The organism is Lapidilactobacillus luobeiensis (genome assembly GCF_024345205.1).
In the GTDB taxonomy this organism is placed as follows: domain Bacteria; phylum Bacillota; class Bacilli; order Lactobacillales; family Lactobacillaceae; genus Lapidilactobacillus; species Lapidilactobacillus luobeiensis.
The window spans coordinates 1-49,297 of record NZ_BROC01000021.1 but is presented as its reverse complement, the minus strand read 5'-3'; the positions used below and the strand labels follow the sequence as shown (position 1 = coordinate 49,297).

At 48.1% G+C, this 49,297-nt stretch carries 42 protein-coding genes; 1 reads left to right on the top strand and 41 read right to left on the bottom strand.

What is annotated here, in order from left to right:
* Positions 1–643 precede the first annotated feature (643 nt).
* From OCU21_RS07780 to gmk, 31 genes are all read right to left on the bottom strand, one after another.
* Positions 644–1,168 carry a GNAT family N-acetyltransferase gene (locus OCU21_RS07780; protein ID WP_373875477.1) on the bottom strand — a complete coding sequence of 175 codons (525 nt, stop codon included), beginning with the start codon at positions 1,166–1,168 and terminating at the stop codon, positions 644–646.
* A gap of 208 nt (positions 1,169–1,376) precedes the next feature.
* Positions 1,377–4,244, bottom strand: coding sequence for a cation-translocating P-type ATPase (locus tag OCU21_RS07775; protein ID WP_261806871.1), 2,868 nt, complete (start codon positions 4,242–4,244; stop codon positions 1,377–1,379).
* A 1,054-nt stretch (positions 4,245–5,298) separates the two neighbouring features.
* A complete protein-coding gene (locus tag OCU21_RS07770) occupies positions 5,299–5,838 on the bottom strand; it encodes a hypothetical protein (protein WP_261806870.1) in 540 nt (179 codons plus the stop codon).
* Between the two features lie 294 nt (positions 5,839–6,132).
* The gene (locus tag OCU21_RS07765) at positions 6,133–6,768 is read right to left on the bottom strand and encodes an NAD(P)H-binding protein (RefSeq protein WP_261806869.1); all 636 of its coding nucleotides are present in this window, start codon (positions 6,766–6,768) and stop codon (positions 6,133–6,135) included.
* A gap of 327 nt (positions 6,769–7,095) precedes the next feature.
* Entirely contained in the window at positions 7,096–7,443 is a 348-nt protein-coding gene (gene rplS, locus OCU21_RS07760) for a 50S ribosomal protein L19 (RefSeq protein ID WP_261806868.1), read from the bottom strand.
* A gap of 96 nt (positions 7,444–7,539) precedes the next feature.
* The gene (gene trmD / locus OCU21_RS07755; RefSeq protein WP_261806867.1) at positions 7,540–8,289 is read right to left on the bottom strand and encodes a tRNA (guanosine(37)-N1)-methyltransferase TrmD; all 750 of its coding nucleotides are present in this window, start codon (positions 8,287–8,289) and stop codon (positions 7,540–7,542) included.
* A 2-nt stretch (positions 8,290–8,291) separates the two neighbouring features.
* Positions 8,292–8,813, bottom strand: coding sequence for a ribosome maturation factor RimM (gene rimM, locus OCU21_RS07750; protein ID WP_261806866.1), 522 nt, complete (start codon positions 8,811–8,813; stop codon positions 8,292–8,294).
* A 182-nt stretch (positions 8,814–8,995) separates the two neighbouring features.
* On the bottom strand, positions 8,996–9,244 hold the full coding sequence (locus OCU21_RS07745; protein WP_125601504.1) for a KH domain-containing protein: 249 nt from the start codon (positions 9,242–9,244) through the stop codon (positions 8,996–8,998).
* Between the two features lie 4 nt (positions 9,245–9,248).
* Positions 9,249–9,524 carry a 30S ribosomal protein S16 gene (gene rpsP / locus OCU21_RS07740; protein WP_125601506.1) on the bottom strand — a complete coding sequence of 92 codons (276 nt, stop codon included), beginning with the start codon at positions 9,522–9,524 and terminating at the stop codon, positions 9,249–9,251.
* Positions 9,525–10,483: 959 nt separating this feature from the next.
* On the bottom strand, positions 10,484–11,923 hold the full coding sequence (ffh, locus tag OCU21_RS07735) for a signal recognition particle protein (protein WP_261806865.1): 1,440 nt from the start codon (positions 11,921–11,923) through the stop codon (positions 10,484–10,486).
* 13 nt (positions 11,924–11,936) lie between these two features.
* Positions 11,937–12,290, bottom strand: coding sequence for a putative DNA-binding protein (locus tag OCU21_RS07730; RefSeq protein WP_261806864.1), 354 nt, complete (start codon positions 12,288–12,290; stop codon positions 11,937–11,939).
* 14 nt (positions 12,291–12,304) lie between these two features.
* A complete protein-coding gene (gene ftsY, locus OCU21_RS07725; RefSeq protein ID WP_261806863.1) occupies positions 12,305–13,831 on the bottom strand; it encodes a signal recognition particle-docking protein FtsY in 1,527 nt (508 codons plus the stop codon).
* Positions 13,832–13,885: 54 nt separating this feature from the next.
* Entirely contained in the window at positions 13,886–17,440 is a 3,555-nt protein-coding gene (gene smc / locus OCU21_RS07720; protein ID WP_261806862.1) for a chromosome segregation protein SMC, read from the bottom strand.
* A 22-nt stretch (positions 17,441–17,462) separates the two neighbouring features.
* A complete protein-coding gene (gene rnc / locus OCU21_RS07715) occupies positions 17,463–18,161 on the bottom strand; it encodes a ribonuclease III (RefSeq protein WP_261806861.1) in 699 nt (232 codons plus the stop codon).
* An 834-nt stretch (positions 18,162–18,995) separates the two neighbouring features.
* Positions 18,996–20,768, bottom strand: a complete 1,773-nt coding sequence (locus OCU21_RS07710; protein WP_261806872.1) for an oligopeptide ABC transporter substrate-binding protein — start codon at positions 20,766–20,768, stop codon at positions 18,996–18,998.
* Between the two features lie 133 nt (positions 20,769–20,901).
* The gene (gene acpP / locus OCU21_RS07705; RefSeq protein ID WP_261806860.1) at positions 20,902–21,144 is read right to left on the bottom strand and encodes an acyl carrier protein; all 243 of its coding nucleotides are present in this window, start codon (positions 21,142–21,144) and stop codon (positions 20,902–20,904) included.
* A gap of 219 nt (positions 21,145–21,363) precedes the next feature.
* On the bottom strand, positions 21,364–22,365 hold the full coding sequence (gene plsX, locus OCU21_RS07700; RefSeq protein ID WP_261806859.1) for a phosphate acyltransferase PlsX: 1,002 nt from the start codon (positions 22,363–22,365) through the stop codon (positions 21,364–21,366).
* Between the two features lie 15 nt (positions 22,366–22,380).
* Positions 22,381–24,411 carry an ATP-dependent DNA helicase RecG gene (gene recG, locus OCU21_RS07695; protein WP_261806858.1) on the bottom strand — a complete coding sequence of 677 codons (2,031 nt, stop codon included), beginning with the start codon at positions 24,409–24,411 and terminating at the stop codon, positions 22,381–22,383.
* A 111-nt stretch (positions 24,412–24,522) separates the two neighbouring features.
* On the bottom strand, positions 24,523–26,187 hold the full coding sequence (gene fakA / locus OCU21_RS07690) for a DAK2 domain-containing protein (RefSeq protein WP_261806857.1): 1,665 nt from the start codon (positions 26,185–26,187) through the stop codon (positions 24,523–24,525).
* A 31-nt stretch (positions 26,188–26,218) separates the two neighbouring features.
* Complete coding sequence (locus OCU21_RS07685; protein WP_261806856.1) at positions 26,219–26,587, bottom strand: Asp23/Gls24 family envelope stress response protein; 369 nt, start codon at positions 26,585–26,587, stop codon at positions 26,219–26,221.
* A gap of 1,251 nt (positions 26,588–27,838) precedes the next feature.
* Positions 27,839–28,024 carry a 50S ribosomal protein L28 gene (gene rpmB / locus OCU21_RS07680; protein WP_057823002.1) on the bottom strand — a complete coding sequence of 62 codons (186 nt, stop codon included), beginning with the start codon at positions 28,022–28,024 and terminating at the stop codon, positions 27,839–27,841.
* 220 nt (positions 28,025–28,244) lie between these two features.
* Positions 28,245–28,901: a thiamine diphosphokinase gene (locus OCU21_RS07675; protein ID WP_261806855.1), complete on the bottom strand. Its 657-nt coding sequence runs from the start codon at positions 28,899–28,901 to the stop codon at positions 28,245–28,247.
* A 37-nt stretch (positions 28,902–28,938) separates the two neighbouring features.
* A complete protein-coding gene (rsgA, locus tag OCU21_RS07670; protein ID WP_261806854.1) occupies positions 28,939–29,814 on the bottom strand; it encodes a ribosome small subunit-dependent GTPase A in 876 nt (291 codons plus the stop codon).
* Between the two features lie 72 nt (positions 29,815–29,886).
* Positions 29,887–31,911: a Stk1 family PASTA domain-containing Ser/Thr kinase gene (pknB, locus tag OCU21_RS07665; protein ID WP_261806853.1), complete on the bottom strand. Its 2,025-nt coding sequence runs from the start codon at positions 31,909–31,911 to the stop codon at positions 29,887–29,889.
* Positions 31,911–32,672 carry a Stp1/IreP family PP2C-type Ser/Thr phosphatase gene (locus OCU21_RS07660; RefSeq protein ID WP_261806852.1) on the bottom strand — a complete coding sequence of 254 codons (762 nt, stop codon included), beginning with the start codon at positions 32,670–32,672 and terminating at the stop codon, positions 31,911–31,913. Before OCU21_RS07660 ends, pknB begins: the two co-directional genes overlap by 1 nt.
* A 24-nt stretch (positions 32,673–32,696) precedes the next feature.
* Entirely contained in the window at positions 32,697–34,040 is a 1,344-nt protein-coding gene (rsmB, locus tag OCU21_RS07655) for a 16S rRNA (cytosine(967)-C(5))-methyltransferase RsmB (RefSeq protein WP_261806851.1), read from the bottom strand.
* On the bottom strand, positions 34,037–34,987 hold the full coding sequence (gene fmt / locus OCU21_RS07650) for a methionyl-tRNA formyltransferase (RefSeq protein ID WP_261806850.1): 951 nt from the start codon (positions 34,985–34,987) through the stop codon (positions 34,037–34,039). Before fmt ends, rsmB begins: the two co-directional genes overlap by 4 nt.
* Positions 34,988–35,007: 20 nt before the next feature.
* Positions 35,008–37,413, bottom strand: coding sequence for a primosomal protein N' (priA, locus tag OCU21_RS07645; RefSeq protein WP_261806849.1), 2,406 nt, complete (start codon positions 37,411–37,413; stop codon positions 35,008–35,010).
* 85 nt (positions 37,414–37,498) lie between these two features.
* The gene (gene coaBC / locus OCU21_RS07640) at positions 37,499–38,707 is read right to left on the bottom strand and encodes a bifunctional phosphopantothenoylcysteine decarboxylase/phosphopantothenate--cysteine ligase CoaBC (protein WP_261806848.1); all 1,209 of its coding nucleotides are present in this window, start codon (positions 38,705–38,707) and stop codon (positions 37,499–37,501) included.
* Positions 38,708–38,780: 73 nt separating this feature from the next.
* Complete coding sequence (gene rpoZ / locus OCU21_RS07635) at positions 38,781–39,080, bottom strand: DNA-directed RNA polymerase subunit omega (protein WP_261806847.1); 300 nt, start codon at positions 39,078–39,080, stop codon at positions 38,781–38,783.
* Position 39,081: 1 nt separating this feature from the next.
* Positions 39,082–39,696, bottom strand: a complete 615-nt coding sequence (gmk, locus tag OCU21_RS07630; RefSeq protein WP_261806846.1) for a guanylate kinase — start codon at positions 39,694–39,696, stop codon at positions 39,082–39,084.
* Positions 39,697–39,937: 241 nt separating this feature from the next.
* Between gmk and OCU21_RS07625 the strand changes: the two genes are divergently transcribed.
* Positions 39,938–40,279, top strand: a complete 342-nt coding sequence (locus OCU21_RS07625; protein ID WP_261806845.1) for a YolD-like family protein — start codon at positions 39,938–39,940, stop codon at positions 40,277–40,279.
* A 161-nt stretch (positions 40,280–40,440) separates the two neighbouring features.
* Here OCU21_RS07625 and recN read toward each other — a convergent pair whose 3' ends face one another.
* The 10 genes from recN to efp all read right to left on the bottom strand — a co-directional run bounded on the left by recN (position 40,441) and on the right by efp (position 48,538).
* Positions 40,441–42,153, bottom strand: coding sequence for a DNA repair protein RecN (recN, locus tag OCU21_RS07620; protein ID WP_261806844.1), 1,713 nt, complete (start codon positions 42,151–42,153; stop codon positions 40,441–40,443).
* Between the two features lie 31 nt (positions 42,154–42,184).
* Positions 42,185–42,646: an arginine repressor gene (locus tag OCU21_RS07615; protein ID WP_261806843.1), complete on the bottom strand. Its 462-nt coding sequence runs from the start codon at positions 42,644–42,646 to the stop codon at positions 42,185–42,187.
* 8 nt (positions 42,647–42,654) lie between these two features.
* A complete protein-coding gene (locus tag OCU21_RS07610) occupies positions 42,655–43,485 on the bottom strand; it encodes a TlyA family RNA methyltransferase (protein ID WP_261806842.1) in 831 nt (276 codons plus the stop codon).
* Positions 43,482–44,381: a polyprenyl synthetase family protein gene (locus OCU21_RS07605; RefSeq protein WP_261806841.1), complete on the bottom strand. Its 900-nt coding sequence runs from the start codon at positions 44,379–44,381 to the stop codon at positions 43,482–43,484. Before OCU21_RS07605 ends, OCU21_RS07610 begins: the two co-directional genes overlap by 4 nt.
* A 59-nt stretch (positions 44,382–44,440) precedes the next feature.
* Positions 44,441–44,680 (bottom strand): exodeoxyribonuclease VII small subunit, encoded by a 240-nt coding sequence (locus OCU21_RS07600; protein ID WP_261806840.1) that lies wholly within the window; start codon positions 44,678–44,680, stop codon positions 44,441–44,443.
* On the bottom strand, positions 44,673–46,022 hold the full coding sequence (gene xseA, locus OCU21_RS07595; RefSeq protein ID WP_261806839.1) for an exodeoxyribonuclease VII large subunit: 1,350 nt from the start codon (positions 46,020–46,022) through the stop codon (positions 44,673–44,675). Before xseA ends, OCU21_RS07600 begins: the two co-directional genes overlap by 8 nt.
* Positions 46,015–46,866 carry a bifunctional 5,10-methylenetetrahydrofolate dehydrogenase/5,10-methenyltetrahydrofolate cyclohydrolase gene (locus OCU21_RS07590; protein ID WP_261806838.1) on the bottom strand — a complete coding sequence of 284 codons (852 nt, stop codon included), beginning with the start codon at positions 46,864–46,866 and terminating at the stop codon, positions 46,015–46,017. The genes xseA and OCU21_RS07590 overlap by 8 nt, the downstream gene beginning before the upstream one ends.
* A gap of 115 nt (positions 46,867–46,981) precedes the next feature.
* Positions 46,982–47,449 (bottom strand): transcription antitermination factor NusB, encoded by a 468-nt coding sequence (gene nusB, locus OCU21_RS07585; protein ID WP_261806837.1) that lies wholly within the window; start codon positions 47,447–47,449, stop codon positions 46,982–46,984.
* 4 nt (positions 47,450–47,453) lie between these two features.
* On the bottom strand, positions 47,454–47,960 hold the full coding sequence (locus OCU21_RS07580; protein WP_261806836.1) for an Asp23/Gls24 family envelope stress response protein: 507 nt from the start codon (positions 47,958–47,960) through the stop codon (positions 47,454–47,456).
* A gap of 14 nt (positions 47,961–47,974) precedes the next feature.
* The gene (gene efp / locus OCU21_RS07575) at positions 47,975–48,538 is read right to left on the bottom strand and encodes an elongation factor P (RefSeq protein ID WP_261806835.1); all 564 of its coding nucleotides are present in this window, start codon (positions 48,536–48,538) and stop codon (positions 47,975–47,977) included.
* Positions 48,539–49,297 lie beyond the last annotated feature (759 nt).

Genomic DNA, 49,297 nt, shown 5'->3' with positions numbered 1-49,297 from the left:
GCTCAGGCTAGCGGGCTTCCACGAGAATGGCAGTATGGTATTACACATAATCAATAGTACCAAGAAAACTTAATAGTGAGTTTGGGTGTTTTAGCAGCACCATCAGTATTCATGAATTCTAGCAAATATCTTTATTACTAAAACCCACGTTAACTTGACGCCATCTATCATAGAGTTTGGATCGTATTAGTCTGGACAATCTGTTAGGATAACTAGTCAGAGACTTTTTTAATTGAATTGGTACTATTTTACCCGCCGCACTTGCAAAAGCACTTCGTTAATGTCTTCACCTTGATTGCAGACAGGCGCAATTCTGCCTAGCAACCGCCTCAGGGCGTGTGGCTCAGCAGTGAAATTTGTCTTTGTGGCTTTGCCACTTAAACAAAGACCTGATTTTGAGACAAGCCGCGCCCTTTGCGGATTGGCTCAAAACAGTGTCCACTGCGTTCCAGCCACTAAAAACGCCCTGAGGCGGTTGCGTCCACACCCAAACCCAACCACACTTGCAATCAAGCGGAATAGGAAAATACAGAAATGGCACTTTGCAAATCGGCAGTAATATTAAAAAGCCCACTAGCGCCAACGAAAAATCGTTGGCTCCTAGTGGGCTTTTCAAAACTGCTACTGGTTAAGGAAGTGTTGTCTATTTGAGCTCGGCGCGAAGAATGCCGAACTTGACCGAGTCATAATAGTTGCCTTGCCAATAGCGGACCTTTCTGATCACACCCTCTTGCTTCATCCCCGCCTTTGTGCCGACCCGGATCATGCCGGGATTGCCCGACCAAGTGGTAAAGCCGAGATGAGCCAGCTCTTGATGCTGTTGAAACAGATACCGTAACCATTTTCTCAACGCCTGGGTTGCGATCCCCTGGCCCCAGAGATCCTGATCATAAATAGCGATCCCGACTTCTAGCCACTTATGCAAGTCACCATCCTCCCAATAGGCCGTCACTTCTCCGATCACACGTTGATCGATCAAGAGCAGTTGCCGATGAGGATCTGCACAAAAAGATGGGGCCAGCTTTTGATATTCTGGCCACGTCAAAACGGGATCTTGAAAATAAGGGCCATTATACTTCATCCACGCCAGGTCTGCTTGGACGCCATACTTGATTGCAAAAAGCGGCTGCAGGTCGGTCTGATTCAAAGGACGCATCTCAACTTCCAATTGTTTACCTCTTACTTTGGTTTGATTTTATTTAAGTATACCGCTAATCAAATCACTAGGCTTACTTATTTGTCCGCGATAAATCACGGGCTTTTTCAATGCGCCAAATCGTTACGCCCCCTAAAAAATCATCGGTAGTTTTTATCCGCTCAGCACGAAAGGTCGCTTTTTGGGAAAGACGGCCTTTAATACGGCAGGATATTACCGGTTACTGTTGCTGACGACGACGCAACAGCGATTTACGCAATTCCTCGATCAAAATCAAGGGGATCGGGATGGTGATCAGGAAGGCCCAATCTTGCAGATGAAGACCAGTGGTGTTGAAGGCCTGTTGCAAGAATGGGATGTAGATCAAACAACTGAGTAAACAAACTTCACAGATCACGCCAAAAATCACATGGGTATTGCTAAAAATCCCGGTTTTGAACAGCGAAACTTCTTTAGTGCGACAGTTAAAGACAGTGCCGATCTGACTGAACACGATCGCCGCTAAGGTCATCGTCGTAGCCAGACGATAGACCTCACCACTGCTTGCCAACGCTTGTTCTGGCCAACCAGCGCGCCAATTGACGAAGAAATAAGCTGCCGTAGCGATCAAAGATTCCCAAAGACCATACCAAGCAAAAGCTTTAAATGCCACTGATCGATTCAATAAATGTTCCGATCGTTTTCGTGGTGGTCGCGCCATCGTGCCTGGTTCGGTGGGTTCTGAGGCCAAGCCTAATGCGGGTAACATATCCGTCCCTAGATCGATCGAAAGAATCTGCATCACAGTCAGTGGCAAAGGGATCAGGCCGTTAGAAAATAAAAACAATACTGAGGGTACCGCTTCTGGCATGTTGCTATTGAGAATATAGAGTAAGAATTTACGAATATTGGCGTAAACTGTCCGCCCCTCTTCGATGGCGTTGACGATCGAGGCAAAATTGTCATCTGTCAGGATCATATCCGCCGCTTCTTTAGCCACATCAGTTCCAGTAACGCCCATCGCCACGCCGATATCGGCTTTCTTCAAAGCGGGCGCATCGTTGACGCCATCGCCAGTTGCGGCGACGATCTCACCCATTTCTTGCAGATTCGTCACGATCCGATATTTTTGTTCTGGGGCCATGCGCGCAAAAATAATTTGATGACCCAGATTCTCGCGCAACTCGGCATCACTCATCGCCGTGAGCTGTTCTCCAGTGACGACCCGAACATCATTGCCTTGGACCACCCCGATTTTGTGCGCGATGCTTTCAGCTGTCAACCCGTAATCCCCCGTGACCATAATGATCCGGATACTGGCATCATGGCACTTCTGGATCGCCTCGATCACATTTTCTCGGGGCGGATCCTGACTGGCCGTCAACCCAACAAAAGTCAGATCATGTTCCGTCGCAGTGATCGAATAAGTGGTCTCATTTTCTGCTAATTGGCGATAGGCATAAGCGAGGATCCGCAATCCTGCACGTGCGAAAGCGTCATTTTGCGTTAAGAATTGTTGCCGTAAAATCGGTGTTAACGGTAGAATCTTGCCATGAACCAAATAGGTTTGACAACAGGCCAGGACTTCAGCGATCCCCCCACGAGTGAATGCCCAAGTCGCCGTCTGATTTTGACGGATCGTGGTCATTCGTTTGCGTTCCGAATCGAATGGTAATTCATCCAATTTTTGAAATTTTTTCTGTTCATCGGGAAGATCGTAATCAGCCTTCCCAGCCAAAACTAAAATACTCCCTTCATCAGGGCTACCAACGATCTCATGTTTGCCCCGAACGACTTGTAGAAAAGAATCATTGTTCAAAGCGCCAACGCGCAATAATTGCAGCAGGTCTGGTTCCTGACTCAAGTCGATCCGTGCGCCATTCTTCGTGACCACCCCGATCGGTTCATAGCCAGTGCCACTGACTTGGTATTGGCCCCCAGGCAACCAAACTTGCTCGATGGTCATTTCATTTTTTGTCAACGTACCAGTTTTATCAGAACAGATCACGGTCGTTGCCCCCAATGTCTCTACGCTGTTCAAATGCTTGACTAGCGCGTTGCGGTGGGCCATTTTCTGCACGGCCATCGCCAAAGACAAAGTTACTGTCGGCAACAAACCCTCAGGAATAAACGCCACGATCATGCCCAGCGCGAAAATGAAAGATTCAGCGACGGGATAATGGACCAGAAAAACAGCGGCCACAAAAAAGAGCGCGCCAATCACAAAAGCAATGATCGAGATCTGTCGGGTCAAAAGATCCAGCTCCCGTTCCAAGGGGCTTTTGGCCGCCACGACTTTGCCAGTCAAAGCGGCGATCTGGCCAAACTCAGTGTCCATGCCTGTACCTGTGACCAACATCGTCCCACTACCCTTGACCACGGCGGTACCCTCATAAACCAGATCTCGTTCCGCAAACCGACCGGCGGCTTGGATCTCAGTCGCACTCATCGCCGTTGCTTCTTTGGTGACGGTCAGTGATTCACCAGTCAGCGCCGATTGATTGACTTCCAGATCGTCCGCCTGTAACAGCCGACCATCTGCTGGTACATTATCTCCACTTTTCAGATTGACTAGGTCACCGGGAACTAATTCCTCTACTAAAACTTTTTGGGCCTGGCCGCCTCGAGTGACTTTCGCATAGCTCGGCAACATTTTCTGCAACGCGGAAGTCGCCGCGTTGGCCCGATATTGTTGCCAAAAGCTAAAACAGCCATTGATCAAATTGACCGCCCAGATCGCCAGTCCCAGTTCCGTCATTCCGGCAACCACAGCAATGATCCCAGCGCCCCAAAGCAACAGCGCCATCAAACTACTGAAGTTCTTAAAGAAGACTTTGAACATTGATGTTTGCTTGGTTTTCTGGATCAGATTAGGACCGTTCTCTTGCAAACGTTGCGCCGCCTCGGCCGCAGTCAAACCTGTTGGTCTGGAGCCAGCCGCTTGCAGACTCGCCGCTGTGGACAACGTTGCCCACGCGGTCGTTACCGACCCACTTGATCGTTTCGCATCTGCACGACCAGCCACCGATTTTGTCGGCGCATTTTTCCCCATCATTGCTGCACTGTCTGACGCTGGATCCGTTGGTGTTGTTGCTTTCCTTAATGTCATGTCAATTCCCTCGTTCCCCAATTCGAGACAATGAACTTCCCAATAAATTTCTTATTGTCGTGGGTATTCTAACTCAGAATCACTGCCGATAGCTAGCGCGGCGGGTTTGCCCCGGTCATTTACTGGACCATACAAGTTGCGCGAAAAGCTTTCGCAACGTATTTGAAACCGTATGGGTTATTAAAGTAGTCTGTTCGCAGCTTGCGCTGCGCGTGGCGTTGGCGGATTGCAGAGGTGGTAGGGCTCCAGGTCGGGCTGGTGGTGGTGGAACGCGGCGGGCACGATTTTGAGCTTTTCGGAAGTGCGCCGAAAATCTCAAAACTCGGCCTTATTGTAGGCGATAAATCGCCAACAATAATATCGCGGCTGACTCACCCCCAGCCCGACCCTCCGCCAACAAACGAACGGACCACCAACGCCACGCTCCGCTCCAGCCGCTCAACGTTATAACAGTCGTTTGAACACTCACGCCGACTGACAAGCTGTTGCCAATTGATGGGGAGTCACGCCATTGACGGTCGTGGTTAGTGGTCACAAGCTTTAAATTGGTGACACCAGCGCAATCTGTCTGATAAACTAAGGCAAGTTCTTCATAAACCAGCTGAATCGGTCGGTTTTACCAGAATTGTCTAGAAAATCGGTATAGATATTCAACCAATGCAAACTGTACCAACCACCTAATCCAAATCCGTTGACATTGCCGCACCAACTCAAAAGTGGGTGATTGTTTGACCTCTAGCTCGCAAAAGCACTTCGTCAAATTCTTCGACTTGATTGCAGATCCGCTCAATTCTGCCTAGCAACCGCCTCAGGACGTGTGGCTCAGCGGTGGGATTATTCTTAGCGATTTATCGCTTAGAATAAGGCTCGATTTTGAGACAAGCCGTGGGTTTCGGATTGGCTCAAAATGATGCCCACCGCGTTCCAGCCACGACAAACGTCCTGAGGCGGTTGCGTCCACATCCCAACCAAGCCACACCTGCAGCCAAGCAAGAAAACAAAAAAAGGCGCCTGTAGCAACAAGCCACAGACGCCCAATTATTTTGACTGGCGATCAAGCCAGAACTTCCAACCCGAAATCACGCAATACCGTCGAATAAGCATTAACTAAGTCGCGATTCTGATGTTCATCCGCGTAAGGTCCGTGAGCCAATTCGATAAACTTACCCAAGTTGATCTGCTTACCCTGATTATCGAAAAACTCCACCGTTTGACGGCGCTCAACTAATGGAAAACGCAAAGTAACTTGGAGACAAGCTAACGCCGGATATTCCGCATTGGCTCGTGGTGAAACGACATCTGCCACTGTTTCATGAAACGGCTCAAACAATTCGTTAGAGCGACGATCGGCCAAGCCATCATACATTGGCGAAGAAAGATTGGTCGTCGCAAAATAATGCAATAAATCTTTCAAATAATCTTGAGCCCGCGCGTTATCGCGAAATTCCACTTCCCGCGTCACTGCTAACAGATCCAACAACACATCGCGATACAAAATTTGGCTAGCAAAAGAAACACTCAATTGCTCGGTCGTATCGTTTTGCAAAGTGACCAAGATTTTCGCCACGCCGCGATTTACATCATAATTGACCATGGTATCCCTCATTCCCTTGATATTCTCATTACTATTGTAGCCAACTTACAGGGAAAGATAAACCATTGACCTTTGAAAAGCGGCGGGAAAAATTGAAAAATCCACACCGATGTGACACACCCATAATTCTAACGGCAAATCACGACATGCTCGCTAAAAATACAACTAGCAATCTAGAAATCTCCGCTCAACGTGTGGCGCTGTCAGTCAAGGTAATCGGGAGCGTCAAGGCAATCAAGACGCTTTTCCCGATCCCCCCATCAGGAGTGTCAAAATAAGCCCAACTGCTACCGCTTAATAAGGTCGGTCACCGTCAGTCCCCGGTTGATCAACACCTAAACTGGCAAATTGATGCAATTGCGGATTGCGAATAATTTTGACGATCAAATCAGCCAGACTCGCGCGGGAAATGATCGTTCCCTTGAATGGCTCACCCTTCACGGTCAACTCATAATCGATCTGAGGATCATCGTTCATGTAAGCCGCGCGAATGATCGTATAATTCAAATTCGACTGCTCGATCAAAGCCGCGGCCCGCCGCGTATCGTCCATCACCGGCGTGCCAATACTGGCCTCCCCCCAACGGCCGAATTCACCGGGCACCTCATGATAGAGCCCTAAACCGGTGACATAGATCAACCGTTTGACTTGATTTGTCGTCATCGTCTGAACGATTTTCCGCGCCATCGGTTCAAACTCGCCACCTAAGTTCGCATAAACCAGATCCTGACCGGCCACCGCTTGACTCAATGTGGCCAGATCATTGACATCGCCATCAATGATTTCAACGCGACTAGGATTCGGATTCGTCAGCCGCTCACTGTGCCGCAAGTATAGCATCAATCGAATATCCGTTGTTTCCGCTAATAACCGCGCCGTCACTAGCTGGGCAATCTGCCCATGCGCCCCTAATATCAAAACTTTTTTCATCTTTACTGACCCAGCCTTTCACCATCGTTCGCAATGCGACTGAGCTTCCGGCTGGTGGCAGCCAAAGACTGCTCCTCCGGATAAAAATCAGCCATCATCTTCTCCTATTATCTTAGCCCAGATTTGGCGCTGTGACCAATACTTATCATTGATTGTGGCTATGCCTGAAAAGCATAATTTCCTGCCCAACTGTCGATCACAACATCCAGCTCACACTTTTCCCTCAAAAAAGAGATTGGGCTGCTACTGTTGTGCAATAAGGATAGCAAAGAAGATACAAAAAACCCATTCCACCAGGGAATGGGTTTTCGATCATCAATCTTTTGATTAACGTTTTGCTTCTTTGATACGAGCAGCTTTGCCCCGCAATGCGCGTAAGTAGTACAATTTTGCACGACGTACAGCACCATGACGGATAACTTCGATCTTTTCAACGCGAGGTGTGTGCAGTGGGAAAGTTCGTTCAACGCCAACACCGTTACTGATCTTACGAACAGTATAAGTTGCGCTGATGCCAGTACCACGGCGTTTGATCACAACACCTTCGAAAAGCTGGATACGTTCGCGAGTACCTTCGACGATCCGAGCGTGGACACGTAAAGTATCGCCGGCACGAAAATCAGGAATATCGCTACGTAATTGACTCTTGGTGATCTCAGAAATTAATGGGTTCATGTTTTTCTCCTCTTTCGCCGACATTCTTACCTTGTTTTCAGACCGAGACAGCGGAATATCGTTGTTATATGGTTCTCACCACAAGTTTATATTCTATCATAAATCATTGAAGCTTGACAAGTCATCGCGGCGATTTAATTCACGAATGATCGCGGCGATTTGGGGATCATCCAGTTGCGCCAACAAGTCCGGTCGTTGCTGCAACGTCCGCCAAACCGCCGCCTTTAAACGCCAGTCGCGAATCAATTGATGATTGCCATTCATCAGGACTTCAGGAACCTTTTGTCCTCGATAATCGGCTGGGCGGGTATATTGCGGGTATTCCAACAGCCCTTGGGCGAAAGAATCGGTCGCCGCGGACTCTTGACTGCCGAGCACGCCGGGGATCTGCCGCGCCAAGGCATCGATCATCACCATCGCCGGCAACTCACCGCCGGTCAAAACATAGTCGCCTAATGAAACGGTGTCCGTGGCTAAATCATAGACCCGTTGATCGAAGCCTTCATAGTGGCCGCAGATGAAGACCAAATGTTGCGCCTGAGCCAACTCCACTGCGTATTGGTGGTCAAATCGGCGCCCAGCCGGATCCAAAATAATCGTCCGCTCAGCGGGACCATGCTTGGTGGTCACGTCCGCCAGCGCCGCCGCGATCGGTTGCACTTGCAGTAGCATGCCAGCCCCGCCACCATAAGGGGTATCGTCGACGCTATGATGTTTGTTGGCCGCGAAGTCGCGAAAATCAGTGACCTCGATTTTCAACAAGCTTTTCGCTTGGGCCTTGCCGATCATCGACTCCTGCAAGGCGCTAAACATATCCGGAAACAAACTTAAAATATCAATTTGCATACCTAATCATCCAATCCTGCGGGGACTTCGACCAAGGCCTTCTTCGTGGTCAGGTCGATCGCCAAAACGACCGATTTGAGAAACGGCAAGAGCAGATCCGCTTGGCCTGGCCGCTGGATCACCCAGACATCATTCGCGCCGGGCGCCAGAATTTCCTTGACCTTGCCTAACGGTTCCTTAGTCTCATGATCCAAAATCGTCAACCCAATGATATCCCGATAATAATATTCGTTGGGCGCCAATTTCTGTTGATCGGCCTCGGCGACATACAGCAATTTTCCTTTAAAAGGTTCCACCAGATTGATATCTTGGTAATCCTTGAAGGTCAATAAATGAAATTGTTTGTGGATCCGGTGGCCCGTGATCTCCAAGGGCAAATAACCTTGATTTTGTTGAATGAACAGGCGCTGACCTTTCTTGAAACGTAACTCTGGAAAGTCCGTGGTCGCAATCACCCGTACTTCCCCTTGGATCCCATGAGTGTTGACGATCGTGCCAACTTCATAATAATTTGTTTCTGTCACCGCTCCGTCCTCCTTTTGAAACGTGCTGCGTCCAACTGACTTCTGTGCTTAGCGCCGCGACATCCTTAACAGCGAAGACCGCTACCAAAGACATCGCTATGCTAATGCTCGAAGCCACACCGCTGCACGCCGCACTTTACCAATAAGAAAGGCTGAGATAAAATATCCCAGCCTCCCCCTAACTAATTATCAAGTATGTTCAAACGGATCCGTTTGCCATTATCCAGCCGAATCCCGTAGATCAACGTGCGAATCGCTTGCGCAACCCGACCTTGCTTACCAATGACCCGTCCAATATCCTTGCGATCCAAAGCCACGTTGAACGTGGTGAAATGGGCGTCCTCGCTGGTATCAATGGTGAAGGCTGCTGGTGTCATGATCAACGGTGTAATGATGGCGCTGATCAAATCCTTGACCTCAGTTGTTGTCATTTAATTACTTCTTTTCGAAGCGAGCTTCGTGATATTTCTTCATCAAACCTTGTTTTGACAACAAAGTCCGAACTGTATCTGAAGGTTGGGCACCTTTTTGTAACCAGTCGAAGATCACATCTTCGTCTAATTTCAATTGAACTGGTTCACTAGCTGGATTGTAGTAACCAACTTCTTGGATGAAACGGCCATCACGAGGTGCACGTGAATCAGCAACAACTAAACGGTAGAAAGGACGGCGCTTTGAGCCCATCCGGCGTAAACGAATTTTAACGGTCATAGATAGTTCCTCCTGTAAGTAACGTTAATATGTAACGTCCCAAAATAATCAACTTCAATACTATACCAGAAATTCGGAGGACTGTAAAGGGCTTCTTCTTGACAGGTAGATTTTTTTGAAAAGCGCGTGGCTTCGCCACGCTGAACGTTGGTGGCAGACAATGTGGTGGGGCTTCAGGTCAGGCTGGGGTGGTAGAACGCTGTGGGCAGCTGTTCCGTTTCTCAACCTTGGCCGCGGGCTGCGTTGCGTGTGGCGGGTGAGCTCGCTGTGGGCGCTGTTTTAAGCCTCGCTTTGCGAGTCTTAAAATCAGGCCTTGGTCTAAGTGGCCCAGCCACTAAGACCAATTTCACGGCGATTTTACCCGCCACACTCCACTCCGCCCGCTCAACCATTTTAAGCAGACTAAGCTGTCACGCCATTCTACCTGCTCGTGTAAATTGACGGATTCCCACGTAGTTGATGACCATGGCTAGTAGCCACAACGTAACAATCAGCTTGATGATCACCAGCAACTGAATAGCGTACCACAAAACTTGGATTTACTAGTCTGGATAATCGGTCGCGATAACCAGTCAGAATTTTTTATCAATTGAAATGATAGCATTTTGACCGCCACACTAGCAAAAGCACTTCGTAACCTACTTCGCCTAGATTGCATATAGACGCAATTCTGCCTAGCAATCGCCGCAGGGCGTGTGGCTCAGCAGTGAAATTTGTCTTTGTAGGTGCGCCAGCAGCTACTTAGACAAAGGCTCGCTTTGAAGACAAGCCGCCGTATTTGCGGATTGGCTTCAAACGATGCCCACTGCGTTCCAGCCACTACAAACGCCCTGAGGCGGTTGCGTCCACACCCAAACCCAACTACATCTGCAATCAAACGAAATGACAAGTACAGAAACGGTATTTTTACAAATCAACTACAAACAAAAAGCGGATCCAACAGAATCCGCTCAACACAACTAATTCGACTTGAATCGTTTGGCCTTCTTTAGTCGTTTCTTCTTGGCCTTCTTTTGCTTGCGCACCATCGAATTCATTGCCATCTTGCCCATTTTACCTTGCATCCCGCTACCAAAAAGATTTTCCATGCCAGCAAAGTTGCCCTTGGACATCTTCTGCATCATCTCTCGGGATTGCTTGAACTGTTTGATCATCCGGTTGACTTCTTGAACATTTCGACCTGAACCGGCAGCGATCCGACGCCGACGACTAGGATTCAGTAATTCGGGATCTTCACGTTCTGTCGGGGTCATTGAATAAACGATTGCCTTCAAATGGTCGATGTCTTTCGGATCCATTTTGACATTCTTTAGTGCGGGATTGTTGGCCATCCCAGGGACCATCTTCATTAAATCATCTAATGGCCCCATGTTCTCCAATTGGCTCATTTGTTCCACAAAATCATTGAAATCAAAATTGTTTTCGCGGATCTTTTGAGCCATATCTTCTGCTTGCTTCGCATCGTAATCGGTTTGAGCTTTTTCGATCAGGGTCATCATATCGCCCATGCCCAAGATCCGATCCGCCATTCGATCAGGATAGAAAATATCTAATTGATCAAGTTTCTCACCTTGACCGACGAACTTGATCGGTTTGCCTGTGACTGCCCGGATCGACAAAGCCGCCCCACCACGAGTATCACCATCTAACTTGGTCAAGACGACCCCAGTTAGATCAAGCTGTTTATTGAAGCCCTCGGCGACCTGAGTAGCGACTTGGCCAGTCATGGCATCGACGACCAGCAAGATCTCATTAGGGTGCGCTAGTGCTTGGATCTGGCTTAATTCGGCCATCAATTGTTCGTCGATTTCTAGACGACCGGCGGTATCAATGATGACATAATCATTTTTATTCGTTTCCGCTTGCGCTAAGCCTTGGCGTACGATTTCAACAGGATCATGGTCAGTCCCCATTTCAAAAACGGGCACGGACAATTGTTGACCGATCGTGACCAATTGATCAACAGCGGCTGGTCGATAAACGTCGGCCGCGATCATTAAGGGACGTGCTTTTTCCTGTTTGATCAAACGACTAGCCAATTTTCCGGCAGTCGTGGTCTTCCCGGCCCCTTGGAGCCCGACCATCATGATGATCGTCGGAATATGCGGGGATTTATTTAGGGGAACTGCAGATTCACCCATCACTTTGACCAGTTCATCATGAACGATCTTGATGATCTGTTGCGATGGGGTCAAGCTATCCAAGACTTCTTTACCCACCGCTTTGGTCCGAACTGTTTTGACAAAGTCCTTGACCACATTGAAATTCACATCGGCTTCAAGTAAAGCTAGCCGGATCTCGCGCATCGCGTCACGAACATCGCTTTCGCTGACTTTTCCTTTGCGCCGCAGACCGCTAAAAGCCTTTTGTAGCCGTTCTGTCAGTCCTTCAAATGCCATTTAGTCTACCACCTTATTGAGAATCTACCAATTTTTCAAAATCTTGGAGTAATCGTTGTAATTGCGGATCATCAGGATGATCGTTTGCGACCTGTTGCTTCAATCGATCGACCAGAGCGACTTCTTTTTGGAAATGAGCGATCAAATGCAACTTATCTTCATAGCCGAGCAAAATCTTAGCCGTTCGTTTCAAATTGTCATAAACGGCCTGACGACTTACAGAAAACTGCGTCGCGATCTCACCTAACGAATAATCTTGAGCGTAATAAAGTTCTAAGTAAGTCGCTTGCTTTTTCGTCAGCAAGGGGCGATAAAAATCGAACAATTCATTGATCCGCTCATTTAATTCTACCACTTCATCGGCCATTGACGCCACCTACCTTAAGCTTCATCGATCAAACCCTTAAAGAGGCCATAAACAAATTTTTCCGCGTCAAAGTCGGCTAGATCAGTCATCTTTTCCCCGAGACCCACCAGCTTGACTGGCAGATGCAATTCATTGCGGATCGCGATCACGATGCCACCCTTGGAACTACCATCAAGTTTGGTCAAAACGATCCCCGTCACATCAGTGGTCGCTTTAAATTGCTTGGCTTGACTCAAAGCATTTTGACCCGTTGACGCATCCAAAACCAACAATACCTCTTGGGGAGCTTCTGGTAATTCACGGACGATCACCCGTTTGATTTTTGCCAATTCGTTCATTAAATTGACCTTATTTTGTAACCGTCCTGCTGTATCGACTAATAGGATATCATAATTTTCCGCTTTTGCTTTCTGGACCGCCTCAAAAACAACTGAAGCCGGATCAGCGCCAGGCGCTGAAGTGACACAATCGACCCCGACTCGGCGGGCCCAAGTCGCCAATTGTTCGATCGCCCCAGCTCTAAACGTATCCGCTGCCGCTAATAAAACTTTCTGACCAGAGGCTTTTAAACGAGCGGCCAATTTCCCGACCGTCGTGGTTTTGCCAGCGCCATTGACCCCCACAAAAAGGAAAACAGTTGGCCGTTGTTCCGTCGGTGCGTAATGAAGTCGATTATCTTCAGCCGCTCCTTCCGTCCCATAAAGATCCACCATTTTCTCAACGATCGTCAAACCGACTTGTTTCTTAGTCTTGGCATTCTGCAATTTGACCTCATCACGCAGTTGATCACTGATCGTCATCGCCGTTTCAAAACCAACATCGGCCTCGATCAACATCTCTTCCAGATCCTCGAAGAAATCTTCATCAACACTACGAAAACCTGCCAAAAATTGATTCAGACGCGCCGCAAAACCATGACGACTTTTTGCCAAGCCCTGATCATAGGCCGCAACTGAACCTGAGGACGCCACCTTCGTAGCACCGTCTCCAGCAATTTCCGTCTGATCTGTCCGGTCGGTTTTTTCAGCGGTGGCATCTGGGGCAGAAGTCTCATTGTTCGCTGCTGGTTCAGCTGGGACCGCGGTTATTTGGTCGCTAACGGTTTGATCGGTGTTGGCGGCGCTGGCTGCCGGACTAGTGGGCGCGGTTTCTTCAAGCGCGTCACTGGCTTTAGCGGCCATAGCGTTGTTATCATTCTTATCGGCCGCTGTTGATTCAGATTGCGCCGTGATTGCTGTGTCTGTCAGCTCAGATTGTCCTGTGGTGGCTGCGGTTTCTTCTTGCCTATCTTGATCAGCGGCTTGTTCCTGATCAGCAGCCGCTGTTGAAACAGGTGCCGCCTCTTTAACCGGTTCGTTGGCACCAGTGGTGGCTGCGTCTGTATCAGGTCGAAGTGGCTTGTTCTGACCTGCTTGGTCGGCTGCTGACGGTACTTGATCTAATGATTGGTCAGCCGCTTGGTCAAGTTGAGCTGGATCAACAGTTGTTTCAGCTTTTTTTTCGCCTCCAAAGGCCTTTTTAACACGGTCGAAAAATCCCATTAAGATCCTCCCCTTTTCTTGTTTGATCCGTCATGCGTCTACTTTGATTATCACTTACTGCGCCACGTCGGTCAATGAAACACTGATGATTTTTGAAACACCGGACTCTTGCATAGTCACACCATACAACCGGTCGACTTTCATCATCGTGCCTTTACGGTGCGTGATCACGATAAATTGAGTACGTTGCTCATAATTCTGTAAATAATTGGCGAAGCGGACCACATTGGCCTCATCTAGCGAGGCCTCGACCTCATCTAAAATGCTAAATGGCGCTGGGCGGACTTTCAAAATCGCGAACAACAAAGTGATCGCCGTCAGCGCTCGCTCCCCACCTGAAAGCAAACTCAAATGTTGTAATTTTTTGCCAGGCGGCTGGGCGTTGATCTCAATGCCAGTATTCAAGAGATCAGTAGGATCCGTTAGCACTAAATGCGCTTGACCACCACCGAACATCTGTGGAAAAACATGCTGGAAGGCCGCGTCGACTGCAGTGAAGGTCTTGGCGAATCTTTGGCTGACCTCTTGATCCATTTCAGCCATCGTCTCCAGAAGTTGCTTGCGGGCCGCGATCAGGTCATCTTGTTGTTTGGTCAAAAACTGGTAACGTTCATTGACAGTCGCATACTCGTCGATCGCCTCAAGATTGACCTGTCCGATATCGGCCAACGCTAATTTGACCAATTTGAACTCGGAACGTAATGCCGCCAAGTCGCTCTGTTGCTCAACCACGGTCTGATAGGCCGCCTCGTAGCTGAGTTGATAGTCCTCGCGCAAGGTCGTCAATCTGAGCGCCATTGCCGTTTTTAATGAATTCAGTTTGACTGCGACTGTTTCTTGTTCTTTCGCCGTTTCTTTCTGCAACTGATAGAAACGTTGCGTTTCTGGCTCCAAATCCTGAACTTGTTGTTCCTGCGCCGTTCGTTGTTGTTTCAAGGACGCTAGATCTTTTTGAGCCGTGGTGATCACTATTTGTAAGTTCGCCAAAGATTGTTTGACCTGATCAAGATCCACGGCGGTCTGTGACGCGTTCTCGTTTAGTGCCGCCAATTGTCGTTGTAACTCCGCGCCTCGTTGTGTCGAAGACGTTAGCGCTTGATCTTGCCGCTCTTGCAACTCTTCTTGATTACGCAACGAAAGGGCCGCCACTGCTTGTTGCGTCTTGACCTCATTGATCTGTTGGGTCAGATTCTCTTTTTGACTGGTAAAATTAGCCAGTCGTTCCTGCTGCTGTTCGATCGTGACTTTAGCCTGATCGACTTGCTGGTTTAAACGATCTTGTTGTTGTTGCTTGGTTTGGACTGCTGTGGCAAGTGTCTGCAGATCTGTGACCAATCGTTGCTGATCCAACGTCACGACTTGGTGTTCTCGCTGTAATCGTTCTAATTGTGCTGTTTGCTGTTGCTGTTGACTCTTGGCTTCGACCAGTCGTTCTTGCAACTTTTTAACTGAGATCTCTTGGTCCGTCAGCGCGCCGCTGATCGTCTGGCGTTGATCTTTCAACTGCTGGATCGTGGCCTGTTGCGCATTTAGCTCTTGTTGTAATTGCTTCAACTGACCTTGTTGTTCAGTCAAACTTTGCTGCCGATTCAACAGACCTTGGCCTTGCTGTTTGATCCGACCACCCGTCATCGCCCCGCCCGGTGTTAGGATATCACCCTCCAAAGTGACGATCCTCGTCTGATAACGAATTGCTTTTGCGATCGCGGTGGCATGAGCTAACTCATCGACGATCAAAACATTACCCAACAAATGCTGCTGGACTCGCCGAAGCTCCGGCAACATCGTTACGATCTCCGCGCCAACACCTAAGTAACCAGGCATTCGCACAACCGTGGCTAAAAGATCCGGTCGAACCTCACGCGGTTGGATCGTGGTCAAGGGTAGAAAAGTCGCGCGTCCTAAGCGTTTTTCCTTAAGAAAAGCGATGGCTTGACTGGCGCTGGCCGCATCTTGACAAACGATCTGTTGTAGTTGCGCCCCTAAAACTTGCTCAATGGCCATTTGAAACTTTGCTGGTACAGTCAAAAGGTCAGCCACCGCGCCGCGTAGGCCACGCAAATGATTTTGTGGATTGAGGACCGCACGAACACCAAGGTAAAAACCACTGTGATCATCAGTAGACTCTTTCAAGCTTTGATAGCGCGCCTTCAATTGTTGGAATTTAGCCAGGCGATCATACCAAGCCTGTTGCTGTGTTTCGATCTTTTGCCCATATTGTTGGTATCGATGTTGTTGCTCTTGGACTTGGGCCTCAGCCGTCGCTAACTCTGTCGTCGCGTCCGTGACCTGATCCGCCAAGGTTTTGACTGTCTTTTCCTGTTGTGTCAATCGATCTTGTTGCGAGGTTTGCTCTGTCCCAAGGGTCTCTTGCTGTTGACGTTTTTGCGTTAGCTGTTCCTGCTGGTAAACAAGCTCATTACGCAACGTGGTTTGCTGTTGCAAAAGCTCGATATAGTCACTACGTAGCTCATTAAGTCGCGCGGCGATATCTTCTTGATTCTCGTTCTCCTGAGCAACCAACTGTGCCAATTGTCGATCTAACTTTTCCTTTTGAGCTTGAGCTGCCTGTAGATTCTGGGCAGTGATCGTCAAATTATCGGTCTGCTGTTGCTGCCGTGTCTCAACCTCAGCCAATTCTTTGGTCAACGCGGTCAAACTACTATGATGATAGCTAGATCGTTCTGTTGATAAAGAGATCTTGCCATTGAGCGCTTCCGCCTGCCGGGTCTGCTCCAACAATAACGCCTGTTTTTGCTCGATCGTCGCGTTCAAAGTCGTATTAGCTTGACGTAATTTCTGCAATTGGGCGCTAGACGCCGTAGCCTCGCTATCGATTTTACTGGAGATCGTCGCAAGTTCTTGCTGACGTTGCTCACGTTCCTGCTTTTGTAGCTCTAGGTCGTGCAACTCCAAGGCCAAGATCTGTTGATCAAGCCGGTCAAAAGCTGCCTTTTGTTGTTGGTAATCCCGCGCCAAACTAGCCTGTCGTCGCAATGGTTCCACGCGACTAGCCAGCTCATCGTGAATATCCGCCACTCGATTGAGATTTTCTTCTGTAACGGCCAGCTCAGCCTCTGCTTGTTTTTTCTGTTGCTTATACTTATAAACGCCAGCTACTTCTTCAATGATCGTCCGCCGTTCTTCTGGTTTAGAGTTAAAGATCTCTTCGACACGACCTTGAGAAATGATCGAAAATGACGCCTTACCCAACCCGGAATCCAGAAAGAGATCGGTAATATCGCGCAAACGACAAGCTTTTTGATTCAAATAAAATTCACTGGTGCCATCACGAAATAACCGCCGAGTCACGCTGACCGTGGCGTTCTCCGCAGGTAGATCATGTTGCGTATTGTCAAAAACCAAGGTTACTTCTGCACGATTCAAAGGTTCCCGAACCGCGCTACCCGCAAAAATAACATCGGGCATGTGACTGCCCCGAAGACTTTTGGCGGATTGCTCACCCATCACCCAGCGGATCGCCTCAGTGATATTACTCTTACCACTACCATTGGGCCCAACGATCCCTGTGATACCCTGCGTAAACGTGATCGTGGTTTTGTCAGCAAAAGATTTGAATCCATTAATGATCAAAGATTTAAGGGGCATATAACTTCCAACCTGTTCCTAATTAGTCCACGTGATAAATGGCCAAAGCATTCTTCGCGGCGTCTTTCTCGGCGTTCTTTTTATTGGTACCATGTCCAGTCGCCACAGCCTGACCATCAACTTGTAGCTCGACCACGAACAATTTATCGTGGGCATTTCCGTCAGCGCTGACCACTTGATATTTGATCTCACGCTCACCATTTTGCTGTAAATATTCCTGCAATCTGGTTTTAAAATCCATATCAGAGGAATATTGACCAGCATCGATCTTGGGGAACAAAATCTGTTCTAAAAAAGCAACCACTGCCGGCATCCCTTGATCCAAATAAAGCGCCCCATTAAAAGCTTCGAAAACATCTTCCAGTAAGCTGGCTCGTTGTCGTGAACCCGTCCGTTCTTCACCAACACCCAATTGGATATAAGGCTGAAAGCCGGCTTCCATCGCCAGATTACAAAAGCTAGAAGATTTAACGATCGCCGCACGCATCCGCGTCAAACGACCTTCAGGCAAATTCTTGAAATTCTCAAATAAATAATCAGAAACAGCCAGCTCCATCACTGCGTCACCTAGAAATTCTAACCGTTCATAATTACCATAACCTAAATTACGATTTTCATTTGCGAATGAGGCATGGGTAAAAGCCGCATCCAATAACGACAGATCTTTAAACTCAACGCCATATTTAGCGCGGAGATGTGAGGTAAATTCTGCTGCTACCACGTTGACTCAACTCCTTATTTTCTGTTCTTAAATCCAAAAGATCCAAGTGATGAATCGTACTAATTATACCCTAAAAATACAATAGACAACAAATCAGAGTGCGGAGCGAGGATGGGTGGCTGCGAGCATTAGCCTAACAATTGTTTTGGAAGCGCACCTTGCTTCCAGAACAATTGTGTAGCTAAGCGCAGCAAGCAGGCTCGCGCAGCACGTTTCAAAATCAGAGTGTGAGCCAACCTGGTCAGCTCCTGAGCATTAACCTAGCAATTGTTATGAAAGCGTCCCTTGCTTTCGGAACAATTGCGTAATTAAGCGCAAGGAGCTAGGTCGACGAACACGTTTCAAATCAGAGTGCGGAGCGCAACGGGTTGCTTTTGAGCACGACTAGCGATTTGTTGCAGATTGGCGCTAGACAATCTGTGACAAATTGCGTATCGGCGCAGAAAGCAGTTGCGCGCAGCACGTTTCAAACCAGAGTGCGGAGCGAGGATGGGTGGCTGCGAGCATTAGCCTAGTCATGGTTTTGAAAGCCGCTTTTTGCTTTCGGAACCATGACGTAGCTACGCACAACAGCCAATCCTCGCGCAGCACATTTCAAAATCAGAGTGTGAGCCGACCTGTTCAGCTCCTGATCATTAACCTAGCAATTGTTTTGAAAGCGTCCCTTGCTTTCGGAACAATTGCGTAGTTAAGCGCAAGGAGCTAGGTCGACGAACACGTTTCAAATCACAGTGCAGTTTACCACAAACATTAATTGATCAAACTGATACTTTAAGGCGTAGCAAGCAAGAAATGATCAAAAACGCGAACACCAATGACCCAAGACGTGAAGGATCACCGTTTCGGCGCTGTCACACTGACGTCTTTCCAATTGGCATCAGGGGCCAACGAGAAGCCCTTGACCCGCGTATTAAGCGCCCGAACATCATAGCTACTTGTTGTTGGGACCACGTAAGCGACTTGATTCATGTAGGTCTGCCAAGCCTTGAATGCTTTGATCCGCTCTTGTTCATTGAAAGAATCTAAAGAATCGATTTTATTCAATAATGCGGTATTTTCAGTGGTCACAAAACGGCCAAAGTTAAATGGAGCCGTTGCCGAATAAAGATCGGCCGGTGATGGTTCAGTAGAAAGATCCCAGCCGGCTTCAAAGAAATCGATCTCCGGATCATCATTTTCTAGTTTATCATAGAATGAGTTGGCCTCTAACAAACGGCCTGAAGTCAGCTTAACGTTCAAACCGATCTTATGCCAAGCATTCAAATAGGCCTGAACGATCTCTTCTTTATTAGTTAGATCACGTTTGACCGCGAAATGTAACACCAGTGGTTTCCCATTGGGCTTGGTCCGCCACTTGCCCTTCTTCCGATAACCTGCTTGATCCAATAGCTTGGCTGCTTCAGCAGGGTCATATGAATAAGCTTCCGCTGATGACGCATAGTATTGTTTGAATGCCGGTGGGATCAACGTTTTGATTCGAAATTGCCAACCATTGGTATATTTGCGCGTGATTTTTTCCAGATCAAGACTATAGATCAGCGCTTGACGTAGGGCAAGATCATTCATTTTGCTTTTCGGATTTAAAACATTGTGACCGTCCTGATAACGTCCCACCTTGAAGGACAGATAACGATAACTCAAGGGCTTTCGGGCGATGAAGGTGGTTCGAGAACTCTGTTGGAGCTCTGGCCATTGATCACTGGCGACTGTCGCCATGTCATAGTGATGCTGCTTCATGGCATCGACCACCGCATTAGGTGAGACCACATTGAAGGTGATCGCCGCTAGATGGGGCTTACTACCATAATAATAAGGATTCGGCACCCAAGTCACTTTTTGTCCAGCTTCGATCGACTTGATCTTGAACGCGCCGAAAAATAAAGGGGTTTTGCGGAGCGCCGCGGAATTGGCCAGCTGGTCAAAAGGAATCGTCTTGAGCTGATGACTGGGGCTGGCATATTCCCAAAAATAACCATTGCCACTATGCGTCATCCCAGGTTTCATTTCCTTGAAATGTAACACGACGCGCCGACCATTGGCGCCATCTGGCATCGTGATCCCACTGATCTGATCTGTTTGCCCCGCATGGTATTCCGCTAGACCAACAATATCGGCCAACGAACCAGTATATCGCTGACTTTCACTTTTGGGATTCGCAATGATCAGATAGGAATAACGAATATCTTCAGCGACTAGGGGCCGTCCATCAGACCACCGGACCCGATCATTGATCGTGATCGTCGCAGTCTTGGCTAGGACGTCCAGACGCAGATCCGCCGCGCCACCATCAACGATCCGATAGTCAGAATTATAACGGAACAGAGATTCATTGCCTGGAGCCGCGATCACTTGATCATTGGCATCCGTCGCCAAAGCTTCATTGAAAATACCCTTGAACGGCGACCAAGAAACCAACGCATACTTAAAATGCCCACCAGTGAGACTTTTCTTTGTATTCTCAACTTGCTCAGGCAATTTTGTCAATGTCTGGGCGACTTGCTGCTGTTGTTGATCCTGTTGTGCTTGTTTAGGCCGACAACCGGTCAAGCCCAAGAGCAACAAAATCGCCACCGATAAACCGCGCCAGTTGCGCCACTCAAATCCCATTTTACTCACACAGACTCCCTCTTAACACAAAATAAGAGCAGGTCCCCCTACTCTTGCTCGCTACTGTAACCTAACAATTATTTCAGGACCGGTCATTCATCACGACCATTGTCAACTAAACAAAGTCAGCCGATCAATTTTGATGAGCGACGATATACTTGACCACATCATCGATCGTGTTTAATTTCTCAGCTTCGTCGTCAGGGATCTCACCGCCAAAAGTATCTTCAAGTTCCAAGACAAATTCAACCAGATCGATCGAATCCGCAGCTAAATCATTTTTGATATTCGTAGTCGCCATTAGTTTTGCTGGTTCGACCTCAAATCGTTCCGCGATCAAATCAATTACTTTATCATATACTTCTTTTTCTGTCATGATGAAACCTCCTCGAATTAGTGGCCTGCTCATATTATACAAGAAATCAGCGACCCACGGGTGTTCAAAAACGTTTAATTTCATTTTTTTGTAAAAGTACTCGTTATGGATCAGCCGAAGGTGATCGTCACGCCTTGACAAGCACGCTCATGATCAAACGTCAGCATGATCATTAACGCCGCGTGTCGACCTGCTCCTTAGGGGTGATCAGGGAAACATTTATTTGATTGGATTGGTCTGTAAATATTCGATCACTTGATGGATCGTTTGTTTGCGCAACATTTCGCGGATCTGCCCGATCGTGGAAACGACGGCGCCTTCATCAGACCCACCGTGAGTTTTGACCACTGGGGCATTAACGCCCAAAAGGACCGCACCGCCATTCGCTGATGTGCTGAACCGATTTTTGATATCACCAAAAGCAGGCTTGATCAGCGCCGCGCCCAGCTTGACTTTGGTGCCATTATTCAGCAACGCGTGCTTGATCTGCTTCATCAATAAACTTGCCATACCTTCAGTCGCTTTCAAAACAGCATTACCAGTGAACCCGTCGCTAACGATCACGTCGGCTTGATCATTGAGCAGATTTCCCGCCTCAACATTGCCAACAAAATTCAAGTTAGGGTTGGCTTGCAAACGCTGATAGACTTCCTGATGCAGACTGTCACCTTTATCATATTCGGTGCCATTATTTAGAAGCGCGATCCGCGGTTCTTTGATCCCGCGGATATCTCGCGCATAGATCGAACCCATCAAGGCCCATTGTTCCAAATAATTGGGCTTACTTTCAGCATTAGCGCCCGCGTCCAATAAGTTGACGACCTTATCCGGATCAACACTAGGCAAGGTCGGCATCAACGCCGGTCGATCGATGCCTTTGATCCGCCCGATCACAAAAATTCCCGTGGCCAATAAAGCACCGGTATTCCCCATTGAAAAAATCGCATCGGCCGCGCCATTTTTAACAGCTTGTGCCGCCATGACCATCGACGAATCTTTTTTGGAGCGAACGGCTTTGACAGGCTCGTCCTCATTAGTGATCACACTGTTCGACTGGACCAAAGTCAACCGTTGCTCGTCTTTGATCAGGGGTTTGACCTGAGCCACATCCCCAAATAAAACAAATTCAAGGTCCGGCCATTGATCTCGTGCCTGTTCGACCCCTTTGACAACTACTGCTGGTGCGTGATCGCCACCCATAGCATCTACTGCGATTTTCATTTTGAACGCCATCCTTCAATCAAATTGATCTGCTGCTTGTTGAGCGCGCAGATATTGTGCTAGACCTTGGTTCTCCGCCGAACTTAAAGCCGGATCTGTCTCAAACATGGTTTGGACGACTTGGTGCGCCGCCAGAAGCGTGTTATTATTCGTGATCGGATCACCTAATTGGAACTCCGGCAACCCCGATTGCTTATCACCAAAAATATCACCTTGGCCTCGCAATTTCAAGTCAGCCTCGGCTAAAACAAAACCGTCATTGGTCGCGGTCATGATCTCCATTCGTTTTATCGCGACTTCATTAGTCGGATCCGCAATCAAATAACAAAACGCCTGCCGTTGACCCCGGCCAACACGACCGCGCAATTGGTGTAGCGTGGCCAAGCCAAAACGGTCCGCATTAAAGATCAACATCACATTGGCGTTAGGCACATCGACCCCGACCTCGACAACCGTGGTCGCCACTAGTACCTGCACCTTACCCTGACTAAAAGCCGCCATCGTCGTTTCTTTTTCCAGTGGCGTCATTTGACCATGAAGCAAAGCAACTTGGTAACGGGTCCCAAAATATTTTGCCAGCCGCTGGTACAGATCTTCAGCGTTTTTCAAGTTGACTTGGTCAGAATCACTGATCAAAGGCGCGATCACGAAAGCCTGATCACCCTGAGCCAGCTGTTGCTCAGTCAAAGCCAATGCTTGATTAGCCTCATTGGTTTTGACCCAAACTGTTTTGATCGGCCGCCGACCTGCTGGTAATTCATCGATCGTTGAGATATCCATCTCACCATACGTCGTGATCGCCAGTGTTCTGGGGATCGGAGTGGCAGTCATTGCCAAAACATCTGGATTCTGGCCTTTTTCCCGCAAAGCCCGCCGCTGATTGACGCCAAAACGATGTTGCTCATCAATGACGACAAACCCCAAGGCCTTAAAGTCAACGCCAGTCTGGATCAGAGCGTGGGTCCCGATCACGATATTACTGCGACCAGAGCTGATCGCCTGCAACCGCTGTTCACGATCAGCGGCTTTCAATGAGCCCGTCAGCAAAGTAACTTTCACTTGCATCGGCGCGAATAAGTGCGTTAGTTTTTGGAAATGTTGTTCGGCCAAGATCTCAGTCGGAACCATCAAGGCCGCTTGAAAGCCAGCCGTTACCGCAGCAAACATGGCGATCGCAGCAACGACTGTTTTCCCGGAACCCACATCCCCTTGCAACAAACGATTCATATGCCGGGGTGATTTCAAATCCAAACAGATCTCATTGACGACCCGCTTTTGCGCCGCGGTCAACCGAAATGGTAAGGATGCGATGAATTGACGCAAGGGCGTCAACTGATAAGGCAAGACTAAGCCTTGATCCGGATCTTGATCTTGTTGCCGCAATTGGGCGATCTGTGCTTCAAATAAGAAAAACTCACGGAAAATCGCAGCCCGCCGAGCCGCCGTTGATTCAAGCTGATTCTGAGGAAAATGCATTTGCCGGACCAATTCAAAATCAGTCAAGAGACGATAATGATCCCGTACCGATTCAGGGATCACGTCAGTCAAATTTTGTCCCTCTTGTTTAAAAGCGCTTTGGATCAAACTGATCAACTTTTTTTGACGGATGCCTTTATTCACCGAGTAGATCGGATCCAATTCGTTTTGAGTCTGTTGGGTGATCACTTTCATCCCCACGACCCGCTTTTGGGGCTCATTCCACTTGCCATAGATCGCCACTTCTTCATCAGGCACGAATTTATCTTTCAACCAAGGCTGATTGAAAAAAGTGGCGATCACAGCAACCTGGTCGATCAACAGGCGCACATTCAACCGTACTTTATGCGGACCAAAGCGGCTCAAAATAGGCTCACTGATGACCACGCCTTTAAAAAGTGCTTTTTCTTGATCCTGTAGTTCTGCTAATGGCCGCGCTTTTAGGTCATCATAACGAAACGGAAAATAAAAAAGTAAATCACGGATCGTCTGGATCCCCAGTTCAGCCAAGGCGGTGACGGTCTTGGGTCCGACCCCAGCTAATCGACTGACTGAATCATCTAACACCATCTCGCCACCTCACTTTCTTGCCGATCAGATCGGGACCAAATAAAAATGGTAAACAAGTCCGCCTGGCAAAAATCCACCCACGCGTTCTTCTTTACCATGGAAAAACAATTGTTATTCGACCGCGATCAAATATGGGTAAACAGGTTGATCTCCTTCGTGGATCTCAACTTCGATCGCATCATCTTGAGCCGTGACTGCATCAGCCACTGCTTGTGCTTCAGCTTGATCACCAGTTTGCCCAACGATCAGAGTCACGATCTCGCTATCTTCGTCCAACATCTTTAAAGCGGTTTGGATCGCCGCTGTTTGCCGATCAGGATCATCAACAATGATTTTGCCATCAACGATCCCCATGAAATGATCTTTATGGATCTGCAGGCCATCGATCTCCGTATCGCGGATCGCTTGAGTAACAGAACCACTTTTAACTGTTGCTAACGCTGCAGTCATTTCACTTTGATTCTCAGCTAAGGCCGCTTCACCATTGAATGACAATAAAGCCGTCATCCCTTGTGAGATCGATTTGCTTGGCACGATCGCGACTTGAGCGTCAACCACCTCTGCCGCCTGTTGCGCTGCTAAAAGGATATTGCCGTTATTTGGTAAAACAATGACTTTTTCAGCCTTGGTGGCATTGATCGCGTCCGCGATATCCTGTGTACTTGGGTTCATCGTTTGCCCACCACTCAGCACATAAGTCGCACCCAAACTACGGAAGAGGTCCGCTACGCCTTCACCGGCGGCAATGGCAACGATACCCCATTCTTTAGCTTCTTCTGGCGCAGCCTCGTCTTGATCAACAATGGTCTCGTGTTGGATCCGCATATTATCGATCTTGATTTTTTCCAGTGCTCCATAACGTTGACCATAGCCGAGCACTTCACCAGGATTTTCTGTATGAACATGGACCTTGACCACTTCATCATCTGCCACGACTAGCAATGAATCGCCGATCTCACTGAGATGTTGCCGAAAATCATTGTAATCGAACTCATCATTCGTCGTTGCGTCTTTGCCCAATTCGATCATCATTTCAGTACAATAACCATTGACGATATCAGCCGTCGCCAAATGACTTTGAGCTGATTGATGATGAGTCGCGTTGACCATTTCATCCATTTCTTGCTCGTCGGGAACATAAACGTCTTGTTCAGCGGTTTCGCCGGACAAACCTTCAAGGAAGCCTTCATAAATGAAAACCAAGCCCTGACCGCCAGAGTCAACGACGCCGACTTCCTTCAAAACAGGTAACAGATTGGGCGTGTTCGCCAATGACTTCTTCGACGCTTCCACTAATGCCCGCATGATCTCAATGATATCATCCGTCTTCTTGGCCTTGAGGAGCGCGCCCTTGGCTGCTTCACGCGCCACAGTCAGGATCGTCCCCTCAACTGGCTTCATTACTGCTTGATAAGCAGTCTGGACCCCACCAGTAAACGCATCGACTAGATCCTGCGCATTTAAAACTGTTTTGTGCTCCATACTTTTCGCAAAACCACGAAACAGTTGTGAAGTGATCACGCCGGAATTACCCCGCGCCCCCATCAATAAGCCTTTAGCAAAAGCCTTGGCTAAAGTCCCAACATCGGACGCGCTAGATTCATTGACCGCTTTAGCACCAGATTTTACCGTCAAATTCATATTTGTCCCAGTATCCCCATCGGGCACCGGAAAAACATTCAACGAATTGACAAAATCTGCATTTAAACCAAGTCGATGGGCTGCTACCCGTACCATATCTTGAAATTCTTTTGCTTGTATCTCTTTTAGCTCCACAGTTGTTCCTCCTGATGACATTTACTCAACTTTAATCTAAATCGCCAAGGACCTTGACACCCTGCACGAACACATTGACTGAGTTTGCTGCCATCCCAAGCATTGATTCAAGATTGTATTTTACTTTATCTTGCACATTTCGACAAACCTCAGAGATTTTAGTACCATAAGCAACGATGACATAAACATCGACCGCCACGTCGTCGCTTTCTTGGCGGACCACAACACCGCGAGCATAATTCTCGCGCCGCAAAATTTCATTTAAATTATCGCGGATCTGATTCTTACTAGCCATTCCCACGATCCCGTAGATATCGGTTGCCGCACCGCCGACCACAGTAGCGATCACGCTGTTGGCGATGTCGATCTCACCATATTTTGATTTGATTTTGACTGCCATATGGCGCCTCCTATAATGATTCTATACTTATCATGATAGCATTCCACTCACCATTTTAGCATAATACCAGCTCATTTGAAAACAAGATGTACAGAAAAGATCAGAGTGCAAAGCACAACGGGTTGCCTTCGAGCATTAACCTAGCAATTGCTTTGGAAGCAGCACTTTGCTTCCGAAACAATTGCGTAGTTAAGCACAGAAGTCAGTTGTGCGGAGCACGTTTCCAAGCGGAGTGCAAAGCACAACGGGTAGCTTCTGAGCATTAGCCTAGCGATTGCTTTGGAAGCAGCACTTTGCTTCCGAAACAATTGCGTAGTTAAGCGGAGGACGCTGTTTCAATGATGGCCGCGGGCTGCGTTGCGTGTGGCGGGTGAGCTCGCTGTGGGCGCTGTTTTAAGCCTCGCTTTGCGAGTCTTAAAATCAGGCCTTGGTCTAAGTGGCACAGCCACTAAGACCAATTTCACGGTGATCTTACCCGCCACACTCCACTCCGCCCGCTCAACCATTTTAAGTAAATCAAGCTGCCACGCCATAGTGCCTGCTCATTTAAACTGACAAATCCCCACGCAATTGACGACCATGGCTAGTGGTCACAAGTCCGCACAGATAGTGACATCGTAACAATTAGCTTGATGATTGCTGGCAACTCTCGTCAAACAGCTGACAGGACTTTTCTCGACAATTGAAGCGATAACATTTTGTCCACCACACTAGCAAAAACACTTCGTAACCTACTTCACCCAGATTGCAGATAAGCTCGATACTGCCCAGCAACCGCTTCAGGGCGTGTGGCTCTATCCAGAGTGTGAGCCGACCTGGGCGGCTTCTGAGCATTAGCCTAGCTCTTATTTTGGAAGCGTTCCTTGCTTCCGGAATAAGAGCGTAGCTAAGCGGAAGAAGCTAGGTCGGCGAACACGTTTCAGCAGTGAAATTTGTCTTTGTAGGTGCGTCAGCAGCTACTTAGACAAAGGCTCGATTTGAAGACAAGCCGCCGGTTTTGCGGATTGGCTTCAAACGATGCCCACTGCGTTCCAGCCACTACAAACGCCCTGAGGCGGTTGCGTCCACACCCAAACCCGGCACACCCTGCAAGCAGTCAAGTCAGTAAATGCAGAAGCCGCACTTTGCAAATCGGCTCAAGTCAGGGGGCCAAGTAGCCGTACTGATGTTATTACAGCTATTTTGTGATTCTAATAGGACAACAAAAAAGACCACAGCGACAAAGGCTGTGATCAACTTTTTAAACACGTACTAGACGCGTGTAACTTTACCTGATTTAAGTGCACGAGCAGAGACCCAAACGCGTTTAGGCTTGCCGTCAACTAAAATACGAACCTTTTGAAGGTTTGGCTTCCAAGTGCGGCGTGATGAGTTCAAAGCGTGTGAGCGCTTGTTCCCGAAACTTGTTTTACGTCCAGTAATAAAATCTTTAGCCATTGTCGTACCTCCTTCTTGGTTATGTATTCGTAAAAAGCTTACCTGATTAAATTTATCATAAATGACATGTTGGTGCAAGCATAATTTTAAAAAGTTAAGCTACCAATAGCGCCGGTCAAACGCCAACCAACCATCTTAATCAAGACAACTTTACTAGTGTACACTGAAGCCAGCCTGAAAGCAACCTTTGTTCGATCGCGATACCTAATATTTTCCCAACTCATTCATCCCGAGCTAAGATCACGGCAACTACCCCGGCGCGAAAAGAAAATTTAGCCACCGTTCCCGGCAGAAATTCATTACTCGACCATGATGTGGGAAAATCGACTGAGTAATGGCTGAGTGGATATTTGACTTGGCTAAGGTTAAGATCTGTGATCGCGGTCAGCGTGACGAACGCCAGATAACGATATTGAAGGTCAGGCACTAGAGAATGATCGCCTGGTCCATAAAACCTGATTTTGTTTTGTCGATCTTGAATCGTGACCCGCCCTAGCCACTGACGGTAAGCTGGCATGGTCATCATGAATAAATTGACTAGCTCGTGATCAAGTCGTCCACCTGTTGCGCCGAAAAGTTCAACTTGATCCGCTTTAAGGTCAGAGAAAGCTGTCGTCAGGGCCCATTGCGAATCTGTAAAATCTTTATCAGGTAAGGCGTAGCGAAGATCTGCCACTTTTTGTTCCACACGCAAACGTTCAGCAGGTGATAGTGAATCAAAGTCGCCTAAACCGATCAAAGGCGTGACGCCATGATCGAACAGCCAGATCAAGCCATGATCGACGCCGATCCACTCGGTCTCATGTAATTCTTTTTCCGTCATTGGCGGTATTTGCGCTGCCGGTCCACCTAGCATGATCCGGATTTTTTTGATCACTACTTTTCTCCCCTTCTAAACCAAAAGCGATCATTGCTCAACGATAGTTTGGTTTAAGTGCCGCTAATTCTTGATGCAACTGTTGGTAATCCTCATAACGAAATTGAGCGATCTTACCCTGATCAAGCGCGGCCTTGACCGCACAATCAGGTTCCTGCAGATGCAAGCAGCCGCGAAAGCGACATTGGTCCGCCAACGCCACAAACTCAGGAAAAAGTGTGGGCAATGTCGTTACGGTGATCGCGGTCAGATCTAATGAAGAAAAGCCCGGTGTGTCCGCGACCAAGCCAGCCGCGCCAAACGGATATAACGTGACTGTTCGAGTCGTATGCTTGCCGCGATTCAAACTGTTTGAGATCGCCGCTGTCGCCAAATCTAACTGAGGCAATAAATGATTGAGTAACGTCGACTTACCCGCACCCGACTGCCCCATCACAACGGTTTCCTGACCAGCGAGTAGTTGCCGCAATTCATGAAAATCTGTTGAAAGTTCCGTAGTCCCCAGCAAAACTGGATAGCCGATTTTACGGTAAACAGCAAATATTGGCAACAATTGCTCTTGCTGCTCAACGGTCAGAAGTTCAAATTTACTGATATAGATCAAAGGTTTGATCGAACAAGTGGCCAAGTAAACCAAATAACGATCTAACAGATTTGACGAGAATGCTGGCTCGGCCGCGCTCATGACCACGATTGCTTGATCGATGTTGGCGATCGGCGGTCGGACTAATTCATTTTTTCGCGGCTCGATCGACAGTAAATAGGCGTCCGCAAATTCGACAAAGTCACCCACTAACGGTTTGATCCCCTGCTTGCGAAAATTACCGCGCGCACGTGTGCGTATGATCGCGCCATCTGCTTGGACCACGTCATAAAAACCACTGATCGACTTGATGATCTTTCCTGTCGCCATTCTTCCCCTCGCTTCGACTTGATTACTTTGCTGTTTCACACGCAGCTGCCGGATGATCTGTCATCCTGGCCTTTATTGCGTCACTGACTCGCTGGCATATAATTCGCCATCACGTAAAATCCGGTATTGCGCTGATTCGCCATTTTTGACGGTAAAGCTTAATGTTATGTTGGTATTTGTCGAGATCATCATCGTGCGATAAAGCGTCTCGATATTATGATTCTCATCGCCGATATAGATCGTGATCTTATTCTGAGCAACTGATGAACTACTACTTGAATCATCAGTTGTACTACCTGTACTCGAAGAATCGCTATTATTCGCCAAATAAGTGATCGGGATCACCTTATCAATAGTCTTGACGGAATCATTTTTACTTGAAGATGAGGATGAAACACTGGTCGGATCCGTCCCGGCTGACATTTTAACAGTGACTGTGGCTCCTGAAGATACAATGGTGTCTTTGGCTGGGTCAGTGCCAATCACCACTCCCGATTCAACTGTACTACTGTATTCTTCTACAAACGTCACATTTAGACCAACATCGTCCGCATAATCCTGCACATTCTTCTTGGAGTAACCACTCAGATCGCGTAACTTGAAAGTTGGTTCGCCTGTACTGACCGTCAATGTTATCGTCGACTTCTTAGCCACGACCTTTTTGCCGGCGGTAATACTTTGTTTGATGATGCGACCAGCGGCGATCGAACTGGATGACTTATTCTTACGTTTGACAGTAAACCCTGCCTTGGTCAGCTTTTCTTTGATCTCACTATATTCCAAATCGTGATAATCCCTGACCTGATAAGTTTTAGCGCCCTGACTTAAAACTAGCTTGACTGTACTATCGGCCTTGACAGAACTTTTCTTACCGGGGATACTGCGAATCACCAAATCTTTGGCGATAGTTGCGCTATTCTCGTAAACCAATTCGCCAACTTTCAAATCATGATCCGCTAGGGAACTGGTGGCTTCACTTTGAGACATACCCGCTAAATCAGGTACGGTGACATCGTGTTTACCAAAGAGAATGATCAAGCCGATCACCAAGCCAACTAAAACAACCGCGCCGGCGATCACCCAAGGCAGCCATTTCCGTTTCTTTTTAGCTTTAGCTGTAGCGGATGCGGTCGGCTTAGGCGTGGCAGCTTCATCTTGCTGAAGCGTGGCTAATTCGGAAGTCGCTGTCGCCGCTGGCAGATCGGTCAAAACTTTAGTCGCCGCCAGATCTTGATCAACGCTGGTCGCCACAAACTTAGGTTCGTTTGCTCGGTCAATATCCAAAGATGTTTTTAAATCCTGAGCCATCGCGTGGGCACTTTGATAACGTTGATCTGGGTCTTTAGCGGTCGCTTTTAGGACCACATTCTCCAAAGGCTGGGGGATCTGATCATTTAAAGCGCGCATCGACGGGATCTCTTCATGAAAATGTTTCAGTGCGATCGTCACAGCTGAATCGCCAGCAAACGGTACTTTACCTGTTAACAATTCATAAAGAATGATCCCCAACGCATAAATATCCGAACGCGGCGTTGCCATACCACCACGAGCCTGTTCCGGCGAAATATAATGGACCGAACCTAGTAACGAGTTGGTCTGAGTCGCTGATTGATCATTCAAAGCCACCGCGATCCCAAAATCCGCGATCTTGACCTGCCCATTAGGAGTCACCAAAATGTTCTGTGGTTTGAGATCACGATGGATGATGCCCCGACTATGCGCCAACTGAACGGCTGACAAAATCTGATCCATCATATCCAAGACCTCACTCAACGGCAAAGGAAATTTTTGCTCGATGAAAGCCTTGAGATCTTCGCCCTTCACGTATTCCATGACGATGTATTGCATCCCATCATCACTGCCGACATCGTACACACTGACGATATTGGGATGTGAGAGTTCGCAAGTTGCTTTTGCTTCGCGTTGAAAACGGCGAATCGTCGCCTGATCATGTTGCAGGTCCATCCGCAAAACTTTGACTGCGACTTGTCGGTGTAAGAAAGTGTCTTCTGCCAAATAGACATTGGCCATGCCACCCTCACCAAGCGTGTCAATGATTTGATAGCGACCTGAAACCAAATAGCCGCGCTCCATCATTAGGATTGCACCTCCGTTTGCGTTGGCGCAGCTCCAAGCCGCGCTAAAAGAACTGTGATATTATCGGCACCACCATTAGCGTTGGCTTGCACGATCAAGCGTTGCGCCCGCTCTTTCAAAGAGGCAGTTTCGTCGCCAAGGATCAACGCCAACTGCTCGTCTGCGACCATATTCGTTAAGCCATCACTGCACAGGACGAAAAGATCATCATCTTGCCAATCACCAGTTCGAAAATCAGGTTGAACATCTTTAGAAACACCCAAGGTTCGTGTGATCACATTTTTTTGCGGATGGTGTTTTGCTTCTTCCGGACTGATTTTGCCATATTTGACCAACTCGTTGACCAGAGAATGGTCCTCTGTGATCTGGCGTAATTGTTGATCTCGGAAAAGATACCCGCGACTATCACCAATATTGGTCACCAAATAATGCTGACTCCAAATCATCAGGGCAACAAACGTCGTCCCCATCCCACTAAGATCAGCGAATTTACTAGAAGCTTGAATAATCCGACTATTCTCATCAGTCAACTCGGATTGAAGCCAGTCGCTTAATGACTGACGATCAGCGATGGTCGTCTGTTGAAAATCATGGCCGATCTGAGATACCGCCATTTCGGAAGCGACATCACCGCCTAAATGACCACCCATCCCATCTGCGACGATCGCAAACATAACGTTGGCTTGATTACGAAAAATAGCCACATAATCTTGATTATTGGCGCGCTTTTTCCCAATATCTGTTAAATAAGTAATGTCCATAATCTCTCACCATCTCAATCGATCTTAATCAATGCGTTGTAGACAGGCAATAAAGAAGCCATCGCTATGTTCATCATCCATCAGTAATTGCAGACCTAACTCACCTTCTGAACGGGTGATCTGCGGCGCAACAGGGACTGATCGCTGTACATAATTAGGATGATCTGCCAAGAAAGTGGCGATCACTGCTTGATTCTCCGCGGCTAGTATCGTACAAGTACTGTAAACCAAATAGCCACCGCTTTTGACTTTAGGTGCGACCGCCGCTAAAATCTCCCCTTGGATCTGAGGTAGCCTGGCGATCCCGGCTGCGGTCTTGGCGTAACGGATCTCTGGTTTACGCCGCAATAGCCCTAAACCAGAACAAGGTGCGTCGACCAAGACCCGATCAAAAGTCTGATCCGCAAAAGCTTGATCGACTTGACGGGCATCCAAAAGTTTCGTTGTGATCCGCTCGGCGACACCTAACCGTTGTGCGTTATCAACGATCAACTGTAATTTGTGCTGATGGATATCTAAAGCAGTCAAATGACCCCCTTGATCCGGGTCTAAGTAAGTCGCTAAATGAGTCGCCTTCCCGCCGGGCGCAGCGCAAGCATCCAGAACCTGATCGCTTGCCCGGACCTGTAAGGCCGGCGCCACTAACTGAGAGCTTTCATCCTGAAGCGTATAAGCGCCAGCCTGAAAAGCAGCTGTTTGCGCGAAATTCCCTTCTGGAGCGACCAGCCCGACTGGACTTAACTTGCTAAGTTGTAAGTTGGGAAAAGTCGGCGCTAATTCCGCCAACAGTTCCGTCGGTGTCGTCTTGACCGAATTGACTCGTAAAGAAGCTTGGGCCGGTTCGTTCAGGGTTTGATATAAAGCGCTGATCCGTTTTGCGCCATATTGCGCGAGCAAAGCCGTGGTTAACCAATTTGGCACTGAATAAGTTAGGCTCAAGCGTTGGGCCAGGTCAGGGATCATGGTGAAATCAAATTCCCCTTGACGTTGTGTTTGTCGCAAAACGGCATTGACCAAGCGTGCATATTTACCATGATCTCGGCGTTTAGCCAAGTTAGTCGCTTCATTCAAAATCGCGTGATCAGGAACTTTATCTAAGAAAAACAATTGATAGACGGACATCCGCAATAATACATGGACCCATAATGGCAATTGTTCCGGCTTTTTGACAAAACGCCGCCAGTCGTGGTCAAGGCGCATTTGCCACTGCAAAGTCCCGTAAACTAAACGGGTCACTAATTTTTGATCGACTGAACTAAGGTGACTGCGATTCAAAACGTGATTTAATTCTAAGTTCGCATATTGTTGTTTTGCTTCAATATTTTCTAATAGATCGGCCGCGACTTGACGTGCTGATGGTTGGCTCATGCGTTGATCACCAATTGCCCAGCGCCAAATTCATGGCCGTAACCATTCATAAAAGCGCTGATCGGCATCCTTTTCTTTCCTGCTATTTGTAATTCCTTGATCGCCCAGACAGAACCAGCGCCAGCTGACAGCCACAGTTGCTTCTTATCAGCCTTGACACAGTGGCCTGGTTCCAAACTAGTTGAAAGGTCAGCCACGGCGCTATCCCAGATCTTGACCCGGTGTCCTGCCAATTCTAAATAGGCGATCGGGTCTGGGCGCAGGCCGCGGACTTTATTCACTAGATCTTGGGCAACGTCATGAAGATCGAGACGTTCTTCTGCGGCGCTGATGTTTGGGGCAAAAGTCACTTTATCTGGATCTTGAGGCACTTTAACGATCGTACCGGCGATCACTTTTGGCAAAGTCTCCAGTAAAAGATCGCGCCCAGCTAAACTTAATTTTTCGAAGATCGTCCCATTGTCATCAAGCGCGCTGATCGGCACTTTCGTTTGACTCAGCATGTCCCCGGCATCCATTTTAGCGACCATTTCCATGATCGTCACGCCAGTCTCCGTATCACCATTGATGATTGCTCGTTGGATCGGCGCGCCACCGCGATACTTTGGTAATAACGAACCATGTACGTTCAAAGGCATGATCCGTGCTGCCGCCAATAATTTTTTCGGCAAAAACTGACCAAAGGCCGCGGTGATGATCAGGTCTGGTTGTAAGGAGATCATTTGTGCGAGTTCTGGACTACCCGCTAATTTTTTCGGCTGGAAAACAGGTAAATGTAGCTTCAGCGCCGCTGCTTTCACCGGTGTTGGGGTCAAGACTCGCTTACGCCCCACTGGCTTATCTGGCTGCGTAACAACAGCGAGGATCTCGTAGTCGGGTATTGCTGCTAATGCCGTTAAGATCGGAACTGAAAATTCCGGGGTGCCCATAAATATGATTGATGTCATGGCTTGATTACTCCTTATTATCAGGAAATTTGTAACGGTTCGCGATCGATTCGCAATTGAAAGCCACTCTCTTGTTGCATTTCAAGCACTAAGCGTTGCAAAGTCGTAAACAGTTTTTCTTCATGTTTATATTTGATGATGAATTGATAATAGTACTGATTATTGATCCGAGCGATCATCCGTGGTGTGGGACCAAGCAACACCGCCGATTTTGAAAGAACGGGACTCACTTGTCGATATAACTGATAGATTTTTTGCGCGGCCAGATCCTCTTGACGATGATTGACCGAAACTAAGATCGTGTAATAATATGGCGGATAACCGCCAACATGACGCAGGTGCATCTCCCGTTGGTAAAAAGCCTCATAATCCTGATGCGACGCTAACTGGATCGCATAATTGTCGGGATTATAAGTTTGGATCAAAACCTGTCCTTGTTTTTCAGCACGGCCGGCGCGACCACTGACCTGTGTCAATAATTGAAAGGTCTTTTCACTCGCGCGAAAATCCGGCAAACTTAGCGACGTATCAGCGTTGATCACACCTACTAGGGTCACATTAGGAAAATCCAAGCCTTTAGCGATCATTTGCGTCCCCAACAGAATATCGGCTTCTTGCCGACCAAACTTCTTGATCAGACGCTGATGACCACCTTTGCGTGCCGTGGTATCCACATCCATTCTTAAAATACGCGCCTGAGGAAGGATCGCCGCTAATTCCGCTTCGATCCTTTGTGTCCCCGCGCCAAAATCGCGGATCTGGGAACTATGACAAACGGGGCAGACTTGTGGGATCGCTTCTTGATGACCACAATAATGACATTTTAACGCCTGAATGTCGCGATGCAAGGTCAAGGAGATATCACAATTTGGGCATTTAATGACATTACCACAGTCACGGCATAATACAAAATTAGCATACCCGCGCCGATTAAGCAAAAGGATACTTTGTTCATGTTGCTTTAAGCGTTGCGCCAACGCGTCGATCAGTTCCTGAGAAAAACTCGGTTTACCGTCGACTTTTCCAACACTACGCATGTCCAAAACTTTAACTTCAGGTAATTGCGCGCTTTTTGGTCGTTGGGTCAATCGTAGTAAATGATACACATTTTTCTGAGCTCGCGCCCGCGATTCCAACGAGGGCGTCGCGCTACCCAAGATCACTGGGCAATGATGTGTCGTTGCCCGATGCAAGACCACGTCGCGAGCATGATAACGGGGCATATCGTCCTGTTTATAACTACTTTCATGTTCTTCGTCAATGATCATCACACCAATGTTTTTCAGTGGCGCAAAAGCCGCGGAACGAGCGCCAACGACTACACGTGCTTCGCCCCGTTCGATCCGACGCCACTCATCAAAACGTTCCCCCACCGAAAGGCCACTGTGTAAGACAGCCACATCTTTTTGAAAACGTTCCTGAACACGTTGGACCATTTGTGGGGTCAAGGCGATCTCAGGGACAAGCATCAAGGCGGTCTTTCCTTGCCGTAGTGCATCCGCCATTGCCGCTAGATAAACTTCGGTCTTACCACTACCAGTGATGCCTTCCAATAAGAAGACTTCTCGTTGTGCTACTGTCATCGCCTGCGCGACAGCATGATAGGCTGCCGCCTGTTCCCCAGTTAGGGGCAAGGCTGCTTTAGGTGTCGGCAAAGGGTTCGGCTGCCGATATTGTTCGATCTGACGCCGTTGGAGCCAGGCTTTTTTTACCGCGGTGGTCAGCGTTGTTTGCTTAAGCTCAGGCAAGGCCTCCCGCCATTGTTCACTGGTCCCGGAAAACTGGGGGTGTTGTTGCAAAAAAGTCAACAGCGCTAATTGTTGATGGGCATTGGCTCTAGTCGTTTGAGCCATTTCTGTCGCCTGCGCCATCGTCAAATTACTGCTGTACAGCGCCACCTCTTTGATCTGACCTTTTTGCGCGACTTGCTGATCGATCTTGATCTGACCTGTTTGTTCCGCAGTTTTTAACGCGCGTAGCAAGGGCGCCGAGATTTGTTCTGGGATCTTTCCTGTGGTTTGACTGTCTAATAATGGTGTCAATAGTGACCCTGCCGCCAAAGGCTTTTGGAGCTGAAACCGCCGCTGATAACTGGCACGCAACGCATTTGGTAACATCGTCTGTAAGCAACTGATCAGAAAAGAGAAGGTATCTTGCGCCAGCCACTCAGCCAAGGCCAGCATCTCCTCGTTCAAAACAGGGGTCAAGTCAAGCACTTCACTGATCGGTTTCAAGCGTCCTTTAAAGCTTGACTTCTCGGCCAAACGCCAAACAAAGCCCTGACGTTGTTTTTTTCGCGAACGGCCAAAGGGTACTAAGACCCGCATTCCTGGCGCAATGATCGTCGTCAGCTCCGGAGGCACAGCGTAATCGAAAGCACGATTAGTCTGTTGCGCCGGTATATCAATAATGATTTGCGCGATCATCAAACCCACCCCTTTCTGAGATTTTATGATCTGATCGACTGCTGGATCTGATCCCCACACGACCGTCTTTTATTCTACAACCATTCTACAACAGTTTCTTCGCGGTGATCGCCGTGATGATCGTCTGAGCCATCGCGATCTTACTCATTAACGGCAGGACTTGTTGACTGCCGTCCGCAAACAATAAAGTTCCCTGATTCTGATCAACATCAAACCCACTGTCTGTCCGACCAACAGGGTTAGCCACGATCAGATCTAATTGTTTCTGCTGTAATTTAGTCGTCGCATTTGCTAACAATCGTTGCGTTTCCGCGGCAAAACCAACGACCACCTGTTTTTTTCTCAATGGTTTTAGACTGGCTAAAATATCAGGATTTTTGACCAGCGTCAGTTGAAGTTGCGCTTGATCAGCTTGCTTCTTGATTTTATTAGCGGCCGGTGTACTCATTCGAAAATCAGCAGGTGCCGCCGCCATCAATAATAGATCAGTTTTCGAGAAAAGTCGGTCTACCGCCGCTTGCAAGTCAGCAGTGGAAGTCACCTTAACCGTTTCAGCAGGAAAGGTCTGCGGGCCCGCCACTGAACTGATCACAGTTACCGTCGCGCCGGCCCAGTAAGCCGCCTGAGCCAAGGCCCAGCCCATTTTTCCTGAAGAATGATTACCAATATAGCGGACTGGATCAATGGCCTCACGTGTGCCACCAGCGGTGACCAACACGTGCTTGCCCGCTAAAATCGCTGCGGTCTGTTGCCGCTGCCAAGCGTTCATGATCAAGCTCACCATAGTCGTTGGCTCTGGCATCCGGCCCTTGGCGGCATATCCCTCGGCTAAAAAACCATTTTCTGGTTCGAATACTGTGACTTGATCTGCTCGTAATTGGGCCAAGTTACGTTGGGTTGCTGCCGCCGCGTACATTTGATCATTCATCGCTGGAAAAACAAAAATCGGTTTATTGGTCGCTAATAAGGCCGTCGTCGCCAGATCATCCGCAATCCCAGCCGCCATTTTTGCCAAAATATTAGCCGTCGCTGGTGCGACAACGACCAGATCTGCCCAGATCGTCAGGTCTAGGTGGCTGATCGCGGTCGTATTGGTGTGCAGATAATGTTCATCATAAACTGGATGGCGACTGACCACAGCCAATGTTTGCGCCGTCACAAAAGCACTAGCCGCCTGGGTCATAATAACTTGGACCTCTGCGCCCTGCTTGATCAAGTCTCTGATGAATTGGGGGATCTTATAAGCCGCGATCCCTCCCGAAACAATCACCAACACATGTTTGCCCTGATACATTTCAGCCACCTCATTATTTTATTGAATAAAAAACGAACCTTCTGACCGCATGTGCGTTAGAAGGTCCCTACATCTATTTAGCTGCTTGATCACCGGACGCTGGATCGTTAGGCTTTTCTAGATCCTCACGTTGTTCACGAGCGTCAACCGCTTCCGCGTCAGCTTCTTTTAAATTAGAATGAGGATCGATCCCGATTTTACCAGCGGCGATCTCCTCTAAAGCTAGACCAACAGTTTTATCAGAACGATAATGTTCCAACATCTCAAAATCGCCTGCTTCTAGTTGGTGGGCCCGCTTAGCGGCCAAGATCGCCAAAGAATAGCGTGAATCAACTTTCTCTAATAATTTATCGATCGGTGGGTATGAAATCATCTTAATCTTCTCCTAACATACTCTGATAAGTGTCTAAGACTCGCGCTACACGGAGATGCTCACTGGCAATGATCCGCTCGATTCGATCGACCGCCAAATCAACTTGATCATTGACGACTGCATAATCGTAATTCGTCATCAAGTTGATCTCTTCGCGCGCCGTTTGCATCCGTCGCTTGATCGTCGCCATATCATCCGTACCTCGCTTAACGATCCGCTCTTGTAAAATGTGCAGATCAGGCGGTGTCAAGAAAATAAAAACACCATCACTGACTTTGCTTCGAACCTGCATCGCCCCTTTGACCTCGATCTCCAGCAGGACATCTTGACCTTGTTCGAGCATTTGATTCACGTAACGTAAAGGGGTGCCATAGTAATTGCCAACATACTGCGCATACTCCAGCATGCCGCCATTAGCGATCTCAGCTTCGAATTCTTCGCGCGTGCGGAAATAATAATCGACCCCATCGACCTCACCTGGCCGTGGTTGGCGCGTTGTCATTGAGATCGAATATTTGAACTGTTGTCCGTATTTAGCGACCATCGCCTGCCGAACAGTTCCCTTGCCGACCCCAGACGGGCCAGATAAAACAATCAACATACCTTTTTCAGACATTCAGAAAGCTCCCAAAACAAATTAGTCAATAGATATATATTGCCCTTTTTTACGATTTTTTTCAAGTCCTTAGACGCCAAGCCGAAAAAAAAGAGCGCTGGAGCGGCGAGTTAACAGTCATTAGCCAATTTAGAAAAAAAGTCGATTTTAAAATGAATACATAAAAATAAGCAAAAAAGCTTGCTTTTCGAACAGATGTTCGTATAATGAAGATACAAACACTTGTTCGGAGGAATGCGCTATGTCAGTTTTCAAAAAAATCAGCCACAATCTTTCCAAGACACTTTATTCCTTTTTCGATCTTGAGGAGCAGCCTACCTCGGCCAATCAAACACCCCGGCCCAGTGGCTACCCGACCCTTGACCCACAGCAACTGACGGAACAAATCAACTTCCTATTACACAACCCACAGACCGTTTCACTGCAGATCAAGGCCGCTACCGCCAATCAAACCGGGACCCAGTTTTTGATCGGGCATTTCAAAACGATCGATCCGCAGCAGCATACCGTGATTTTTGTGGTCAATCATAGCAACTTGATCCAATTGGTCGATTTTGACCAGATCATTCGGATCGCCGCATAATTCTTTTATCAGGCCCACAAATAAACAGGCTCATGATCAGTAAATTCGGATCCATCCAATCCGACTGATCATGAGCCTGTTTTTACTATTCAGATCGTGCTGAAACACGACTTCAATATTGTATTCAGCACAAACTATAGAACTTACTGTTGACCGCAAATTTATGATTCGGGTTGTCGGTCGCGTTGTGATTTGCTGGCCGTAGCCTGAGCAACCAGTTCCGCGGCATGTTCTTCAGCCAAAGGCGTGACCTCTTTGCCCGCGATCATTTTGGCAATGACTTCGACGCGATCCTCACCAGTTACTGGGTGTAGTGAAGTCGTTGTTTCCTCGTGGCGGATCGTTTTCTCGATCAAGTATTGATGGTCACTCATCGCGGCGACTTGTGGCAAATGGGTGATACATAGAACCTGCGAATAGCGTGCGATCAAGTTGATCTTGTCCGCGATAGCCTGTGCCACACGGCCACTCACACCGGTATCCACTTCATCAAAAATTATACTGGTGACGCCTTCACTATGCGCGATGATCGTTTTGATCGCCAACATGATCCGAGAAAGCTCCCCGCCAGACGCGATCTTGACCAATGGTTTCAAATCCTCACCAGGATTCGTGCGCAAATAGAATGCCACTTGGTCCTGACCGTATTTAGTAAAGTTTGGTGTTTTTTGTGGTTGAAAATGAACAGCAAAAACAGCCTTGTCCATATATAGTGACGCTAATTGCTGATGGATCGACTGCGCCAGACGTTCACTGACTTCATGACGAGCCGTCGTCAATTTATTAGCCGCCGCCGCAAGCTCTGTGCGCACCGCTTTATAAGCTGTCTCGATCTGGTCGCCAGCATCCGTCACTTGTTTCATTTGCTGATATTCTGTTAAAATTTTTGCCTCATAGGCCTGAACATCAGCCAAAGTGGGACCATATTTACGCTTAAGGTTATTGATGATCTCTAAACGCTGTTCGATCTCACTGAGCCGGTCGGCATCAAATTCAAGGATATCTAGCTGATCCTGTAACCCAGTCCCAACATCTTGTAATTCATAATAAGCGCTGTCCAAATGATCAGCCAATTCCTGATAATCAGGGCTTAAATTGGCGATGCTATTCATTTGTTCCATCACGACCGCTGTCAGATCCAGCGCATTAGGTTCTTCGTTCGTCAACAGCGCCAAACTCTGCTGTAAAGCTAAACTGATTTTTTGAAAATTAGTCAATTGTTGCCGCTCCTGCAACAAAGCTTCATCTTCATGCGCCTGGATCTTAGCCTCACCGATCTCTTGTAACTGAAATTGCAACATATCCAAGCGTTGCACATATGCCTGCTCATTCTTTTGCTTGTCTTCCAACTGCCGTTTAAGCTCACGATAATGTTGATAGACCGCTTGATAATCAGTCAATAATGAACCGATCGTCGCCTGACCATACTGATCAAGGATTGCCAAGTGATGTTCGGGATTCATCAATTCTTGATGCTCGTTTTGACCATGGATATCCACCAACTGTTCCCCGACTGCTCGCAGCACACTGGTCGTAACGATCTTACCATTGATTCGGCAAACATTACGGCCATTCCGACTCAATTCCCGTTCAAGTAAAACATTTTGACCATCTCGTTCTAGATCATGTTCTGCTAACAACGCAAATAACCGCGGGTTGTGATCAACTAAGAATAACCCTTGGATATCCGTTTTCTTGGCTTTACTCCGGATAAAATCACTGGATCCACGACCACCAACTAATAATCCCAAAGCATCGATAATGATCGACTTTCCTGCACCAGTCTCCCCAGTCAGCACCGTCATTCCTGAATCAAAATCGACCTCAAGATGCTCAATGATCGCAAAATCGCGAATAATCAAATTTGCTAACATTATTGAATGCCTCCGCTTCTGAACTGACCGATCAGTCGATCAGCGCGCTCAATCGCTGCCAAATCGTTGCGATCGCCGTTGGCTCATTCTTGATGATCAATAAGACCCCATCATCATTGGCCAAAGCCATGAACAATTCTGACCATTGTAACGCCTTGATCGCACTAGCGACAACTGGGCCACTCCCAGGCAAGGTCTGCATACTGATCAGGTTATCTTGCCGATCGATCCTGACCCGCGCTGAATCCAATAGTTGCTTCAAAACTTGCGCATCGGTTTCAACGGTATTAGCCGTCTGCTGGGCGATCTGGTAAATGAACCCTTGAGCCGTATTGATCTTGATCAATTGCATTTCTTTGATATCCCGTGAAATCGTGGCCTGCGTCACTTCATAACCATGAGCCTTCAAATAAGCGACCAAATCGACTTGATTGTGGATCGTATTGGTGGCCACGGCCTGACGGATCAACTGTTGTCGCTGTTCTTTTTTCATCTTCTACCTCAAATTTCCTTGCTGGCCAATGTGGCCCAAGCCTGCGCGACGACAGATTCGATCCGCTGATTCGCGAAAGGAATGACTGCCGTTTGATCACCGATCAATTTAAAATACGCCAAAAACTCGATATTGCCCGAACCACCGGTGATCGGTGAGAAGTCCAAACCCATAACTTGATAACCTTGAGTTTCCGCAAAAGTTAAGATCTTAGTCAAAACGGCCCGATGAACGGCAGGATCACGAACGATACCGTGCTTACCAACATGTTCACGGCCTGCCTCAAATTGGGGTTTGATCAACGCCGCCAAATGACCACCAGGACTTAAGATCTTGGTCAGCGGTGGCAAAATCAAAGCCAAGGAAATAAACGAAACATCAGTGACCGCGATCGTCGGCTGACCTTGCGTGAAATCAGCAGGCTGACTGTAACGAAAATTTTGTCGTTCCATCACCACGACTCGGGGATCTTCGCGCAATTTCCAGGCCAATTGATTATAGCCAACATCCAATGCATAGACTAAGCGCGCCCCATTTTGTAGCGCCACATCAGTGAAACCACCCGTTGAGGCCCCGATATCCAGAACTGTCGTCCCTGCAAAATCGATTTCAAAAACCTGTTGCGCCTTCGCCAATTTAAAACCGCCGCGCGACACGTAGGGATTGATCTGCCCCTTGACTCGTAAAACCGTTTCGGGATCGATTTTTTCACCCGGCTTATCTAAACGTTCTTCATTCTTGCCTACGACTTGACCAGCCATTACCGCCCGCTTGGCCTGTTCACGGGAAGTGAACAGCCCTTGTTGGACCAACAAAATATCTACCCGTTCTTTTTTCACAATTTCATTTCCTTATCAAAGTAATCGAGAAAGCCAATTAAAAGGTCTGAAGAGAAGTCAGCCGCTGCTGTCAAACGCGTCAAAATCATTCGTGCCTGCTGAACTTCTTGGGCCAAGACCGCTTGAGCCGCGGGGACCCCCAACAAACTAGGGTAGGTGTTCTTGCCGGCTTTAGTGTCTTTATGAACCGCCTTTCCCAGCTGAGCGGCATCGCCATGCAGATCCTGTAGATCATCAAAGATTTGGAAAGCCAACCCAAAATGTCGGCCAAAATCTAATAATGCCTCAGTGGCCGGCACTGGTAGGGCCAAACGTTCCGCAGCTAAGGCTAAAGGCACGGTCAAGAGCGCCCCAGTTTTAAGCGCATCTAATTGTTTGATCGTGGTCAGATCTGACACATCAGTCCCTGTTGCAGTGATGTCGATTGCTTGGCCGGCGACCATACCACTGGGACCGCTAGCCTGCGCCAAAGTCGCACACATTTTCCCACCAACGGCTGCTGGTGCTGCTGCGCCTAACCATTGAAAAGCCAAAGTCAGCAAGCCATCCCCAGCCAAGATCGCCATCGCTTCACCAAAACGTTTGTGATTGGTCAGTTGGCCACGACGATAATCATCATTGTCCATGGCGGGCAGATCATCATGGATCAGAGAATAAGTATGGACCAATTCCAAAGCGCCAGCGATTGCTAGATCCATTTCCTCATCAAGCGTTGTCCAACTTTGGATCGTGGCCAGATACAGTAACGGTCGCATTCTTTTGCCCCCGGCCAAAACAGAATAACGCATACTCGCGGCTAATTTTGGCTGGGTGATCTCCACATCACTCAACCGTTTCGCCAAATAGGCATCGATTTTTGACCGCCAAATTTGGTTGAATGTTTCTGTTGTTGTCACCTGACTTACTCCCTTCACCCTAAAACCGATTTTAACCAACTTTTAGATCCAGTCCAAACTTATTTTGCCTGTTGATTGTCGTCATCAGCCAAATCACTCACATTACCTTGTTCGTCCACGACTTTTGTCAGGGTCTGCTCAGCCTGCGCCAATGTTTGTTCCAAGGACCGCGACAAGGCGATCCCGGTTTGAAATTTCGCCAAAGCTGTTTCTAGAGGAACATTGCCTTGTTCCAATTCGTTAACGATCTGGCTCAGTTCATCCAATTGTGCTTCAAAACTCTTTTTAGGCTCACTCATTTTTATCATTCTCCTTTTGCAAGACATTAGCCTTGATCCGACCATCTTTGAGTTGGAGTTGAAAAGTTTGCCCCACTTGAAAGTCGATCACACTGGTCAATGCCTTTTGCGTATGCTCATCACTGGCATAACTGTAACCTCGAGCCACAGTCCGCAATGGGCTGAGCTGGTCTAAGGCCTGCATCTGCTGTCCCGCCTGTTGCCGTTTCTGTTGTAGCAACCCCTGCATCGCACGAGTTGACCGCTGCTGTAGATTTTCGACCCGGAGGCGCTGATTGTCGACCTGTGCACTTGGATCGACCTGACCCAATCTCTGGGTCACTTTTTGTAACAGCTGGCGGCGAGTTTGTAAATAAGCCTGGCCGGTTTGGCGGAAACGTTGCTGTAATAAATCTAATTGCTGCAGATAGCCTTGATAAAGACGCTCTGGATGCTGAAAAAGGAAACTCTGTTGTTGTCGTTGTAATTGTTGCCGCCACAACTGTAATTGGCGCTGAAAGCTCCGGAGTAAGCGCGTGCGTCCGTCCAAGACACTGGCCAACACCTCACTTAATTGCGGCGTAGCCAACTCAGCAGCGGCTGTTGGCGTTGCCGCTCTTTGATCAGCGACTAGGTCCGCGATCGTTGTATCTGTTTCATGGCCAACTGATGAAATGATCGGGATCGGACTGGCGACCATTGTTCGCGCCACGATCTCCTCGTTGAAGGGCCACAGATCCTCGATCGAACCGCCACCACGACCAATAATGATCACATCAAAATCCGCATACTGATAAACTTGACGCAATCGTTGCACCAAGGAATCCGCCGCTTGATTGCCCTGAACGACTGCGGGGAAGAGGACGATCTGTGCCAAGGGATCTCGTCGCGCTGCAGTAGTCATGATGTCATGGATAACGGCGCCGGAACGACTGGTGATCACCGCGATCCGCTTGGGGAAGCGAGGTAACGCCCGTTTCGGTCGGCTAAACAAACCTTCCGTCGCCAATTTTTCTTTCAATTGTTCGTAAGCCAAATAAAGCGCGCCGATCCCATCAGGTTCCATTCGATCAATGGTGATCTGATATTGACCACTTTGAGCGTACAAAGTCACTTGCCCAACAACGTTGACTTTCATACCGGTCTCAGGTTGAAATTTGACTTTCTTAAAGGCGCCGGCAAACATGACCACATTGATCTTAGCGTGATCATCTTTCAAAGAAAAATATTGATGACCACTTCGCGGGCGAAAATTCGAGATCTCACCAGTCAGATAAACTCGCTGGAGATAGGGATCATAATCAAACTTCCGCTTCAAATAAGTCGTCAATTGGGTCACAGATAAATAATTCGACTCAACCATGATACACCCGACCCTCAGCTAAATCGACAGTCTGACTAAGCAAGGCCGCGATCGTCATTGGCCCGACTCCGCCCGGGACCGGGGTCAGATATCCTGCGCGTGTTGCCACCGCTGGAGCCACGTCACCAACTAAGTGACCTGCCACGCGATTGGTCCCCACATCGATCACGATCGCTCCTGGTTTGACAAAATCCGCAGTCACAAAATCGGCTTGACCCACTGCCGCGATCAATAGATCGGCCTGCGCGCATAAAGTCTGAACGTTGGCCGTGTGTGAATGGGCGATCGTCACAGTAGCATCGGCCGCCAACAGTAACCCTGCCACAGGCCGCCCGACGATCAAACTCCGACCTAAAACCACCGCGTTTTTCCCAGCGACTGACAGCTGATGATCCGCCAATAACTTCATGATCCCCGCAGCCGTTGCAGGTACTAAGTTAGGCCGTCCAGACCAGAGCTGACCCAGATTATAAGGATGAAAACCATCAACATCTTTTGCCGGATCCACCGCCAATAGGATCTCAGCCTCATTGAGGTGTGGCGGCAATGGCAACTGGACCAAGATACCATCGATCTCCTGATCTTGATTCAGTTTAGCAACAGTAGCCAATACTTCGGCCTGTGTCGCCGATTCAGCCAAACGCCGAACTGTTGAAACGATCCCGACCTTTTCTGCCTGCCGCGCTTTATTGCGCACATAGATCTCACTAGCAGGATCATGTCCGACCAAAACTACCGCCAACCCGGGAACGATTTTTTTCATTCGTAAGCGCTCAACGCGTGCCGCCGTTGCTGCACGCCAAGCTCGCGCACTCGTCTTGCCATCCAATAAGGTTGCTGTCAACTTGATTCCCCCAGTTTTTTTAACTTATTATTCCCAAAATAAAACTGTCCCGCAAAGCTGAGCCACACCAAAATGCGTGGCCCTCTTTGTAGCGACAGTCCAGTGTGGTACGTCTTTATTTTTTCGGCTGATCCGCAGCGGGTACGAAACTCGCTAAAACACCATTGATAAATTTCGCCGAGCGCTCATCGCTGAATGTTTTCGCAAGCTCGATCGCTTCATTGATCGCGACTGCGGTCGGTACTTGTTCTTGATACTTCAATTCATACAATCCCAAACGGAGGATCAGTAGATCGGTTTTAGAAAGACGGGATAAAGTCCACCCCTGCTTTAGCTTGGGCGCTAACGCCGCATCCAATTGCGGGGCTTCAGTCAGAACTCCGGTCACTAACTGTTCCAAATAGGCCTGATTACTATCGCTTAGATCCAAGATGACCGGCGTTTCGTCTGCCTCTGGTTGCCGTTGGTCGCGATCATTCGTCAATACTTCTTGTAGCGCATTATTGACTGATAGATCCCCATTGCCCGCGATCATAAAGAGCGCTTGAAAAGCGAACGCTCGCGCTTGATGACGATTCAACATGTTCTTATTCACCTGCAGGTCGATCTGGCGCCACATCATTTGCTGATGCTGTGGTCGGTACTACCGCTTCCTCAGCAGTCGCTTGATCGGCTTCATCGATAGCATCCGCAAAAAAGGCCTTGGGATCAACCTTCGCTTCCTTTTCTGGAACAACGCCTTCAACATGGACGTTGACTTCCGCCAACTTTAGATCAGTCATGTAGTAGAGCTGTTCTTTCAGAGTTTGTTGCATCTCTAGGGCCACCTTAGGCACTGAGACACCATAATTTAAATAGACGTAAACGTCAGCGCTCAATCGTTCGCCGTCCACGGTCAGTTCGACGCCGCGACCATGATCTTGTCGACCTAGGATGTAATTGATGCTACTGGCAAGATTGCCCCGCATCTCATAAACACCGTCGATCTGTTTAGCGGCGATACCTAAAATGATCTCGATCACTTGTGGCGCGATCTGGATCGCACCACGATGACCCTCGCGTTCTGCTAAAACAATATTTTGTTCTTCTGCCATGAACTTGTGACCTCCTAGCTATTCGCTCTTGAGATATAACTGCCATCTGATGTATTGATGCTTAGAACATCGCCGGCATTGATGAAGAAAGGAACATTGACGACTAAACCAGTTTCCATCGTTGCTGGTTTAGTACCGCCGGAAGATGTATCGCCACGGATCCCAGGTTCTGTTTCCGCGACAGTCAAATCAACTGTATTCGGCAAGTCGACCCCTAAGGTTTCAGCGCCATACATCATAACGCCAACAACCATATTTTCCTTCAAATATTTCAGTTCATCTTGGATCTCTGCACCAGGCAATTCCAACTGTTCATAAGTGGTTGTATCCATGAACACATAGTTATCACCATCTGCATAAAGATACTGCATTTGCTTGCTGTCGATCTGTGCCCGTTCAACCTTTTCAGTCGCTCGAAAAGTTTTTTCTTGAACTGCACCATTACGCAAGTTTTTCAGCTTAGTTCTAACAAACGCGCCGCCTTTGCCTGGCTTAACGTGTTGAAATTCAACAACTCGCCATAAACTACCATCAACTTGAATGGTCAAGCCGTTTTTCAATTCGTTTACTGAAATCATATTTATGCCTCACTTATTTATTCAATACTCTTACTATATCAATCAAACCCCCTATAATGCAACAAAAAACGTAGGCTTGGGCTTGGTTTTGTCCATCCCGCCGCAGCTTACGCTACGCCGACAGCCTTCAATGGAAATTGCTTTTTCCGGCTAAAAGTAGGTTGTCCGCAGCTTGCACTGCGAAATTCGGGGTGAGCTCGCTGTGGGCGTCACTTTGAGCTTCGCAAAACCCGCGAATCTCAAAGCTGAGCCTTATTCTAAGCGGCAAAGCCGCTAAGAATAACGACACGGCGATCTCACCCCGAATTTCTCCGCTCCAGCCGCTCAACTTTTTAACAGCCGTTTGAGCACTCACGCCGACTGGCAGGCTATGGCCAATTGATGAGGATCCACGCAATTGACGACCATAGCTAGTGGTCATAAGCTTTAAATTGGTGACACCAGCGCAGTCTGGCTGATGAACTAAGACAAGGGCTTGATTAATCAACTAAATTGGTCGGGTTCCACTCAAGGATTTTCTAGGGAGCAGGTAAAGATGTTCAACCAACCCAAGCTGTACTAATCGCCTAATCCAATTCCGTTGACCTTGCTGTACCACCTCAAAAGTGGGCAATCGTTTGACCACCTCATTTGCAAAACCTCTTCGTCAGATACCCAACTTCGATTGCAGATAGGCTCAATGCTGCCTAGCAACCGCCTCAGGACGTGTGGCTCAGCGGTGAGATTATTCTTAGCGATTTATCGCTTAGAATAAGGCTC

Coding starts and splice junctions, on each gene's coding strand:
- OCU21_RS07775 (WP_261806871.1), bottom strand. CDS start 4,244: ATGACATTAAGGAAAGCAACAACACCAACGGATCCAGCGTCAGACAGT.
- OCU21_RS07730 (WP_261806864.1), bottom strand. CDS start 12,290: ATGGCCGATGAAGTGGTAGAATTAAATGAGCGGATCAATGAATTGTTC.
- fmt (WP_261806850.1), bottom strand. CDS start 34,987: ATGACATCAATCATATTTATGGGCACCCCGGAATTTTCAGTTCCGATC.
- OCU21_RS07615 (WP_261806843.1), bottom strand. CDS start 42,646: ATGAAAAAAGAACAGCGACAACAGTTGATCCGTCAGGCCGTGGCCACC.
- priA (WP_261806849.1), bottom strand. CDS start 37,413: ATGATCGCGCAAATCATTATTGATATACCGGCGCAACAGACTAATCGT.
- coaBC (WP_261806848.1), bottom strand. CDS start 38,707: ATGTATCAGGGCAAACATGTGTTGGTGATTGTTTCGGGAGGGATCGCG.
- rpoZ (WP_261806847.1), bottom strand. CDS start 39,080: ATGATTTCATACCCACCGATCGATAAATTATTAGAGAAAGTTGATTCA.
- OCU21_RS07600 (WP_261806840.1), bottom strand. CDS start 44,680: ATGAGTGAGCCTAAAAAGAGTTTTGAAGCACAATTGGATGAACTGAGC.
- OCU21_RS07745 (WP_125601504.1), bottom strand. CDS start 9,244: ATGACAACAACTGAGGTCAAGGATTTGATCAGCGCCATCATTACACCG.
- ftsY (WP_261806863.1), bottom strand. CDS start 13,831: ATGGGATTTTTCGACCGTGTTAAAAAGGCCTTTGGAGGCGAAAAAAAA.
- OCU21_RS07660 (WP_261806852.1), bottom strand. CDS start 32,672: ATGGACATTACTTATTTAACAGATATTGGGAAAAAGCGCGCCAATAAT.
- rpmB (WP_057823002.1), bottom strand. CDS start 28,024: ATGGCTAAAGATTTTATTACTGGACGTAAAACAAGTTTCGGGAACAAG.
- OCU21_RS07710 (WP_261806872.1), bottom strand. CDS start 20,768: ATGGGATTTGAGTGGCGCAACTGGCGCGGTTTATCGGTGGCGATTTTG.
- efp (WP_261806835.1), bottom strand. CDS start 48,538: ATGATTTCAGTAAACGAATTGAAAAACGGCTTGACCATTCAAGTTGAT.
- OCU21_RS07765 (WP_261806869.1), bottom strand. CDS start 6,768: ATGAAAAAAGTTTTGATATTAGGGGCGCATGGGCAGATTGCCCAGCTA.
- recN (WP_261806844.1), bottom strand. CDS start 42,153: ATGTTAGCAAATTTGATTATTCGCGATTTTGCGATCATTGAGCATCTT.
- nusB (WP_261806837.1), bottom strand. CDS start 47,449: ATGTTGAATCGTCATCAAGCGCGAGCGTTCGCTTTTCAAGCGCTCTTT.
- xseA (WP_261806839.1), bottom strand. CDS start 46,022: ATGGTTGAGTCGAATTATTTATCTGTGACCCAATTGACGACTTATTTG.
- OCU21_RS07625 (WP_261806845.1), top strand. CDS start 39,938: ATGTCAGTTTTCAAAAAAATCAGCCACAATCTTTCCAAGACACTTTAT.
- plsX (WP_261806859.1), bottom strand. CDS start 22,365: ATGAAAATCGCAGTAGATGCTATGGGTGGCGATCACGCACCAGCAGTA.
- trmD (WP_261806867.1), bottom strand. CDS start 8,289: ATGCAAATTGATATTTTAAGTTTGTTTCCGGATATGTTTAGCGCCTTG.
- acpP (WP_261806860.1), bottom strand. CDS start 21,144: ATGACAGAAAAAGAAGTATATGATAAAGTAATTGATTTGATCGCGGAA.
- OCU21_RS07580 (WP_261806836.1), bottom strand. CDS start 47,960: ATGGCAGAAGAACAAAATATTGTTTTAGCAGAACGCGAGGGTCATCGT.
- pknB (WP_261806853.1), bottom strand. CDS start 31,911: ATGATGGAGCGCGGCTATTTGGTTTCAGGTCGCTATCAAATCATTGAC.
- OCU21_RS07685 (WP_261806856.1), bottom strand. CDS start 26,587: ATGGCAGTCAAAATCAAATCAAAATATGGTGAGATCGACATCGCCAAC.
- rsmB (WP_261806851.1), bottom strand. CDS start 34,040: ATGAGCCAACCATCAGCACGTCAAGTCGCGGCCGATCTATTAGAAAAT.
- rsgA (WP_261806854.1), bottom strand. CDS start 29,814: ATGGCGACAGGAAAGATCATCAAGTCGATCAGTGGTTTTTATGACGTG.
- gmk (WP_261806846.1), bottom strand. CDS start 39,696: ATGTCTGAAAAAGGTATGTTGATTGTTTTATCTGGCCCGTCTGGGGTC.
- smc (WP_261806862.1), bottom strand. CDS start 17,440: ATGCCCCTTAAATCTTTGATCATTAATGGATTCAAATCTTTTGCTGAC.
- OCU21_RS07770 (WP_261806870.1), bottom strand. CDS start 5,838: ATGGTCAATTATGATGTAAATCGCGGCGTGGCGAAAATCTTGGTCACT.
- rpsP (WP_125601506.1), bottom strand. CDS start 9,524: ATGACCGTTAAAATTCGTTTACGCCGGATGGGCTCAAAGCGCCGTCCT.
- ffh (WP_261806865.1), bottom strand. CDS start 11,923: ATGGCATTTGAAGGACTGACAGAACGGCTACAAAAGGCTTTTAGCGGT.
- rplS (WP_261806868.1), bottom strand. CDS start 7,443: ATGAACCCATTAATTTCTGAGATCACCAAGAGTCAATTACGTAGCGAT.
- recG (WP_261806858.1), bottom strand. CDS start 24,411: ATGGTGTTAGATGATTCAGTCAGTCGATTAGCTGGGGTCGGACCCAAG.